This is a genomic window from Pseudomonas purpurea, assembly GCF_039908635.1.
Lineage (GTDB): Bacteria > Pseudomonadota > Gammaproteobacteria > Pseudomonadales > Pseudomonadaceae > Aquipseudomonas > Aquipseudomonas purpurea.
This window is the reverse complement of the sequence record NZ_CP150918.1, coordinates 1,148,282-1,205,952: the sequence shown is the minus strand read 5'-3', so window position 1 is coordinate 1,205,952 and position 57,671 is coordinate 1,148,282. Positions and strand designations below refer to the sequence as shown.

Sequence of the window (57,671 nt, the reverse complement as noted above, 5' to 3'; positions counted from 1 at the left end):
GGTTTCAATGACCATGCCCCGGTCCACGGCTTTGCACATGTCGTAAATCGTCAGCGCGGCGATGCTAGCGGCGGTCAGCGCTTCCATTTCCACCCCGGTCTGCCCGGCCAGTTTGCAGCGGGCGACAATGCGCACGGCGTCGATGCCTTCGGCACTGAGTTCGACCTTGACGCTGGTGAGCATCAGCGGATGGCACAACGGGATCAGATCAGAGGTTTTCTTCGCCGCCTGAATACCGGCAATGCGCGCCACGGCGAACACATCCCCTTTGGGGTGACCGCCACTGACGATCATCTGCAAGGTTTCAGGGAGCATTCGCACAAACGCTTCGGCCGTGGCTTCACGGGACGTCACGGCTTTTTCGGTGACGTCGACCATGTTGGCGCGACCTTGGGAATCGAGATGAGTCAGCACAGCGTTACTCCTGATCAGGAGCGTCGATTGTAAACCTGCGGGTCAATTTTTCGCACGCAAGATTATCGATCTGACCACGACCCAATGTGGGAGCGAGCCTGCTCGCGATGGCGGCGTGACAGTCAACATCAATGCTGAGTATCAGATGGCTATCGCGAGCAAGCTCGCTCCCACAAGGGATTTGTGTCGGGCATAAAAAACCGGGGGCCTTGGAGGGCACCCGGTTCTGGTGAGACGGTTACAGATGAGATTCGGCGTATTCGGCCAGTATCGAACGTGGCACCCCTTGCAGGGTGATGTGCACACCGTTGGGGAAATCCTTGAAGCGTTCAGTCAGGTACGTCAGCCCGGAGCTGGTCGCGGACAGGTAAGGGGTGTCGATCTGCGCCAGGTTGCCCAGGCACACCACTTTGGAACCGGCGCCGGCACGGGTGATGATGGTTTTCATCTGGTGCGGGGTGAGGTTCTGGCATTCGTCGATCAGGATCAGGCTCTGCTGGAAGCTGCGGCCCCGGATGTAGTTGAGGGATTTGAACTGCAACGGCACTTTGCTGAGGATGTAATCGACGCTGCCATGGGTGCTTTCGTCATCCATGTGCAAGGCTTCGAGGTTGTCGGTAATGGCGCCCAGCCACGGCTCCATTTTTTCTGCTTCGGTGCCCGGCAAAAAGCCGATCTCCTGGTCCAGCCCCTGCACGCTGCGCGTCGCGATAATGCGCCGGTAACGCTTGCTGACCATGGTCTGCTCAATCGCTGCGGCCAGGGCCAGGATGGTTTTACCCGAACCCGCCGCACCCGACAGGTTGACCAGGTGAATGTCCGGGTCGAGCAAGGCGTACAGCGCCAGGCTCTGATAGATATCACGCGGTTTCAGGCCCCAGGCTTCCTGGTGCAACAGGGGTTCCTGATGCAGGTCAAGGATCAACAGTTTGTCGACCTGGATTTCCTTGATCCAGCCGACAAAACCCTGCTCGTCGATGATGAATTCATTGATATGCACGGCCGGCAGGTTGTCGATCAGTTGTACCTGATGCCAGGTGCGGCCATGGTCCTGACGGGTGTCGACCTTGCTCACACGGTCCCAGAACGAACCGCTCATGTTGTGGTAACCATTGGGCAGCAACGACACGTCGTCGACCAACTGATCGGTGCTGTAATCCTCGGCCGCGATTCCGCAGGCACGGGCCTTGAGGCGCATGTTGATGTCTTTGGTCACCAGCACCAGGCGCAGTTCCTTGTCCCGCGCATGCAGGTCGATCAACTGGTTGATGATGATATTGTCGTTCAGGTGTTCGGGCAGGACGATGTTCGGCTCGGTGCGCTTGCTCATCAGAATCGACAGCAATCCCTTGGGCCCGCTTTTTCCGCGCTGGATCGGCACTCCCTGCTCAACATCCTCGGGCGAGGCGTCGCCCAGGGTCTTGTCGATCAGGCGAATGGCCTGACGGCATTCGGCCGCCACGCTGTGGTGGCCTCCCTTGAGCTTGTCCAGCTCCTCAAGGACGGTCATCGGGATGGCAACGTGGTGTTCTTCGAAGTTCAGGAGGGCGTTTGGGTCGTGAATCAATACGTTGGTATCGAGTACATAAAGGATTGGCTGGTTGGAAGAAGGGCTACGTCCGTGATCATCCATACTCGGTCACCTTTGTGGGAGCCAGTCGACGCAATACGCTGCGCCTCGAAGTGGCCACCGAATTCACCTGCCGTACTCAAATGAATTGCACGACTCAAGTGAACTGCACACGCGGGGGTCTTGGAAGACGCCACCTGTGTTGCAGGTTTCGGCGGTCTGTCTTCGTAATACTCCAAAAACCATGACAGGAAAAAGCACTTTGACGTTTTTTTGAAGTTTATTTTTCAGAGTGACGAATAGCCCTTGGCGAGTCGCCGCTACGCCGTTAAAGTCGAAAGTCCACTTGCATCGAAATCCCGCTCAAAAATCCCTCTCGCCCAACGTTTCCGGGCCTTTACCGGTTTCAGCGAAACGCGTCCTGGCAATCTTCCCAACCGATCCCGCTTTCCCGGGTCTTCGAAAAAATCCACGGCATCGCTTCCTTCACGCCATCCTGCTTGGCGTTGAAATTGATCACCCCATGACGCCACAACAGCATCAGGGTCAACACCCGCTGAGCGCTCTGTTCGGCGCTGAGGCGACCGCCGACGTCCTGCGGGTCGATGTCCCACAGCGCCACCTGCAAACCCTGCGCCTTGAAAAAACCTTCCGCGTCCGCCCGGCGCTGGCCATTGGGCGGGCGAACCAGCGGCACGAAGTTCTCCGGCAACTTGTTTTTCACCAGATCGACACTGCGCGTGATCGAGTACTGCCAGTCCTGCCAGTGGCTGTGGGAACGGAACTCCCAGCCTTGCACACCGATGCACTGCTGCGAATAGAGCGCTTGCAGGCTGGCCACCGAACGCTGGGCCAGGCGTGCCTGAATATCACTGCCCAACACGAAGAACGTCGCGCTCAGGTTCGATTTACGCAGGTATTCGGTCAGCCACGCGGTGTTGTCGGGCGTGGCGTTGGCGGCGCTGTCGAAGGTCAGCAAAAACAGTCGGTCGTTGAGCTCGTCGCCGTTGCGCTCGTAATCGCCGTAGCGCTCGATCTCGCTGCTGGTCTGGGGAAACAGCGCGGCCTTGCGCAGTTGCTCGTCCAGGTAGCGCTCATGGAACAACCGGCTCGGCCCGGCCCACTTTATATAGTAGGAGTCTTCGCCGAGCTGAAATTTGCCCGCCTGCTCGCGCAGGGTGTCGAGGTCTTCGACCAGGAAACAGAACGATGCGTCCTGATCGCAGCTCTGCTGGGCGAAGTTGTAGTTGGCGAGCAAGCGCTGCCACATCCGCTGGCGCACGGTGTTGATCGAGTCCAGGTTGATCATGCGCAACCCCAGGCGCTGCTTCAGCCCTGCGTCATCCAGCGCCTCGCTGGCCAGCAAGGCGCGCGCGAAGGTGAGGATTTCCGCTCGCGATGCAACGTCGAACAGGGTTGGGGTGGTCAACTGCTCAGGCCAGGTGCTGCGGTCCAGCGTGGCCACGTCATTGGGGGCGGCAAGCGCGCCACAACTGAACAACAAGGCCGAGAAAAGCAAAACGATACGCAATGGGATGTCTCCGTAACAAAACCCGCGCGGCACTATAGCTGATCCAGACCCAACTCCTGCAGCGGCGCCAAACTCATTGTGGCGAGGGAGCTTGCTCCCGCTGGGCTGCGAAGCGGCCCCAAAAGCTGCAACCTCACTCTTCCAGATGAAACCAGCCCATCAATTTGCGACCGCTTCGCGCTCGAACGAGAGCAAGCTCCCTCGCCACAAAAGCCCATCCAGCCAAGCCACCGATCACCTATGGACTTGATAGCTGGAGTCGACAAGGACAAGTCCCTAGAATCCCCCGCACGATTACAGGAGACGACTTCATGCTGATGGTGATTTCCCCCGCCAAGACCCTCGATTACGAAACACCGCCGGCCACCCAGCGCTTCACTCAGCCGCAGTACCTGGACCATTCCCAGGAACTGATCCAGCAACTGCGCGAACTCAGCCCGCAGCAGATCAGCGAGTTGATGCACGTTTCCGACAAGATCGGCGGCCTCAACGCAGCACGTTTCGGCAGTTGGACGCCCGCCTTCACCCCGGCCAATGCCAAGCAGGCGCTGCTGGCGTTCAAGGGTGACGTGTACACCGGCATGAACGCCCAGACCTTCAGCGAAGCCGATTTCGACTATGCCCAGCAACACCTGCGCATGCTCTCGGGCCTTTATGGCCTGCTGCGCCCGCTGGACCTGATGCAGCCGTATCGGCTGGAGATGGGCACCAAACTGGGCAACGCCCGTGGCAAGGACCTGTACGCCTTCTGGGGCACGCAGATCAGCCAATGGCTGAATGAAGCACTGGCCGAGCAAGGCGATGACGTGCTGCTCAATCTGGCCTCCAACGAGTACTTCTCGGCGGTCAAGCGCAACGCCCTGAATGCCCGGATCATCAATACCGAGTTCAAGGACCTGAAAAACGGCCAGTACAAGATCATCAGCTTCTACGCCAAGAAAGCACGCGGCATGATGAGCCGTTTCGTCATCCAGGAACGCATCAACGACCCGGCTGCGCTCAAGCAATTTGACGTGCAGGGTTACCGCTACAGCAGCGAACAGTCCAAACCCGACAATCTGGTTTTCCTTCGAGACCACGCCCCCGAGTAGCCCTTCCTCCCCGGCGCACGTCATGGACATGGCACGTGCGCCGGAGCGTGATCCACCTCGCATTTTTCCCGCCTGATTCGCCATTATTATGGCGTCAATTTTCAAACCTCCCCGTTTATAACTTTTCTTTCACTCGACATCCGTGATTTTTTTCACTAGTGGCACTCAATTTTTTTATACGTAGTGGCATAAAACCATATACGCCGATTAACGCCCCGTTAATAAAGGCCCAAATGGAAAGTGCTATCAATATGAAAGCAGTGCCATCTTTTGTAATATTTCAAGAAATTTCAAATTTCAGGATGAGCGGACTGGAACTATGTCCAAATGCACCGCTCATACCACCGGTAACGATTCTCATCGTGGTTGTACGAGATAACTTACACAGAGACGAGAGTCTGTAGCCAAGTTGTCATCTTTAACTTAAGCCCGGCATCTCTTATTTGGATTAACGGTATAAAGACAGGAGATAACGCACCATGACTATCCCCTACCGGGCCAAGGCTGCGCCCCAATAAAAATGCTTACCTGAGCATTGAAATACCCGGTTTTACTGGATCAAAGCCCAAGTTCCAGTGCACAAAACCATTGCACCAATATCTTCCCGATGAAGATTGGCTGCCTATCAGGGCAGGTCATAACAACAAGACCTCGTTACGCACAGCTTGAGTGCATGTCGTTAGACACTCGGAACTTAGTATGCCTGCACACGGCATTGTGGCGCCTGTTGCCCACACTTTCGAGTGCACCATGACCGCTGAACACTATTAACTCCGGCCATCTAATGGCCAGGTGAATACCGGTTCCATTACAGAGAGGTAAATGCGATGCGCATCAGCATATTTGGTTTGGGTTACGTCGGTGCAGTCTGTGCCGGTTGCCTGTCTGCACGGGGTCATGACGTGGTTGGCGTCGATGTCGCCAAAGACAAGATCGACTTGATCAACGCCGGTCGTTCTCCCATCGTTGAACCGGGCCCTGGGCGAACTTCTGTCCCAAGGCATCCAGACCGGCCGCCTGCGGGGTACCACCAACTTCGCGGAAGCGATTCGCGACACAGACCTGTCGATGATCTGCGTCGGTACGCCGAGCAAAAAGAACGGTGACCTGGAACTCAACTACATCGAGTCGGTGTGCCGCGAGATCGGTTTTGTCCTGCGCGACAAGACCACCCGCCACACCATCGTGGTGCGCAGCACCGTGCTGCCGGGCACCGTGAAAAACGTGGTGATCCCGATCCTCGAAGACTGCTCGGGTAAAAAGGCCGGCGTCGACTTCGGCGTTGCCGTGAACCCCGAGTTCCTGCGCGAAAGCACCGCGATCAAGGACTACGACCTGCCACCGATGACCGTTATCGGCGAGTTCGACAAAGCCTCGGGTGACGTTCTGCAATCGCTGTACGAAGAACTCGACGCACCGATCATCCGCAAGGACATCGAAGTCGCCGAGATGATCAAGTACACCTGCAACGTCTGGCACGCCACCAAAGTGACCTTCGCCAACGAGATCGGCAACATCGCCAAAGCGGTCGGTGTCGACGGTCGCGAAGTGATGGAGGTGGTCTGCCAGGACAAGACCCTCAACCTGTCCCAGTACTACATGCGTCCCGGTTTCGCCTTCGGCGGTTCGTGCCTGCCCAAGGACGTGCGCGCCCTGACCTACCGCGCCAGCACGCTGGACGTGGAAGCGCCGCTGCTCAACTCGCTGATGCGCAGCAACGTGTCCCAGGTGCAGAACGCCTTCGACATCGTTTCCAGCCACGACAAACGCAAAGTCGCCCTGCTGGGCCTGAGCTTCAAGGCCGGCACCGATGACCTGCGCGAGAGCCCGCTGGTGGAACTGGCGGAAATGCTGATCGGCAAGGGCTACGACCTGAGCATCTACGACAGCAACGTCGAGTACGCCCGCGTCCATGGCGCGAACAAGGATTACATCGAGTCGAAGATCCCTCACGTCTCGTCCTTGCTCAACGCGGACTTCGACTCGGTGATCGACAACTCCGACGTGATCATCCTCGGCAACCGTGACGAGAAGTTCCGCGCACTGGCCGAGCACGCACCGGACGGTAAACAGATCGTCGACCTGGTCGGGTTCATGTCCAAAGCCACCAGTGTGAGTGGCCGTACCGAAGGTATCTGCTGGTAAGACAGCCGCAAGCTTTGAGCTTCAAGCCGTAAGCACAAGCTCCTCGCTTGAAGCTTGGGGCTTGGGGCTTGCAACTGACTTTAGGATTCCGATTATGCACAGGCTAAAGCACGGCCTGCTTCAGGCGGCCGGTTGGCTGTTTTACCTCAGTATTTTGATGGGCATCGCCCTGGCGTTGCCTGCGTCCACGTTCGACTCCGAGTCGAAGGACTTCATCTTCCTGATTGGCGCCGTGGGTATCTGGCGCTACTCGATGGGTGCCACGCACTTTTTGCGCGGCATGCTGTTTCTGTACGTGGTCTACCCGCACCTGCGGCGCAAAGTGCGCAAGCTCGGCAAAGCGGCCGACCCGTCCCACGTATTCCTGATGGTCACCAGTTTCCGCATCGACGCGCTGACCACCGCTCAGGTCTACAGCTCGGTGATCCGCGAAGCCATCGACTGTGGCTTCCCGACCACCGTGGTCTGCTCGCTGGTGGAGATGTCCGATGAGCTGCTGGTCAAAAGCCTCTGGGCCAAAATGAACCCGCCAGCCCACGTCAAACTCGACTTCGTGCGCATCGCCGGCACCGGCAAGCGTGACGGCCTGGCCTTTGGCTTTCGCGCCATCTCCCGCCACCTGCCGGACGACCGCGCCGTGGTGGCCGTGATCGATGGCGACACCGTGCTCGCCGAAGGCGTGGTGCGCAAAACCGTGCCGTGGTTCCAACTGTTCGGCAATGTCGGCGGCCTGACCACCAACGAGTTTTGCGAAGTGCGTGGCGGCTACATCATGAGCGAGTGGCACAAGCTGCGCTTCGCCCAACGCCACATCAACATGTGCTCGATGGCCCTGTCCAAGCGCGTGCTGACCATGACCGGCCGCATGTCGGTATTCCGCGCCACCGTGGTCACCGACCCGGACTTCATCGCCGACGTCGAAAGCGACTCGCTGCAACACTGGCGCCTGGGCCGCTTCAAGTTCCTCACCGGTGATGACAAATCGAGCTGGTTCAGCCTGATGCGCCTGGGCTACGACACCTTCTACGTGCCGGACGCCGCGATCAACACCGTTGAGCATCCGCCGGAAAAGAGCTTCATCAAGGCCAGCCGCAAACTGATGTTCCGCTGGTACGGCAACAACCTGCGGCAGAACTCCCGGGCCCTGGGCCTGGGGATGAAACGCCTGGGCCTGTTCACCTCCGTGGTGCTGTTCGACCAGCGTGTGTCGATGTGGACGTCCTTGCTGGGCCTGACCGTCGCGCTCATCGCCAGTTTCAAGTACGGGACCGCGTTCATCCTGGTGTACCTGCTGTGGATCGGCATCACCCGCCTGATCCTGACCCTGTTGCTTTCCTGCTCGGGGCACCGGATCGGCCCGGCCTACCCGGCGATTCTTTACTACAACCAGATCGTCGGTGCGCTGGTGAAGATCTACGTGTTCTTCCGCCTCGACCAACAGTCCTGGACCCGCCAGGACACCAAACTGACCCGTGATCTCGCCAGCTTTCAACGTTGGTTCAACACCTGGTCGTCTCGGACCATGACCTTCTCCGCCGGCAGCATTTTTGTCGCCGTGCTGCTGATGATGGTCTGACCTGTCCTGCCTGAATTAACTAGGAAATCGCCCTTATGAATACCGCCGTGAACGTCAACGTAGTGCATGAATCCGAAGCCCAGCGCCAGCACGCCCGGGTCAGAATCCCGGCCAGGCTGCGCTTTTTCGGGACCATCGGCGCGCCGCTCGAAGCACGGGTGGAAGACCTGTCGGCCGGTGGCTTGTGCTTCAACGCCGGTTCTCAAAAAGCCCTGACGGTGGGCGAAGTGCACAAGGGCCGCCTGCAATTCGTGATCGACAACCTCGGCCTGGCCATGGACGTCGAACTGCAGATCCGCTCCTACGATCGCCAGACCGGCCGCACCGGTTGCCAGTTCCAGAACCTCGAACCGCAGGACATCTCGACCCTGCGCCATCTGATCACCTCGCACCTGTCCGGCGACATCGTGAGCATGGGCGACGTACTGGCGACCCTGCAACGCGACAACTTCACCAAGGCGCGCAAGGCCAAGGATGGCGGCCATGGCATGACCCCGTTCGGGCGTCTGAAAGCGGTGACCTTCAGCGCCGGGATCTTCATCGTTGGTCTGGCGGCGTTCGGCTTCATTTTAAAATCGGTGTACGGCATGTACTTCGTCAGCCACGCCCAGGCCGGGTTGGTGAGTGTGCCGGGCATGAACATCACCATGCCGCGCGACGGCACCGTGCAGAGCCTGGTGAAAACCGACGGCGTCGCCGCCAAGGGCGCACCACTGGCGACGTTCAGCACCAGCATGCTCGACGTACTCAAAGGGCATCTGGACGAAGATCAACTGCAACCGGCCAAGGTTGAAGAACTGTTCGGCAAGCAAATGACCGGCACCCTGACCTCGCCGTGCGATTGCACCGTGGCTCAACAATTGGTCGCCGATGGCCAGTACGCCAGCAAGGGCGACGTGATCTTCCAGTTGGTGCCCCGTGGCAGTCAGGCCACCGTTGACGCGCGCTTCTCCTATCGCCAGTTCGGCGACGTGCGCCCAGGCACGCCGGTGAACTTCCAGATTGCCGGTGAAGACGACATCCGCACCGGCACCATCGTCAGCAGCACCAGCCTGAACAGCAGCGACCTGTCGTCCGACATTCGCGTGCAGATCAAACCTGACGCACCGCTGGACAGCACTTTCGCCGGTCGCCCGGTAGAAGTCAGCAGCGACCGAGGCCCCTCCGTGAACTGGCTGATCAACAAAGCCATGGCCGCCGGTCTTTAAGCGGAGGACATGCCTGTGACCACTCCACCTATCCTCAGAACACCGCATGCCCTGTGGGAGCGAGCTTGCTCGCGATGGGAGCAACAGGGTCTATCTGATGCACCGCGTAGCCTGCATCGCGAGCAAGCTCGCTCCCACACTGGTTATGCAGTGTGTGCATTGGCGCTGGCAGTCACTCTCAGCGGTTGCGCCGGCCTGCCCGACCAGCGTCTGGCCAACGAAGCGCTGAAACGTGGCGACACCGCGCTCGCGCAGCAGAACTACAAGCAACTGGCCGACCTGGGCTACAGCGAAGCGCAAGTAGGCTTGGCCGATATCCAGGTCGACAGCCGTGACCCGGCGCAGGTCAAACAGGCCGAAGCGACTTACCGCGCTGCGGCCGACGTCTCGCCACGGGCTCAGGCTCGCCTGGGTCGTCTGCTGGTGGCCAAAACCGGTTCAACTGAAGCCGAACAACACGAAGCCGAAAGCCTGCTGAAGAAAGCCTCTGCCCATGGCGAAGGCAACACGCTGATCCCACTGGCGATGCTGTACCTGCAATACCCGCACAGCTTCCCCAACGTAAACGCGCAACAGCAGATCAGCCAATGGCGCGCCGAAGGCAAACCGGAAGCGGGCCTGGCCCAGGTGCTGCTCTATCGCACCCAAGGCACTTACGACCAGCACCTGGATGAAGTGGAAAAAATCTGCAAAGCCGCGCTGAACACCACCGACATCTGCTACGTCGAACTGGCCACGGTCTATCAGAAAAAAGCCCAGCCTGAACAACAGGCCGAGCTGATCAAGCAACTGCAAGCCGCCCACACCCGTGGCACGGTTTCTGCGCAACGGGTGGACAGCGTCGCCCGTGTGCTGGGCGATGCGACCCTCGGCAAGACCGACGAAAAAACCGCTCAGGCCCTGCTCGAAAACATCGCACCCGGCTACCCGGCGTCCTGGGTCAGCCTGGCCCAGTTGCTCTACGACTTCCCGGAACTCGGTGACGTCGACACGATGATGAAGTACCTGGACAACGGTCGCGCCGCCGACCAGCCGCGCGCCGAACTGTTGCTGGGCAAACTCTACTACGAAGGCAAATGGGTACCGGCCGACGCCAAGGTTGCCGAAGAGCACTTTCAGAAAGCCGTCGGCAAGGAAGTCGCCGCCGACTACTACCTCGGCCAGATCTACCGCCGTGGCTACCTGGGCAAGGTCTATCCGCAAAAAGCCCTGGACCACCTGCTGACCGCTGCGCGCAATGGCCAGAACAGCGCCGACTTCGCCATCGCCCAGCTGTTTTCACAAGGTAAAGGCACCCAGCCCAACCCGCTCAATGCCTATGTCTTCAGCCAGTTGGCCAAGGTTCAAAACACCCCGCAAGCCACTGAGCTGGCACAAACACTTGAAGCCCAATTGCCACCCGCGCAACTGGCCGAGGCCCGGCGCCTGTTGCAACAGGAGCAGGCCAGCCGTGGTGCCTTGAGCCAGAACACGTTGCCACTGCACGCCCTGCAAGCAGAAGACGGCGAGGAATCCCTATGAAGTTGAATCCATTCGTTCAAGCCGGTATCGGTTTGACCTGCGCCCTGCTGTGGTCCTGCCCGACGCTGGCCGCGATGACCGACACCAAAAACGTCGGCCTGGAAGTGAAAATCACCGGCCAGTCCGAAGACGACGCTGACCTCGGCACCGCGAAGGGTGGCGACGTCAACGGCATCGGCCTCGACCTGCGTCCGTGGGTCTATGGCGAACGCGGCGCGTGGAGCGCCTACGCCATGGGGCAGGCCGTGACGGCCACCGACATCATCGAGACCGACACCCTGCAACAAGCCGACGACGCCAACCAGACCACCAACAGCGGTGATCGCACGTCGAAGAAAAACTACCTGGCCATGCGCGAGTTCTGGGTCGGCTACAGCGGCCTCACGCCCTACCCCGGCGAGATGCTCAAGCTCGGACGCCAGCGCCTGCGCAACGACGACGGCCAATGGCGCGACACCAACATCGAAGCGCTGAACTGGACCTTCGACACCACCTTGTTGCGCGCCAATGTCGGCGCTGCCGAACGCTTCAGCGAGTACCGCACCGACCTCACGGAGCTGGCGCCCAAGGACAAGGATCGCCTGCACGTTTACGGCGATGCCGCCTACCAGTGGACACCGGGCAACTGGGTCGGGATTCGCGGTCATCACACCCATGACGACGGCAAACTCGACTACCCGACACCCGGCGTTGCCGGCGACTCGCTGGACAAAAAACAGAACGGCGACATCAGCTGGCTCGGCCTCACCGCCGACAGCGACGCGTTCAACTGGCGCAACACCAACACCGTCAATTACTGGGGCAGCATCACTGGCATGAGCGGCGACACCGACACGGTCAACCCGCTCAACGCCGATGGCACGCGCCCGACCCAAGCCAAACGCGGTGAAGACCTCAATGGCTGGGCCACTGATATCGGCGTGCGCCTGCGCCTCGATCCGCAATGGCAAGTCGGCGCGGCCTACGCCCGGGCCAGTGGCGACTACGAGCAGAACGGCCTGGAAAGCAACCGCTCGAACTACACCGGTACGCGCTCACGGGTCCACCGTTTCGGCGAAGCCTTCCGGGGCGAGATGAACAACCTGCAGACCGCCACGCTGTTCGGTTCCTGGATGCTCAACGACGAATACGACGCCAGCCTGATCTACCACAAATTCTGGCGCGTCGACGGCAATAAACCGGTCGGCAGCAACGGCATCAACGCCGTCCAGAACAACGCCGACGACGTGACTGGCGCAGTGCTCTCCAGCACCTCCCTGCCCCTGGAAGACGGCAATAAAGACCTCGGCCAGGAAATGGATCTGGTGGTCACCAAGTACTTCAAGCAAGGCCTGCTGCCAGCCGCTTTGAGTCAGTCCATCGATGAGCCGTCGGCGCTGGTGCGCTTTCGCGGCGGGGTGTTCAAACCGGGCGATGCCTATGGCAAACAAGTCGACTCGTACATGCACCGCGCCTTCGTCGACGTGATCTGGCGCTTCTGATGCGGGCCGCCAAGGGAGTGCACGACATGACCACGCAAGCCATCAAAGGCTCGATCAGCCTGCTGGCCGCCGCACTGTTGCTGGCCAGCACTGCGGCGCTCGCCAACGTTGAACCGCTGGCGCCTGTCCAGAAAGGGCAGCAGGCAACCGTCGCCAAGGGACTGCAACACGCCAAGACCTACACCGTCAGCAGTGCACCGACCGCACCGCTGGAGCTGGCCGCACCGACGTTGCCCGACCTTTCCGGCTACACCGCGCAAGCCGTTGAGGCGAAGATCGTGCGGACCAAAACCGGCAAGGTCAGCGTGCGCCGGATGATGCAGGAAAACGCCCTGAAGGACTTTATCGGCGGAGACAACAAGATGGCCGAGTGGGTGGTGCGCCAGCACGGCATCCCTCAGGCAATCTTCATCGACGACGGTTACATCAACCTCAAGGACCTGGCCAAAACGCTGCCCAAGCAATACCTCAGCGAGACTTCGCCGGGGGTGTTCCTGGCACGCCTGCCGATTGTGGTCGGTGAAAAAGGCATCCTTGAAATCGACAAACAAACGCAAGAGCTGCGCTTGTCCGAAGAGGCCGGTTCATTCCTGGTCAACGACGGCCAACTGTTTGTGACCGACACCCGAATCACCGGTTGGCGCGAGAAGGCCAACGGCCCGGCGACCTTCCGTTCACCCAACGAATTTCGCCCGTTCCTGCTGGCCTGGGGCGGCACCGAGACCTACATCGTCAACAGCAAAATGGCGAGTTTCGGTTACTCCAACAGCAAGTCCTACGGCGTGAGTATTTCCCAATACACGCCGAACATGGCCAAGGTACTCAAGCGGCCGGAACCGACAGGCTGGATCGTCGATTCCGAGTTCTCGGACATGTGGTACGGCTTCTACTGCTATGAAACCCAGGACTTCGTGGTCAAGGGCAGCACCTACCGCGACAACATTGTCTACGGCATCGACCCCCACGACCGTTCGCACGGGCTGATCATCGCCGACAACACCGTCTTCGGTACGAAGAAGAAGCACGGGATCATCATTTCCCGTGAGGTGAACGACAGCTTCATCTTCAACAACCGCAGCTACGACAACCACCTCTCGGGGCTGGTGATCGACCGTAACAGCATCAACAACGTGATCGCCTACAACGAGATCTACAAGAACCACACCGACGGCATCACCCTCTATGAGAGTGCCGACAACCTGTTGTGGGGCAACAAGGTGATCAGCAACAAACGCCACGGCATCCGCATTCGTAACAGCGTGAACATTCGCCTCTACGAGAACGTCGCCATGGCCAACGGTCTGACCGGGGTCTACGGGCACATCAAGGACCTCACCGACACCGACCGTGACATCAAGCTCGACCCGTTCGACGCCCAGGTGTCGCTGATCGTGGTCGGCGGTGAACTGGCGGCCAACGGCAGCGGGCCGATGTCCATCGACTCGCCATTGAGCGTCGAGCTGTACCGAGTGTCGTTGATGGCACCGACCAAATCCAGCGGCATCAGCTTCTCGGGGATTCTTGGCGAACGTCAGGACGAAATCCTCGACCTGTTGGTGCGCCAGCAGAAAGCCGTGCTGATCGACCCCGTCGAACGCCAGACCGACATGCGCGACTGAGGATAACTTTATGCACCCACACTTGATCAAATTGCTCAGCCTCTCGGCCCTGACGGCGGGCATTCTCGCGGCCAGCACCAGCGTGCGAGCCGACGATGCCAAAGCCCCGAGCTTCACCGCCGACCCGTGCTGCAACCTGTGCCCGCAAGCTCATGACGCGAAGAACTACACCACGCGCTATCAGCAGAACTTCACCACGCTGGTACAAGCGCAAGGCGACTGGCTGTTCCGCACCCAGGAAGACCTGCGCACCGAATTCAACACCACGGCCGAAGGTTATCGTCGCCTCAAGCAACTGCGCGAAGCCTTCAAAAGCAAAGGCGTGGAACTGGTGGTGGTGTATCAGCCGACCCGTGGCCTGGTGAACCGCAACAAGCTCAACCCGCAAGAGAAAGCCGCGTTCGATTACGACAAGGCGTTGAAAAACTACCAGACCATGCTCGCTCGTTTTGCCGAGATGGGTTACGTAGTGCCTGACCTGTCGCCGCTGGCCAACGAATCGCTGCCGGACACCTTGCCGGCCCACGATTTCTACTTCCGTGGCGACCAGCACTGGACCCCTTACGGCGCCCAGCGCACCGCGAAAATCGTCGCCGAGAAGGTCAAGCAACTGCCTGAGTTTACCGACATTCCCAAGCGCGAATTCGAGACCAGGAAGTCCGGACGCATGGGCAAGACCGGCACCCTGCACAACATGGCCGGGCAACTCTGTGGCACCAGTTACGCGATCCAGTACATGGACCAGTTCACCACCGAGCCTAAAGGTGAAGCAGCGGACGGCGACCTGTTCGGTGATTCCGGCAACCCGCAGATCACCCTGGTCGGCACCAGTCACAGCGGCAAGAACTACAACTTCGCCGGGTTCCTCGAAGAGGCCATCGGCGCTGACATTCTCAACGTCGCGTTCCCCGGCGGCGGCCTGGAAGGCTCGATGCTGCAATACCTGGGCAGCGACGAATTCCAGAAAACCCCGCCGAAGATTCTCATCTGGGAGTTCTCGCCGCTGTACCGCCTCGATCAGGAAACCATCTACCGCCAGATGATGGCGCTGCTCGACAACGGCTGTGAAGGCAAGGAAGCGCAAATGTCCGGCAGCAGCACCCTCAAGCTGGGCAAAAACGAGTTGATGGTCAACCGTAACAACCTCGACCTGCGTAACAGCAATCATCAGGTCGACATTCGGTTCGCCGACCCGTCGGTGAAAACCCTGCAAGCCACCCTCTGGTACATGAACGGCCGCCACGAGGACATCAAGATCGACAAACCGGAAACCTCCGACACCGACGGGCGTTTCGCCTTTGAGCTGCGCACGGACGAAGACTGGGCCTCGCAAAACTTGCTGGCCGTCGAAGTCCAGGGCCCTGAAGCAGGGGCCGCGCCGCAGAAAGTCGAAGCGAAAATCTGCAAACGCAACGTGTTCCCGAGTGCCGAGCAGCGTACTGCTTCGGTCGGGCAATGAGGTCTGCCATGCAAAATCCGACACTGAAAACCGTGCTTGCGCCTGCGCTGCTGAGCCTGGCGATGTTCGCCGGGGCCACTCAGGCGGCCGCGCCCTTGCGTCCACCCCAGGGCTACTTTGCACCCGTGGATAAGTTCAAGACTGGCGATGCCAGCGAAGGCTGTGACGCGACGCCGACGCCGTACACCGGCGCCCTGCAATTTCGCAGCAAATACGAAGGCTCCGACAAGGCACGCTCAACACTGAACGTGCAGTCGGAAAAAGCCTTCCGCGACACCACCGCCGACATCACCACGCTGGAGCGCGGCACCAGCAAACGGGTGATGCAGTTCATGCGCGACGGTCGCCCGGAGCAACTGGAATGCACGCTGAACTGGCTGACTACGTGGGCTCGGGCGAATGCACTGATGTCCAAGGACTTCAACCACACCGGCAAGTCGATGCGCAAATGGGCGCTGGGCAGCATGGCATCGGCGTACATCCGCCTGAAATTCTCCGACTCGCATCCGCTGGCCAACCATCAGCAAGAGTCGCAGTTGATCGAAGCCTGGTTCAGCAAAATGGCGGATCAAGTGGTCAGCGACTGGGACAACCTGCCGCTGGAGCAAACCAACAATCACTCGTACTGGGCTGCCTGGTCGGTGATGGCGACCTCGGTCGCGACCAACCGCCGCGACCTGTTTGACTGGGCCGTGAAGGAATACAAGGTCGGTGCCAATCAGGTCGACGCCCAGGGCTTTTTGCCCAACGAACTCAAGCGCCAGCAACGCGCCCTCGCCTACCACAACTACGCCCTGCCACCGCTGGCGATGATCGCCAGTTTCGCGCAGGTCAACGGTGTGGACTTGCGCCAGGAAAACAACGGCGCGCTGAAGCGCCTGGGGGATCGGGTGCTGGCGGGGGTGAAAGACCCGGACATCTTTGAGAAGAAGAACGGCAAGGAGCAGGACATGACCGACCTGAAAGTCGACTCGAAATTCGCCTGGCTCGAACCCTTCTGCACGCTCTACACCTGCTCGCCCGAGGTGCTGGAGCGCAAGCATGAAATGCAGCCGTTCAAGACATTTCGCCTGGGGGGCGACCTGACCAAGGTCTACGATCCGTCCAACGAAAAAGGCAACAAGGGTTCTTGAAGCTGAATGTATTGCCCTGTGGCGAGGGAGCTTGCTCCCGCTCGGCTGCGAAGCAGTCGTAACTCAATTAACGCGGATTAACTGACCCACCGCGTCATCAGGTTTTAGGGGGGGGCTGCGCCCCCAGCGGGAGCAAGCTCCCTCGCCACAGGTAAGTGCGCAGCATGCAATACAACCACTCCGGATTATGCGGGGGGTTTGGGGGGGCCGTTGGCCCTTGACTGTTGGTTAAACAAGGAGAGATCGGGATGGTGTTTTCATCCAATGTGTTCCTGTTTTTGTTCTTGCCGGTCTTTCTCGGCATGTACTACCTGAGCGGGATTCGCTATCGCAATCTGCTGCTGCTGATCGCCAGCTACGTGTTCTATGCCTGGTGGCGTGTGGACTTCCTGGCGCTGTTCGCCGCCGTCACGCTGTGGAACTACTGGATCGGCCTGAAAGTCGGCGCAGCAGGCGTGCGGACCACACCGGCCCAGCGCTGGCTGCTCCTGGGCGTGGGCGTCGACCTGTGCATCCTCGGCTACTTCAAGTACGCCAACTTCGGCGTCGACAGCATCAACGCGATGATGACGTCGGTCGGCCTGTCGCCGTTCATCCTGACCCACGTGCTGTTGCCGATCGGGATCTCGTTCTACATCTTCGAGTCCATCAGCTACATCATCGACGTCTACCGCGGCGACACCCCGGCGACCCGCAACCTGATCGACTTCGCGGCGTTCGTGGCGATCTTCCCGCACTTGATTGCCGGCCCGGTGTTGCGCTTTCGCGACCTGGCCGACCAGTTCAACAACCGCACCCACACCCTCGACAAGTTCTCCGAAGGCGCGACGCGGTTCATGCAGGGTTTCATCAAGAAAGTATTCATCGCCGATACGCTGGCGGTGGTCGCCGACCATTGCTTTGCCTTGCAAAACCCGACCACGGGTGACGCCTGGCTCGGCGCGCTGGCCTACACCGCGCAGCTGTACTTCGACTTCTCCGGCTACAGCGACATGGCCATCGGCCTGGGCTTGATGATGGGTTTTCGCTTCATGGAAAACTTCAAGCAGCCGTACATCAGCCAGTCGATCACCGAGTTCTGGCGTCGCTGGCACATCAGCCTCTCCACCTGGCTGCGCGACTACCTGTACATCACGCTCGGCGGTAACCGTAAAGGCACGCTGATGACCTATCGCAACCTGTTCCTGACCATGCTGCTCGGTGGTCTGTGGCACGGCGCGAACATCACCTACATCGTCTGGGGCGCCTGGCACGGCATGTGGCTGGCGATTGAAAAAGCCATCGGCCTCAACACTTCGCCGCGCCGCTTCAACCCGATTCGCTGGGCGCTGACCTTCCTGCTGGTCGTCATGGGCTGGGTGATCTTCCGCGCCGAAAACCTGCACGTAGCCGCTCGCATGTACGGCGCGATGTTCAGCTTCAGCGAGTGGTCGCTGTCGGAACTCAACCGCGCCAGCCTCACCGGCCTGCAAGTGGCGACGTTGGTCGTGGCGTACGCAACGCTGGCGTTCTTCGGCCTGCGCGATTTCTACCGCAATCAGCCGCCGGTCAAACGCCAACCCGTCGAAGCTGATGGCCCTGCCACCGCGCAACCCGGCCTGATCAAAGCCGTACCGGGCGACAACCCGGCGAGCATCCATGAACCCGGTTACAGCGTCGGCGTCGATGCCCAGGTGCAACCGGCCCTACTGGGTCGCGGACTGGCCGCGCTACGCCATGCGGGCGCTGGTGCTGCTGTTGTTCATCGCCTCGATCCTGAAACTCTCGGCGCAAAGTTTCTCGCCGTTCCTTTACTTCCAGTTCTGAGGGATCTGACCATGACCCGCTCATTACGTCTGTTCTACATCGCCCTGTTCCTCGTGACCCTGCTGGTGCTGGGCCTGTGGTCGGTGCGCAGCTTCTTCGGCTTCAACACCAACCCCGACGCGACCGTGCTCAACGGTCGCTGGGCCAAAGCCGTGGAAACCCATTACGACGACGAATTCCCGATCAAGCGCCTGGGCACCAACCTCTGGGCTCTGCTTGACTTCAAGCTGTTCAACGAAGGTCGTCCGGGCGTGGTGCTCGGTCGCGATCAGTGGTTGTACAGCGATGAAGAATTCAACCCGGTGGTCAACGAAGAGCTGAACCTGCAAGGCAACTACGCGCTGGTCGAGGGCGTGCGCCAAACGCTCAAGGCCCGTGGCGTGCAACTGGTGATGGCGATTGTCCCGGCCAAGGTTCGCCTGTACCCGGAACACCTCGGTGAGGTGAAACCGGCGAGCATCCACGCCGACCTCTACAAGGATTTCCACAACCGGGTCGCCGCCGACAGGATCCTCGCTCCCGACCTGCTTAGGCCCCTGCAACTGGCCAAGCAGAACGGCCAGCAAGTGTTCCTGCGCACCGACACGCACTGGACGCCGGAGGGTGCGCAAGTCGCCGCCGAGCAACTGGCCAAGACCATTGCCGAGAAAACCCCGCTCAGTGGCCAGCCGCAGCGTTATGTCACCCACGCCGCAGAGAAAGTGACCCACAAGGGCGACCTGCGGCTGTTCCTGCCACTCGATCCGCTGTTCGAAAACCTGATGCCAGCCACCGAGCCGTTGCACAAGCGCACCACCGTTGCGGTGGATAACGCGCCGGCCGGTGACGATGCGCTGTTCGCCGACAGCGAAGTCCCCGTGGCACTGATCGGCACCAGTTACAGCGCCAACCCCAACTGGAACTTCGTCGGCGCACTCAAGCAGGCGCTGCACAGCGACGTGGTCAATTACGCCGAAGACGGCCACGGCCCAATCCTGCCGATGCTCAGCTACCTGAAAAGCGACGCCTTCAAGAACAGCCCGCCGCAGGTGCTGATCTGGGAGTTTCCTGAACGTTATCTGCCGGTGAACAACGAAATCGGCGACGCCGACCCGCAGTGGGTCGCAGAGCTGAAACAAGCCGGCGTAAACCAACAAAACGTAGCGATTAACTCCAAATCCGAGACGCCCGACCGGGCGCAAAACTGAAAGAGGTAACTCCTATGACTTTCACTACCAAGTCTCACCGTCTCGCCAAGACCTTTGCTCTCGTCGCAGGCATGAGCGTGTTGTCGATGCAGGCTTTCGCCGCTGGCGACGCCGCGCTCTATGGCCCGACCGCGCCGAAAGGTTCGAGCTTCGTGCGCATCTACAACGCCAGCAACGCTGAAGTCAGCGCCAGTGTCGGCAGCACCAGCCTGAGCGACGTCGCACCGCTGGCCAGCAGTGACTTCAGCTTCCTGCCCGGTGGCGACTACAGCGCCAAGGTCGGCAGCCAGACCGTGCCGGTGAAACTCGCCGCCGACCACTATTACACCCTGGTCAACACTGCCAGCGGCCAGCCACAACTGATCGAAGAACCGCCGTTCAAGAACAAGCAGAAGTCGCTGGTGCGGGTGCAGAACCTCAGCGACAAGGCGCTGACCCTGAAGACCGCCGACGGCAAGACCGAAGTGGTCAAGACCGTCGCGGCCAAGGGCCGTGGCGAGCGTGAAATCAACCCGGTGAAGGTCAGCCTGGCGCTGTACGACGGTGACAAAAAAGTCGGCGACGTGAAACCGGTTGCCCTGGAGCGCGGTGAAGCGGCCGTGCTCTACGTCACCGGTAACGGCAGCAGCCTGTCGCCAGTCTGGGTGAAACGCCCGGTGTCGACGCGTTAACAGATTTGCCCGGTTGACCCATTTCCCTGTGGGAGCCGGGCTTGCCCGCGATGCAGACGACTCGGTGCAACAAACAGACCGAGGTGATGCCACCGCAGGCAAGCCAGCTCCCACAGGGACTGAGGTGTCAGTTGGGACACGAAACAAAAACAAGAGTGAAACGACAGAACGTTCGTGCTCTAACCCAATCGATTTTCAAGGAGTAACAACATGATTCCGGTGATCTTGTCAGGTGGTAGCGGCTCACGTCTTTGGCCGCTTTCGCGCAAGCAGTTTCCCAAGCAATTCCTCGCCCTGACCGGCGAACACACGCTGTTCCAGCAAACCCTGGAACGGCTGGTGTTCGAAGGCATGGACACCCCGATCGTGGTCTGCAACAAGGACCACCGTTTCATCGTCAACGAGCAACTGAGCAACCGTAAGCTGGAAGCCCAGCGCATCCTCATGGAACCGTTCGGGCGCAACACTGCACCTGCCGTGGCGCTGACCGCGATGATGCTGGTCAACGAAGGCCGCGACGAACTGATGCTGGTGCTGCCCGCCGACCACGTGCTGGAAGACCAGAAAGCCCTGCAACGCGCCCTGGCCCTGGCCACCGTGGCCGCCGAGCGCGGTGAAATGGTGTTGTTCGGCGTGCCGGCGACCAAACCGGAAACCGGTTACGGCTACATCAAGTCCACCCATGATGCGCTGCTGCCCGAAGGCGTCAGCCGGGTCTCGCACTTCGTGGAAAAACCCGACGTGAAACGCGCCACCGAGTTCGTCCAGGCCGGCGGTTATTTCTGGAACAGCGGCATGTTCCTGTTCCGCGCCAGCCGCTTCCTCGAAGAGCTGAAAAAGCACGACCCGGACATTTACGACACCTGCCTGCTGACGCTGGAGCGCAGCGAACAGGACGCCGACACCATCACCTTCGACGAAGCCACGTTCGCTTGCTGCCCGGACAACTCCATCGACTATGCCGTGATGGAAAAAACCCAACGCGCCTGCGTGGTGCCGCTGTCCGCCGGTTGGAGCGATGTCGGTTGCTGGTCGTCGCTGTGGGAGGTCAACGATAAAGACGCCAACGGCAACGTGACCAAGGGCGACGTGGTGATCCAGGACAGCCGCAACTGCATGATCCACGGCAACGGCAAACTGGTGTCGGTGATTGGCCTTGAGAACATTGTGGTGGTCGAAACCAAGGACGCCATGATGATCGCCCACAAGGACAAGGTCCAAGGCGTGAAACAGATGGTCAACACCCTCAACGAACAGGGCCGCAGCGAAACCCAGAACCACTGCGAGGTCTACCGTCCGTGGGGTTCCTACGACTCGGTGGACATGGGCGGGCGTTTTCAGGTCAAGCACATCTCGGTAAAACCGGGCGCGTGCCTGTCATTGCAGATGCACCACCACCGCGCCGAACACTGGATCGTGGTCAGCGGCACGGCCGAAGTGACCTGCGACGAAAACGTGTTCCTGCTGTGCGAAAACCAGTCAACCTACATCCCGATTGCTTCGGTTCACCGCTTGCGTAATCCGGGGAAGATTCCGCTGGAGATTATCGAGGTGCAGTCGGGTAGTTATTTGGGTGAGGATGATATCGAGCGGTTTGAGGATATTTATGGTCGGTCTACGCCGGTTGAGCGTGGGGTGTCGGTGAAGACCATCGCGCAGTAATCGTTTAGTACAGGAAGCCCTCGTCCAGCCGACTGCGTTCCCTATCCGCAGTGGGTTGGGCGGGGACTTACTTATTGTCTCGACAGCCCCCCTTTTACAGAGGCCGCGCATCTCCCCATCCAAGGGCCATAGCTTGCGAGCGAGGGTTTATCGCTTGTGTCCTGATTTTTTTTAGATTTACAGTTTCATTGACTTGACTCAATGCATTCATCGTCAAGTAAGTTCCGGCACCACGAAGGCTTAAGGTATCTTTCGCTATCCCTTCTTCGTCGATGGCACGACATAATTGCTCTCCACTCAACTGAGAGCCTGGATCAATCACGGTAAAATCGACCGTCAATTCTGCATCCTCGTTTTCTAAAGGGAATGTCAGGGTCATCATCGTGAAGCCATAAACCTTACGTTGCGCAGGCTCCTTATCACGGTCCGATTTATTAATGAGCGCAAACAGCCGTGTGTCTGGTTTCCTCCCCGACATCAAATCCATAACCCGTATGATCCCTTCCCGGCTCACCGAATCCGACAGGAGCTCTGAAATATACTCGCCAGCCTTGAAGTTCCATTTCTGTTTAGCAGCGTCTTTGGCTTTCGTAACGATGGGGGACTTGGCCAGGCCCGCATATTTTTTCCTGTAGTTCCCCAGTACACCCTTCATTTCTTCAGTATCCATGACGCCAGACTCTTTTCGCCCGCGCTGATCTTCTCTGGTACCCACCCCGATTTCTACAACTTCAAAATCGTCGCTCCCCTTATATAAGCCTGATGCCCCATCCAAAACTTTTACAGTCTTTTTTTGAAGCTGAGCCTTAAAGAAAAACAAATTAAAAGTATTAACCTCTATTTCCAGCGTTTTAAGAGCGCCTGACTTAACTTTGCCTGCGGCTTTAGACGGCAGCAGCTCCAGACCATCTGCATCTCTGTAACTGATCGGGCTATTACCAACCATGCTATACAGATTAAGCCCATCAATAGCTCCCGCCGGATCCGGATTCACCCACCGCTGTAACCAAGGCATGTAATACCTGAACCCATAATAATAAAGCCCCGTCGCATCCCGCTCTTTCCCCGAGTAGCGCACCGTCTTGTAACTGACCTGCACCGCCTCGCCATCCGCCCACGCCGTGCCGCCGAACGGGTAGTAGCGTTCCTGGCTGATGACCTTGGCGTCCTGATCCAGCTCCAATGTGGATGAACCCAAATGATCGCTCAGGCTGTAGCGCTGCTGGTCGTTGGCGATTTGTGCAGGGCGCTGCGCTTCCCAATGCAACACCCGCACACTGCCGCGCCCGGCCTGAACGCTGATCACCTGTAACGCTTCGCCGGTGCCGCTGTGAGTACGCAGTTCCAGATTCGGCAGATAACGGACTTCTGCGGTCACCGTTTGGGCCTTGGTGTGTGTCGAGCGCACTTTGCGCACGCGCATCCCGTCGGCACCGTAAAAGTAGCGCTCGCTATCGTCGGCTCCGGAGTCGCGCTCGACCGGGCGCACTTCGCGCAACTGGTTACGCAGGTCCCAACTCAAGGCTTGCCCCGGTTGCAGATTGAGCAGGTTGCCGTTGGCATCGAAGCCGTTGCGAAAGTCTTCCTCGCCCGGTTCCACGCCGTTGCGCACTGGCAAGCAACGGTTGCTGTACGCCGCAGCGGCCAGACGATGGCCGGGGTTTTGCGGGCCGACATGGGTCAGTTCCGGCAGGTTATTGCCAGCGTCATAGCGATAGGTCTGGCGGTAATTGCCAACCGCGGCGGGGTCGGCGGCAACGGATGAAGACGGACCTTGATGGGCAGCACCCGCCTCCCAACCCGTGGCTTCGATCAGTTGATAAAGGCTGTCATAGCCGTAACGGTTGATCGGCTCGATGCGCTGATTGGCGAAGTAACGAATCGGCAGCGCAGCGTCTTCGATGCTCAGCACGTTGCCCACCGGGTCGTACTCGTAGCGCAGGTTTTGCAGCTCGTCGTTGCCGCGTTTGGCCTGAAGTCGGCTGAGGCGGCCATCTTCAGCGGCGTATTCGAGCGTGGTGAGTACACCGTTGCCGGCGGTTTCCCGCTCGATCTGGCCGTGGGCGTTGTACTGGATTTCGCTGACCAGGGTTTTCGGCGCGGGATCTTTGGGCAGTTGAAGGCGAACCTCACGCAACTGACCGGCGACGGTCTGGCTGAACAGCTGCCGGTTGGTTTTGGCGTCGATCTGTTCGATCACCTCGCCCAATGGGTTGAAGCGTGAACGGGTCGTGGCGCCAACACCCGGCTCAAGCAACTTGCCTCGATCCGCCACAGGCTCCGGCCAATCGGGGGCATCCAGCGCGGACAGAAACTGCCGCGTCTGCTCCAGCAGCCCGCCCGTCAACCCAAATGCCGCGAACCACTGCGTGCCCGCCGGATCATCGTGACGAATCAATTGCCCGCACTGGTTATGCGCGGCGCAGGCCGGATCGGCACTGCCATAGCTAAAACGCTCAGCACACAACGGTCGGTCGCCCAGCGCCTGCTCAAACACCGCCAACGGGCGCAACTGATCGTCATATTCGCTCCGGCGCAGACTGCCACGACCATCCCAGCCCTGCACCGGCTGATCGGCTTCGCCCAACAGACTGGCACGCCACCCGGCATCAACGCTGGTCGTGCTCAACGCCTTGCCGGACAAGGAATAGACCGTGGCCAGGTTGGCCGGCGCCGAAACACCCGCCAGCAATCGCGGATCCCACTGGGCCACCGCTCGCCCGGCGCCGTCATAGGCTGTGCGGTTGACTCGCCCTTCGAGCGGACCTGCAATGGCACTGCGGCAATAACCCACTGACCGCACCGCCAACCCCCGAGGGTCTGCGACCGTCAGCGTCGGGGTGTGGTGGTGTAGCGTGAGCGTCTGAACCGGCATGGTTTGTCATCATCCTTGGGTTTGATCACAGCTAATGCTGAAAAGCCTCGTTTGGCTACTGTCAGAAATTACAGTGCCGACCGGTGGTTAAGGGAGCCCGCTGGAAATCATCGGGGTGCAATCGGGGAGTTATCTGGGTGAGGACGATATCGAGCGGTTTGAGGATATCTATGGTCGGTCCACGCCGATTGAGCGGGGGGTGTCGGTGAAAACCATCGCGCAGTAAGTAACCCTTGGAACAAGAAACCCCCGTCCAGTCCGCTGCGTCCCCTATCCGTAGCGGGTTGGGAGGGGGCTTTTTTGTCGGTAAATGATGAAATAAACACGGATCCCACTGCGCAACTACACGCCCGACGACGACTCACTTTTAGGTTTGTACCGATCCCACACACTCCGATCAGCCCTCCAAGGTGCATCCACGAGCTTGCCATTTTGATAAAACAATACTTTGTCTGCCAATTTTCCGCGATTACGGTATAAATAGCGCAGTTCTGAAGAGGTGAGTGACGGAGTAGTCTTGTTCACTACCTGCCCCATATCCAACCCATCAAGCATAAAATGAACAACAGCCGTACCCTCAGAATTCAATATCGTCGACAAACCCGCCTTACTTGCCCGACTTACAAACTTGAATAAAAAAACCTTATCATCGCCTTCGTGATACTTCTTGAAAGTTTCAGACACTGAGTATTTTCCACCGGAAAGCTCCGCTGCAAATGCTTGAGAAAACTGCCTGTGTACTTTGCTCGACATTAGTGAATCCTGACTTGACCTGATTGTCTCATAGTAACTTTCTCCAACATTAGAAATTTGACGTTTAATTTGATCATGCTTTATTGACCAATACTCATGTCCCTTTTCAACTTTAGAGACTATATTCCCCCAACCTTCATCATCTAAACTATGAGCTAACTCGTCCAGATCGCCACTTCCCTCTTCAGTTGCTAAATGCGCAAGGTATTCGAATGACACATATCCACTACGCATCTTAGCGAGATCCCCCACCAGACCTTCGGTATCTTTTCTCGTAAAGTACATCCCCAGAACATCCCCGCGACGTATAAACCTTGCATACGAACTTAAATAGCGCCGCTCTACAATTTTGTACATTCCAAAAATCAGATCACCCTGTTCGGGCTTGAACAGATTCTTAAAATCACTTTGCCTTCCGTCGCTGTCCTTGAGGCTCACAGGATTGTTTCGAACCATTCTATAAATATTAAGCCCATCAACTTGACCCGCCGGATCCGGATTAAGCCAACGCTGTAACGACGATGCGTAATACCTGAACCCATAATAATAAAGCCCCGTCGCATCCCGCTCTTTCCCTGAATAGCGCACCACTTTGTAGCTGACCTGCACCGCCTCGCCATCCGCCCACGCCGTGCCGCCGAACGGGTAGTAGCGTTCCTGGCTGATGATCTTCGCGTCGTGATCCAGCTCCAATGTGGATGAACCCAAATGATCGCTCAGGCTGTAGCGCTGCTGGTCGTTGGCAATTTGCGCAGGGCGCTGCGCTTCCCAGTGCAACACCCGCACACTGCCGCGCCCGGCCTGAACGCTGATCACCTGCAACACTTCGCCAGTACCGCTGTGGGTGCGCAGTTCCAGACCTGGCAGATAACGGACTTCTGCAATGACCGTTTGGGCCTTGGTGTGTGTCGAACGCACTTTGCGCACGCGCATCCCGTCGGCACCGTAGAGGTAGCGCTCGCGATCATCGGGGCCGCTGTCGCGCTCGACTGGCCGCACTTCACACAACTGATTGCGCAGGTCCCAACTCAAGGCTTGCCCCGGTTGCAGGTTGAGCAGATTGCCGTTGGCATCGAAGCCGTTGCGAAAGTCTTCCTCGCCCGGTTCCACGCCGTTGCGCACCGGCAGGCAACGGTTGCTGTGCGCCGCAGCGGCCAGACGATGGCCGGGGTTTTGCGGGCCGACGTGGGTCAATTCCAACAAGTTGTTGCCCGCATCGTAGCGATAGGTCTGGCGGTAATTGCCCACCGCGGCGGGATCGGCGCTGGTGGATGAGGACGGACCTTGATGGGCAGCACCCGCCTCCCAACCCGTGGCTTCGATCAATTGGTAGAGACTGTCGTAACGGTAGCGGTTGATCGGTTCGATGCGCTGGTTGGCGAAGTAACGAATTGGCAGTGCGGCGTCTTCAATGCTGAGTACGTTGCCCACCGGGTCGTACTCATAGTGCAAGTTTTGCAGATCATCGTTGCCGCGTTTGGCCTGAAGTCGGCTGAGGCGGCCATCTTCAGCGGTGTATTCCAGCATGGTGAGTACACCGTTACCGGCGGTTTCCCGCTCGATCTGGCCGTGGGCGTTGTACCGGATGGCGCTGACCAGGGTTTTCGGCGCGGGATCTGTTGGCAGTTGCAGGCGAACCTCACGCAACTGGCCGCCGACGGTCTGGCTGAAAAACTGTCGGTTGGTTTTGGCGTCGATCTGTTCGATCACCTCGCCCACTGGGTTGAAGCGTGAACGGGTCGTGGCGCCAACACCCGGTTCAAGCAACTTGCCTCGATCCGCCACCAGCTCCGGCCAGTCGGGGGCATCCAGCTCAGACAGAAACTGCCGCATCTGCTCCAGCAGCCCGCCCATCAGCCCAAACGCCGCGAACCACTGCGTGCCCGCCGAGTCATCGTGGCGAATCAGCTGCCCACACTGGTTGCGCTCGGCGCAGGCCGGATCAGAACCGCCATAACCCAAACGCTCAGTACACAACGGTCGGTCGCCCAGCGCCTGCTCAAACACCGCCAACGGGCGCAACTGATCGTCGTACTCGCTCCGGCGCTGACTGCCTCGCCCATCCCAGCCCTGCACCGGCTGATCGGCTTCGCCCAACAGACTGGCACGCCACCCGGCATCAACGCTGGTCGTGCTCAACGCCTTGCCGGACAAGGAATAGACCGTGGCCAGGTTGGCCGGCACCGAGACGCCCGCCAGCAATCGCGGATCCCACTGGGCCACCGCTCGCCCGGCGCCGTCATAGGCTGTGCGGTTGACTCGCCCTTCGAGCGGACCTGCAATGGCACTGCGGCAGTAACCCACTGACCGCACCGCCAGCCCCCGAGGGTCTGCGACCGTCAGCGTCGGGGTGTGGCGGTGTAAGGTGAGCATCTGAGCCTGCATGGCTTTTCATCATCCTTGAGGTTCGAGACAGCTAACGCCGAAAAGCCGGACTTGGCTACTGTCAGAAATTACAGCGCCGATCAATGGTCCAATGCCGGGGCCCAGAGCAAGACTCCCCTGGAAAGAACGAGGACTTTTGCGTTCATCCCGGACCTGGACGCCACCCGCCGAAGACTGCGTTTTTGCTCTCAAAGGTGTCGGAAATTTCCCTGCTGATTTTCAGCCCCTTCGCTAATTGACCCCCTCGTCCTTGCTGCCTATGCTCGCCGCCCATCTCGATTTCTTCGTGGCTGGGTTCGACGGCTTCTCGCGGCATCGCCAGCGTCCATTGCCCCTTACGTTTCCGAGTACTCGTGTGGCTGATACACCCTGCGTCGACGGTTGTTCGTCAGGCTCTTTCATGTGCACGCAGTGCTTTCCCCTCTCTGGAGTAACACTGATGACCGACCGTATCGCCCTGACCGGTAACGACTGTGCCATTCCGACCTTGTTCATCGACACCCGGGCGCCGCTGGATGAACTCCATGCCAGCGCGGCGCACCGTATTCTGGCGGTTACGCAAATGATGGAAAGCCTGGCCGCGATGGATGTGCGCCGGTGCACACCGGTCGACTTGCAACAAATGGCCCACGGCGCGGCATTGTTGCTGCGCGACGGTTGCGACCTGCTGGACGTGCTGGGACGCAGGTTGCGTGGCAGTCGATGATCAACAGGCACCAGCACTCAACGTCCAAGGGAGTTGGCTCTGCTCAGTTTGCGCACAGGCACTTTAGACTCGACATCGGGTCGGGCGGCAGGTGCTTCGGCAGGTCCGTTCACACTGAATCCTGCCTCCAGAAGACGCAGCGCAAGTGAACTCGGTGAACTCGATGAGCGTGGCAGTACCGTCAAATCAGCTGAGGACAACCCGGCGTCCGCCAGCGAAAGAGGCGCCGCTCGCTCGATAATGCTCGCCATTGCGACCTCACCCACGGGCACTTTAGGCGAGCTCAACTGCCTGTACTGCATCTGAGTCTGAGACTCCGACACTTTCATCAACCGGCCATACGCCACCATCAGCCCACCCACGGTACTCACTGCCGGGTTTCGCGAAAATGACGCCAACTTCCCCGCTACCTGCATCACGCTGGCCACGGCTTCTCGTCGCTCAGCCAGTACCTGTGCCGATTCGATCGGGCTGTTGAAGGCCACCGACATCGGCCCCATCACGTGGCTGGTCATCTCTTCGCCGATTACGTTGCTCATCACGCCGGACATCACCTCACCGGAGTGATACAGCACTGCACCGGATGGCGATGCGGTCTGGGTTCTTGCGGCGGCGATCACATGGGCTTGATGGGTATTGGTGAATGCCTGGTTACCGCCCGCTCCCAATTCCTCCAGCGCAATGGGGATTTCACGACGGTAAGCCTGCGTCGCCACGTCCTCGCTGCCTGCAAAAAAGTTGCGGATAGGCTGCATGCCAGCGGCCTGCAACGGGTGAACGACGCCCTCGCGGGACAGATCGTGATAAACCGAATCCGTGGTTTTTTGGTTCGGCGTGGGCACCAACCCGTCCGCATCCCGATAGAACAACGGATTGTTGCGCATCGCCCGATAACGGTTCAGGCCATCGACGGCACCAGCCGGGTCGGGATTGAGCCAGCGTTGCAACCCGGGGGCGTAGTACCTGAACCCGTAGTAATACAGGCCGGTAGCATCCCGTTCCTTGCCCGAATAACGAAGGGTCTTGTAACTGCTTTCAACGGCATCCTGCCCGGCAAACCAGGCGGTTTCGCCAAACGGATAATAGGTTTCGTGGCTGATGACGCGGGCCTGCCCATCGAGTTCAAGGGTGCTGGAGCCGACATGATCGGTCAGGCTCAGACGCAACTGATCGTTGGGAATGTCGCCGGGAGGCGGGGTTTCCCAGTGCAGCACCTGCACGCTGCTCAGCCCACCCTGAACGGTGATGACGTGCAGCACTTCAAAACCGTCCCGGTTGTTACGCAGCTCCAGCCCCGGCAAATAACGCACCTGGCTGACGATACTGCGCCCACGGCTGTGCAGGGTTCGGACCTTGGAGACGCGCTGCCCGGCCCCGTCATAGCGGTAACATTCGTCATCGTTGTGGCCCGAAGCACGCACGACCGGACGGACCGAGTGCAACTGGTGACGCAGGTTCCACGTCAGGTCCTGCCCTGGGTACATCGCCAGCAGGTTACCGTTGGCGTCGAATGCCGCCGCAATTTCATCTTCCGTGGGCGGCCGCCCTTCACGCTCGGGCAGGCAACGGTTGCTGTAGCGGGCAGCGGTCAATTCACGGCCCGGATGCTGCGCGCCCACATGGGTCAACCCCAACAGATTGCCGGCCACGTCATAACGGAACGTCTGTCGGTAGTTGGCAAGTTGCGCGGGATCATTCGCAGAAGCACTGCCTGGCCCCTTGTTCGCGGCGCCCGCCTCCCAGCCGCAGGCTTCAATCACTTGGTAAAGGCTGTCGTAGCGATAGCGGCTGATGGGGTCGATGCGTTGATTGGCGAAAAAACGAACCGGCATCGCCAGGTCTTCAATGCTCGATACATTGCCGATGCGGTCATAGGCATAGAGCAGGTGTTGCAGCGGTTTGCCATCCGCACATTGGTCCAGCCGTTCAATCTGCCTCCCGTCGGCAGGGCAATATTTGAGAATGCTGCGGACACCATTTCCGGCCACTTCGCGCTCGATCCGGCCTTCGGCGTTGTACTCGATGGCACTGACCACGGGACGTCGAGCCGTCTGACCGCTCAACTGCACATGGCTGTCACGCAAGCGGCCATCCTGGGTTCGGCTGAAGGTTTGAAGGTTACCCCCGGCATCGGCCCTGCGCCAGCCGCTCATCCAGCGGGTTGAAACGCCAACGTGTGGTGGCGCCAGTGCCGGGTTCATTGAGGCGGTCACGTTCACTCACGTCCTGCGGCCAATCCGGCGCAACGGACGCCAGCGTGAAGTGACGGGTCTGGGCGATGCAGCGTTCGCGCAGGTTGTAGGCGTCGAACAGCAATGTGCCTGCCGGGTCGTCATGGCGCATCAGGTGCCCGCACTGATTGCTCAGCCGGTTGGCCGGTTCGGCGCCACCGTATGAAAAACGCTCGGTACACACGGGATCGCCTCCCGCCGCCCGCTCATGCACGGTCACCGGGCGCAAACGTGCGTCGTACGCCGTCACGCGTTGAGTGGCACGACCGTCGCACGTCAGCATCTTCTGCCCGGCAGTCCCCAGCAGGCTGATGTACACCCCGGCATCGACACTGACCGACTTCAACACCTGGCCGCCAAGTGAACTCAGCAGAGTGAGGCTGGCCGGAGTTTGAGAGTCCGCCTGTTGCAGTTCCCACAGGCGCGGATCCCACTGGCACGTGGCATGCCCGAGGGCACTGTAGAGCGTACGCTGGATGCACGACCGCGCCAGTGCAGTCGGCGCGCTGCGCCAGTAGCGAACCGAACGCACCGCCAGACCACGGGAATCCCTGACCAGCAGGTCAGGCGTGTTGCGGTGTATCGCGTTCGTCTGCGCCAGCATGACTGTTGACCCCGAGATGTGCACAGTCTCAGCTAAACGTTGTATAGGCTCACCGTCTACTGTCAGAAATTACAGTGTCGACCAGTGGTTAAGGGAGCCCGCTGAGAATCATCGAAGAGAGGTCTGGTAACGACCCGCAGGAGGACTGATTTACAGTAAGTGATGCGTACACTCATTTCCCAGCAACGGTTCGCCCTCCGTAACTTCTGATTTCTTTGATGTAACGATCATTTCGCACAGGGCCAAACCCTCGCGCGGGTGTCAGGTTCTTGGTGATTCGCACCATCGCGTTTATCGCCATGAACTTGCCAATGCCTCTTGCGGGAGTCCGGTCTCCACTCTTGCCAGATTTTACCAGCTGCTGGAGCAGATCATGACGTGTCCAAGGTGATGGCGTCGGCGATTCGAACTTCACAGCAATGTTTTTGGGGTCCGACGTATCGACATCGACGCTTAGTACGCCATAAATTTTTCGTGCCTGCTCCCCTTCCTGATTTTTAACCAGCGCAAAAAAACGGACACGCAAATCCTCCGCTACGGGCAAGGTCTTTCCCTCCGTGAATCGTCTGTCCAGTGCACCCAATACGTTGTCTGCCTGATCGGAATACCGGGTAAACTTAGCCCTCACATCTAGTGATAACTTTGCCCAGGGTGAATCATCTGCATCCCCCGCCCAGTTCTCATAGGTTTTTCTAAACAAAAGCGCCGCTTCTTTCGCCTGCTCTGCACTTACAGGGCTTTTGTCAGCCCCAACCTCAACCACTGTAAAACTCGTTGATCGGACGTAGCGTTTGCTCGCTCTATCAAACTCGCTAACTGACGTTACGGAAAGCTGGTCCTGAAGCTTTCCTACCGAGAACCGGGTGAGGTCAACCTCATAAGTTGCGCTCTCTCCCGCCAATCCACTCACATCCTGCATCGTCAATGGGTTGCTCTTGACCATGCGATACATATTCAGTCCATCCACCTCACCCGCCGGGTCCGGATTCAACCACCGCTGCTGCCACGCCACGTAATACCTGAACCCATAATAATAAAGCCCCGTCGCATCCCGCTCTTTCCCCGAATAGCGCACCGTTTTGTAACTGACCTGCACCGCCTCGCCATCCACCCACGCTGTGCCGCCGAATGGGTAGTAGCGTTCCTGGCTGATGACCTTCGCGTCGTGATCCAGCTCCAATGTGGATGAACCCAAATGATCGCTCAGGCTGTAGCGCTGCTGGTCGTTGGCAATTTGCGCAGGGCGCTGCGCTTCCCAGTGCAACGCCCGCACGCTGCCGCGCCCGGTCTGAACGCTGATCACCTGTAAGACTTCGCCGGTGCCGCTGTGGGTGCGCAGTTCCAGGCCCGGCAGATAACGGACTTCTGCAATGACCGTTTGGGCCTTGGTGTGTGTCGAACGCACTTTGCGCACGCGCATCCCGTCGGCACCGTAAAAGTAGCACTCACGATCATCGGGGCCGCTGTCGCGCTCGACCGGGCGCACTTCGCGCAACTGGTTACGCAGGTCCCACCTCAAGGCTTGCCCCGGTTGCAGGTTGAGCAGGTTGCCGTTGGCATCGAAGCCGTTGCGAAAGTCTTCCTCGCCCGGTTCCACGCCGTTGCGCACTGGCAGGCAACGGTTGCTGTGCGCCGCAGCGGCCAGACGATGGCCGGGGTTTTGCGGGCCGACGTGGGTCAATTCCAACAAGTTGTTGCCCGCATCGTAGCGATAGGTCTGGCGGTAATTGCCCACGGCGGCGGGATCAGCGCTGGTGGATGAAGACGGACCTTGATGGGCAGCACCCGCCTCCCAACCCGTGGCTTCGATCAATTGGTAGAGACTGTCGTAACAGTAGCGGTTGATCGGTTCGATGCGCTGGTTGGCGAAGTAACGAATTGGCAGTGCGGCGTCTTCGATGCTCAATACGTTGCCCACCGGGTCGTACTCGTAGTGCAAATTTTGCAGATCGTCGTTGCCGCGTTTGGCCTGAAGTCGACTGAGGCGGCCATCTTCAGCGGCGTATTCCAGCGTGGTGAGTACACCGTTACCGGCGGTTTCCCGCTCGATCTGGCCGTGGGCGTTGTACTGGATTTCGCTGACCAGGGTTTTCGGCGCGGGATCTTTGGGCAGTTGAAGGCGAACCTCACGCAACTGGCCGCCGACGGTCTGGCTGAAAAACTGTCGGTTGGTTTTGGCGTCGATCTGTTCGATCACCTCGCCCACTGGGTTGAAGCGTGAACGGGTCGTGGCGCCAACACCCGGCTCAAACAACTTGCCTCGATCCGCCACCAGCACCGGCCAGTCGGGGGCATCCAGCTCAGACAGAAACTGCCGCATCTGCTCCAGCAGCCCGCCCATCAGCCCAAACGCCGCGAACCACTGCGTGCCCGCCGGATCATCGTGGCGAATCAGCTGCCCGCACTGGTTGCGCTCAGCAAATTCAGGCGCATTGTCGGCGTAGGCCAGGCGCTCCACAGTCGTGGCGCCTGCTCCCCGTGTTTGTTCACGAATCGCCGTCGGCCGCCGTTGTTCGTCGAACTCGTGCTGCCAATGACTGCCCCGACCATCCCAGCGCTCCAGCACCTGCGCGGCCTCACCCGGTAACCCAAGACGCCACCCGGCATCGACACTGTCCGTCAGCAACACCGCCCCCGACAGGCTGTAAACCGTGCTCAGGTTCGGTCGCTCCGTTGGCGCCAGCAATCGCGGATCACGCTGCGCCACCAACCGCCCGGCGGCGTCATGCTGCTGGGCAGTCACCCGCCTCTCGGGGACGAGCGTGCTGACGTCTCGCCGCCAATACGCGACCTGACGCACCGGCAACCCACGGCCGTCAATGACCGTCAGGTGCGGGGTGTGTGAATCCACACCTGGGTTCATTCACCCGTCCATGGAGATCGCCGCTGAGCGATGGGAGGCGGATCAAACAGATCGTTCTCATCGAAGGCAATGTTGTACCAGGTGCGGTACTGCTGCTCCCGGCGCAGCGGTTTTTCTTGCGGCGGATTGCCTTGCAGCATCTTTTTCGCCAGCACGGTCTCGGTCGGGCGGCCTGCCGCATCGTAGAACTGCTGGTCGTGGTAGGCGTGTTGCCGCATCGACCGATCATTGATGTAACGTGGCTGGTCAGCAAAATAAGGTCGATAGATCCGCACCTTCTCGCCCTTGTTGTTGTACTCGACCGGTTCACTCACCCGCCAGCGTCGCGGGACGTCGGCCTCTTCAGGCGTACCGTCGGGTTTGAGGATCAACTCGCCGTTTTCATCAACCCGCCAGGACTTGCCCGGTTCGACCTCCTGCTTGGTTTGCAGCGCCCGGCCGAAACCGTCCAGGCAGGCGATGCTCACCCGCACTTGCAGCTCGTCGTCGCCAGGGTAGCGGTCGGCCAACAGGCCAACGGAATACACCGGTTCACGGTGTGCGGCGTCGATCTGCGCCTTGAGGATCAACTCGTTCGCGTCGGGGTTTTCCAGGCCTTCAAAGTGCTGCCGGGCCCTGTTGCAGAGGTGTCCACTGGGCAATACAAAACCTTCGGCCCGGGCCCAACTCAACCATTGCGGGGACGGCGGTGACGTCCGGGAGACCCGGCCCATCCAGCTGAAAGTGTCCCAGAAACTGGCGCTGGCGAAATTGCCGATGGCGGCTTTCGGGTCGGCAATGGCGATAGCGGGGTCGCGGTCGTCCAGTGGCAAGTAGAGGCGCAAGGAGTGGAAGCCGACTGGTTCTCCCAGTTCTGTGCCGTAGAAACTGGTCACCAGCGGTTCACCGAACGCACTGTATCGGGCTTCCTGAGTGTTGCGATTGGGGTCCTCGATGGCCGCCGGCAGGAATGACCGATAGTCGATGCCCAGGCTACGGGTGGTGCAACCGTCCGGCAATGTGACGGCGGTCGTCAGGCACCAATAGTCGTCGTAGGTGACCTGGGTAATGCCGTGGCTTCGGGTTTCCTGGAACGCTTTGACGTTATAAAAACCGTCCAGCCCATGGTAAGCGGGAAAGCCCCGGTGCACGGACCACAAGTAGTTTTTCGCGTTATCCAGGTCTGTAATCGGTTCCTTTTTCACCTCGGGCAGGAACCGATCCATGATGTGGTAACCGACTTCTGGCGATTCGAGTTTTTCTTTCAGATTGAAGGGCATGTTGCCCTGCTCGTCCTTGAGCTTGTCGTAAGCGCTCAGGGCAACTTCGTCCAGTTCCGCCGTTTCCACATAGGCGGGTAACGCTTCGAAGGTGGCCTTGCCCGGGGCCAGAACCTGACCGCTGTCGGGGTCCATGTAGTGCTGCAAGGACAAACCGGTCAGTTCGGGTTTTTCTGCCCATTTCCCGCCCGTCGTGAACCATTCAAGGAAGTTTTCCTGGTTGATCAAGCCAGGGCTCAGGGCGGCCTTGTCCAGGACCAGCGCATTGCTGCGCTGCTGGTAAGGCAGGCCCAGGCGCCAGGCTTCAAGGTCTGGCTCGTCTTTACCCAGATGGTGGATGTGCAGCGCTTTGGTCTGCGTCAGGTACCACTGTTGCTGGGCATCGTCATGAGCGTCTTTCCACCAGTTCTTCTGATGTTCGTCACTGAAAGGCGGCGTGTCGTCGACGGTTTTACGCCGCGCGTAGTGCACGGTGCACGCGTGAACGACGCTGCCATATTCGTCCCACTCCAGGTTGAGGCTGTGCTGGCACAACGGGTCGTCCTGGAGCTGCGGTTCATAGTGATAACCGATCGACTCCAGCTCCAGGGGCTGGAGCACGGCGTAGGGATGGTGCTCGCCTTTGGGGCGCAAGACCCGCACCAGATGGCGGCTCTCCTGGACGACATACGGCACGGCCGTGTCCGGGGCATCGTCCTTCGCATAGACCTCCGAGCGCACAACCCTGCCGCTCAGGCTGCGGGCGATTTCGCGGGCGATGTCTTCGTCAGGTGCAGTGAGTGGTTGCGCCGCGCGGTCGTTGAAGTGGTAGTTCTGCAGCAACGTCGGTTTGAGGGGAACCGCCAGCGGATCGAGCCCGTAGTAACCGTCCCTCGACGAGTCGATGAGTTCGCCCGTATGGAACCAGGTCTTGCTCAGGATCGGCGCGGTAAAACCGGTACTTGCACGTTCAGCCGAAGTGGCCTCGGTGTCAGTCTGCATCAGCAGCGCAAAGCCCCGGAACTCTCGTTCGAAACGGTCGTAATAACCGCCTCGGTAAGTGAAACCCTGAGTCAGCCGGTTACCGGTGATGTCATCGAGTTGGGTTTGCCGGCTCACCAGGTGCATGGCAAACGGTAGCCCAGACACCGGGTTTTCTACCCCGTCACCGTGCTGCTCCTGCTTCTCGTCCAGCCATTCCTGGGCCGAACTGCGGTAGTTAACGCGGCTGCTGGCGCCCATGTTGTTGCAGGTTCCGTTAACCAGGTAAGGCTTGGCCTTGACGAAATCGTAACGCCAGTGCTGTGGCGCCATGTGGGGCACCGTCAGGATCACGCTGGAGCAGCCCAACCCTTGCAGGTCGGCGGTGCTGACCTGGCAGAACCGGTCGTAGCGCACGCCTTCGGGCCAGAGCAGGTCGACGGAGTCTTTCGCGTAACCGTTTCCGGCACGGTTCATAAACACCCGCAGGCGATCAGGCTCCAGATAGATCAAATCAGCCGCGCCCGAACCGTCGAGGTCGGCCAACAGCACCTGCGCGGCATTGAAATCGGCGTAATCGAACGGCAAGGCACACAGCACAAAGCCCTTGCCGAAACGCCCCTGCCCCAGGTTGGTCCAGCATTTGACCTCGTTATGACGGATGCGCACCAGGTGCGCCTGTCCGCTGCCGAGCACATCGGCGAAGGCCACCACTTCGGTCGGGGTGTTGCTCAACACTGGCAAGTCATCATCGTCCGGGTCCGCTGCATCCGGATGAGGCACATCGATGCCGTCGGCGAACCCGGCCTCGCGGCGGTTGGCGTACAGGCGCACGCTGCGGGTGCCGATCAGCGCCATGTCGCTCAGGCCGTCACCGACCAGGTCGGCCATGTGTGCCTTGGGGTGGAAAAACTCGCTGGGGAAGGCATCGAAGGTCACGAAGTCCGACCAGTTCCGATCAGGGTCGAGGGTGAAAAAACCACTCATCCCAGGCGACGCAATCACCAAGTCCAGCTTGCCATCGCCGGTCAGGTCCGTCAGGGACTGGCGGGTAGGTTTGCTGCTGTCGGCCACCGGAATGCTCTCCAGCAACTTCCAGTCGCTGTAACTCACATCGTCACCGCCCGTGTCGGCGCGCAACGGTTCACGGTAGTACCAACCCTTGTCATAGCGACACAACACACCCGGCAGGCCTTCGCCGTATAGGTCCACCAGTTGATAGCGCTGACCGTCGTTGAGTCCGGGCATGTCCGCGAATGCAGCCCAGCCGGGGGAATGCAGCTCGGGTTCCCACGCGTTGTAGCTGAACTCCATCGGCGGCCGGCTTTCAACCTGCCCCAGGCTGTCATAGGCCTGGAGGTGAGCGGCCGTCAGGTGGTTGTAGCCCAACGGGCTCGGCCGGTGCTCCAGCAGCAGGCGCTGGACCAGCACCGGCGTTTCACCGAGTTCGGGAAAATGGTGAAACATCAACACTTGCCGGCACAGGCGCCGGGTGCCGAGTCCAAAACCGTAGGCGTAGTTCCAGAACGGATCGCTGCGCTCAGGCCATGCCTGCGTCTCATCGAAGGTGGGCGCCGTCTCAAGCACCGTGCTGCGCTCGCCATAATCGAACACCAGGTGAAAATGCCATTGCTGCTTTTTCCAGCTGTCGGCAACCCAGGCGTACAGGTGCGGGTGGGCCTGTGCATTGCCATAGCACACACGCTTGAGGTAGCGCTGCGCGCGGTAGTCGCGCAACTGCGGGGGTGCGGGGGCGTCGTCTTCGGGCTTGTACTCGAAGACGATATGTTCGCCTCGGGTGTTCAGGCTTTCGTCGATCATCCACACGCCAACATGCTGTGGATGGATCGGGTCGGCCCCGGCGCGAATCCTGGGTCTTGCCATACAGATGCAGGCTGCCATCGGCACCGTGGACCAGCCAGAATCCTGCGGGATCGGCGACGGTGGACCAATGTTCGATCAGGTCGAAACCGCCCTCGACCCTAGGCCAATGACGCACTACCCGGTGCTCGACTCCCAGCGACACACCGTTGTAAGTGGTTGCGGTTCTGAAGATCAACGAGCCATCGCTTTCAGTGCGCTCGGGCATCCACACCTCGCCGCCCGGCCCCACCACCTGGTCACTGCCATCGTAGGTCGGCACGCCCTTGGTGGTACGCAACGTGATGGCATTGACCGTCATCCGCCAACCAATCCCGAACGGGCTGTTGCCGACATCACTGCTGTAGCCCAGCCCCAGCGCAGGCGCGAAGCCGCGCCCGGGGGGAATCGGCAAAGGCAACTCCAGCGACGCCGCACCGTTGGTGCCCACGCCGCCCCAGCCCTTGCCGATGCTTTGGATGGCCCCGCCGCCCTTGGGCAGGGAGGGGGGATTGATTTGTATCGAGGATTGCGGCTGTTCGTTCATAGCGCTCCCCCCTCGCGTCTGGCCGTGTAACTCACATGCACGATGATGTCGTTCAGGGACTTGAGCATGGCGCTCTGGGCTTCCTTGTTTGGGAAGCTCAGGGTCCAGCGTGAAATGGCCCCGGTGTACTCGAAGGGCAGGTAGCGCTCATCCTGGAAGTTGAGCTGGAACTGGCCGTTGTCATCGACACCGTGAGAGAGCGCGATCTGCTGGCTCGCCCTCAGGTTTTCTTTGACGTTGCCGATGGTGGCGGCCATTTCTACCTTGCTGTAGCTCTGGTTCAAAACGGCGCAGATGTCTTGATAAGGCCCAAGGGTGACGGGCAGGGACACGCTGATGGTTTTGATCCGTCGCAGGTAGTGCTTCTGATCTTTGTAATCATCGTCGAACATTTTTTGCGTCAGTTCGAATTCACAGGTGCCTTTGCTCTCCAGATCACTTTTAATGCCAGCCCAGTTTTTGTTGACCGGTGAAGTTGAATCCTTCGCCAGTAGATCTTTCAGCGACACCGTCTTCCTGATTTCCAGCTCGCGCCTATTGTTTTTCAGGTACTCGGCGTGCATCCGCTGCAGGCTCATTTTCAATTCTTCCCCGGCACCGAGGCCGCGGTAGCTGGAATTCCACGCACTGGGACGGATGAAGGTCTGAGTGAAATCGCCCATTTCGTACTGCCAGCAGGCTTCGGCCATCTGACACAGTGATTGTGCGGTGTTGTAGGCGGTGGAGTAGAAGCTGGCGAACTTGCTGTTGAGCCAGTCATAGGTCTGGGACTTGCTGAAGCGGTTGCTGCTCAGCAGGAAATCATGGGTGGCCCTGGCCTGGTTCAATGCTGTTTGCGCCTGACGCAGTTGCAGTTGGGTGGCGGTGTGTTGCGCGTCAAACACGGCGAGTTGCGCCTTGATTTGTTCGGCTTCGAGTTTTGCCTGGTCGCGGGCCTGGGTCCATTCCTGGGCGCGGCGGTGGAATTGTACTGTGCGATCAATAGCCTGGCCGGCGGTATAAAGAGTTGTCGAAACTGTTTGAAACCCGGCCATAACAGCATTGGCCGCCCCCTCAAGACGTTGACCACCCACCGCAAAGCCGACGATGTTCGGTGCGACCTTTGCGCTTTCGGCTGAAACTTGAATTTTGGGTATCGCAGCTTGGGCCACTCCCCCCAAAAAGTACGCAGCACCCGCAGCTATTTCTCCTGCGCTCACGCCATCATTCACCAACTTCTCGTAGTAACCGACCCGTGCGGCGATGACCGCCTGACTGGCCAGCAATGCTTCCTTGTTTTTTTCGTCGATTTTCCCGGCCTGGACCTGAATATCCACGGCCATTTTCGCCAGGTTCCAGGCCTGTTGCTGTTGCAGCTCCAGGTATTGCGCCTGCTCTTTGCGCTCGATCAACGACAACAGGGTCGAACCGAACTGGATCACGCTGTCCACTGCGTTCTGTGCGAGGGCGAACATGAAACTGAAGCGGTAATGGGGAATCTGCGGGCTCAACAGACGGCTGAGGGCAGCACCGGACAAGCCCTGGCTCCAGGCGGCGAGCAACGCGCGCGGGTCCAGTGGTGCGGCAAACAGGGGCAGGTTCAAGGCATTGCCTGCCATGTCGAGGTTGTGCCGCAGGTTGTACAGACGGCTCTCGGCGCGCTCCCAGCGCTGGATCAACTCGGGGTTGAAGGGGCGGCGCAAATAGGGATTGTCAACGCTCGACAGGGACGAGTCATCGGTATAGGGCCGCAGGCACAGCAACGGTGCAACTTCCGAGGCCGGGGCTTTGCCAATACGCAAGGGTGGATCTTCCTGCAACTGTCGCTGATGAACGATCAACTGTTGTTCAAATTCGCGCAGCTCCCGATTCCTGGCCGTGCTCAATTTCTCCAGACTGATCGGCGCCCAGTCGTCCACTTGCTTCACATCCGGGCGTCCGCCCAGTAAATCCAAGATGTGGACATAACGCAGCTTGGCCTCCGCCAGCCCGTCCGGCGTCAATTCCCGATAGGCCCAGGTCCGCCTGGTTGCTCTCGATATCGATGTAGAGGCCATACAGGGCCTTGCGAAAATGCACCGGGAAACTCAGGGCGATCTGGTGTGGGTCATCCGGGTACAAAATCGCCTGGCTCGGATCCGCCGGAGCGGGCCATACGGATTGTTCCAACGGCACCGCTTGCCAATAGCCGGGATGCCCCTTGGCGTCGCTTTTGCGCGAGGGGTCGAAGACATAAGACAGCCAGTGTTTGGCTTCGTCGTACTGCTGCTCTTCGTTCAAGCGGTAAGCCACCAGCCACGGCAGGTACAGGAACAGCTCAAGGAAATACAGGTAGTAGGCGCCCGAGAAGTCCATGGGCTCCGAGCCAAGATCGGCAGAGATCGGCGGTTCCTTCAGGTGCTGGGTGTCCCAGCACAGCAGTGATTCCATACCGGACTCGGCGAGTTCGATCAGGCTCCGGGCGAAGGTGGTGTTCATTCGGATAGGGGCCCGACTCTCCGAAGTGTCTCCGTCACTGAAATTGATGCTTGAACCCGTGAAATCAATGAACTGGGCCTTGCCCAGGGAAGGACTGTAGCCCAGAGACGGGTCAGCCAGGCTGTTGATGCTCGGAGCTACTTGTGGCACTCCGCTGAGTTCCTCCCCCCAGCCGACAGTCAGCGCCTTGAGGGCTCCGCCTTTGAGGGTCCAAACGATACGGGTAGGGTTAAACGCGAGGGACCCCTCATAGATCAACACCCCATAAATAAGCGGAATTGTTACGTCTCTCGGTTCAGCAGGCCAGGTCACTGGCCAGCCACCAGCCTGGTGGGTGGTCTGGTCGATCGAGAATGAGTACTCATGACTCAAATCTCTGGACAATCTATCTAAGATGGGAGAGGAGAACAGCGTACGCATGCCCTCGAATGTTTCGGGAAAGTTACCGAACAAGACATCCTTGGGGTGTCCGATGAACATTTGGTAACCACGACGAGGGGACTGACTAAATTCCTCATTCAGCGTTACCGTCAAATCGATGTTGGAAGTGGTTCGGTTGTAAACGAGATCGACATCTTTTTCGCTGGTCTTGATTCGCGACTGCCAATCACCGAAATCCCAAGTGTTTGTCTCTTCCTTTGGGATGTGTTGCGTTACTGCACCGAACTCTCGCGTGCTGGTCGGAAGCCAGTATTGAAAACGGCCAGCGTTCTTGTTGGAGTTGGCGAAGATATAGCCAATCAACAACACATGCGCCCTGCCTGATTCGTCGTCCTTTGGCGTGAGTTCCATCGCGCTCGGTTTGACATTGGGTACAACGCCGTGCGACGGAAACAACGACGTCACGTTGAAGTTTTTGTCGATTTGTACGGTTCTTAGAAAGTCGTACTTGTCTCCACTTCCCGTAGGATCCGGCGTGGTCGATGGGGGTTGATAGTTGGAATACAGCATGAACACCATCGACTCGGGCGACGTCGAGTGGTCATACACGGCGATGGTTTGGGTTTCCCTTTCGATCTGGTCCGGCGTCTTTGTAAGCAGGGCGGGAGTCTGGCAATAGTTTTCGATGTAGACCCGTGGCGTGCTCCAGCTGTCATCGTATTTCTTGTAGCTGGCGTACAAACGGAACCGCGGATGCACCTTGACGGACGTGTCGGCTTTGCCCTCGGGCACGATCGCGTCCGTGTCCTGAAACTCCACCTCGGCCCAGATCACGAACAGGCGGTTATTGAACCAGCACGGGCGGATCGTGTGCTCCAGGGCCTTCTCCGAGATCGGCACATTGGCTCGTTTCCAGTCTGACCAGGCATTGGGCAGGGGCTTGTCGTACTTATCCGGGAAAACTTCGGAGCCCTTCGCGGGAGGCTTCAGAGCGCGCTGGCTCATGTCCAGTGAACGCCAGTAATAAGCATTTTCGGCCGGAGACTTGCCTATGAAGTAATAGGTGCTGTTGGCAAAGTCTTCACATTCATTGTCGATGTAGCCATTGCAGATTTTCAGGTTGGCGATTTCTTCGAAGCGCCCGAGGTAGGCCAGCACCGCCGCCTGCACGGTGTCGGGTTGGATCTGCGCCTGGTTGATGTCGTTTTCCAACTGCTCGAAACTGTCGGTCTTGGTCAGGCGTAGCGTCGGGTCCAGATAGATGTCCGGGAAGTGATGCAATTGCTGAATGGCCGCCCAGATCGGGTAACGGTTCAGGCCGTCGCGCCAGGCCTTGGTCTGCTTGGTGGTAAGACCGTGGTCGCTGTAACCGGGCTCCATGTTCAGCATCATGCTGTTGACCAGTTGCTGCAGGCTGGCAATGGCACAGGCGACCGGACTGGTGGGCACATTCTGGCTGACCAGCACATCCAGCAACCAGAGCTCATAAAGGTCGTTGGGGGTAGTGATCTGGTTGGCCAGCCCCTGGTCAATCAGGTACTGATCTTTGGGCACGGCTTCATGCAAATACAGCGCAAGCATCGCGTCACGCAGGGCTTCATTGAGTGGGGCATTGAAGGCAGTCGTCATGATCGTTCCTTAAACACTCGCAAGTGATGGATGAGCGTCGGGGCTGGTGGCCATGACGGCGTCACCGACGGATTTCCAGGCATTCAGGGTGCTCTGGGCGTTCAGACTGGTAGCTTCCAGCAGCGTTTTGGCGGACAACCCACTGGCCTGGCAACTCGCCTGGCAACGGCGGACCCAGTCCACCTGCGCCATCGAACAGGCACGCCTGTCAGGCAAGGTATTGGTCAGGGTCGCGATTTCTGTTTCGGGCCACTCCAGCAACCGGGCCAATGCACTGTTGGCCGTTTCACTGGCGATCTGGCGCAGGGCCTTGTTTTTCAGTTTGGAGCTGGCCGGGTTGGCGACGCTGAAGTAACTCAACACGCTGTCTTCCGACTGGCTCTGGCTGTGCAGCCACTGGCTGAAGCGCTCAAACAGGTAGAGGTCGGCGAGCGAAGACTCACTGTTGGTTCCGGGGTATTCACCCAACCAGTCGGGGTTGACCAAAAATACGCGCAGCGCGCTGTCGCTCAACCGTAGGCTCAGGGCGATTTCGGCATGCCGCGAAACACGTTGAAAATGCTCGATCAATCCGGGATTCGTTTCCCCCAAAAGCGCTTCCCGCAGGATGTTGTAGACCTTAGAACCGGCCCAGTGGATAACCGCAACGCAGCGTTCCGGCGGTAGCTTGGCGGCTTCCTGAAACAAGCCTTCGAGCAACTGGGTTTGCCGGTCATACGCACCGAGCAGCAGCGCGACGAGTTTTTCCGTGCCGGCCAGTTTGACTGGCCCTGTCAAATTGAGTGGATTGACCAGCGCCTCAACCTTCGTTCTGAGCCACGTGACCGGCTCGTCCACCAGACTCAAATCACGATCCAGCCCAAGCGACAGGCCAGCGTCATTGAGCAGCCCGTGGCTGACCAGCATTCCGAACCAGTTGAGTGCACCTGGAGTCGGCCTGTCATCATGGGTAGGCAACCCCAGAGCAGCGACCTGCGCCCTGGTCACCACACTAAGGACCGTATCGTCATGCAACTTGGCCAGACGCTTGAGCAGGTCATCGGGCAGAGGCGCAAACCCCAGGGCACCGACCACCTGAGTGCCTTCCAACTCATCGGCGGCTACCAGCGGCACATTGGGCCCCAGACGCTGTTGCAACTGCGCAACGGTCTGTTGGCTCCCCTTGAGCCATTCGACAGCCCAGTCCAGTTGCATCAGCACATCGAGGATGTCCGGGGTGTCCGGTGATGTTCGTGGGCTCAGGCGGCCACTGGCCAGCGCCGTTTTGTAGGCGTGACCACCGAGCAGGCTGGCCAGTGTCAGAAGGTCGTTGACCGAGTAACCGAAGAGCTGCGCAACCCGCGCCTGGCGGTAGAGCGACGAGACGGTGGGCAAGTCACGCTTGAGCGCCTTCAGGTGTATTTCGGTCTGTTTGGCAATCAACAGCAACGAGTCTTCAGTCGGCTGCAAACGGAGGCCGGCGCACAGTTGCAGCAAGGTCTTTTGCGTGGCGGCGTCGGTGCCGATCAGTGTGAATACCGTTTGATCAAGGATCAGCGGCGTATCGAACAACGGCACCCGGTTGAACACCTGGTCGAGCAACGGCACCTCATCCTTGCCACTGGCATAAGGCGTGAGGTCGTGCATCAGCGCGGCGAACTCCTGTGGATCGATGCCATGACGCTGGTTCAGGTGGCGATAGACCCCGAGTGCACGCAGGGTGTTTTCGTTGAGTTCCATTCTCAGGTTGGTTTCGCCCTCGGCCCGGATCGCACTGACGATCAAGGTGTCCAGTTTCGCGAAGGGAATGCCCATCCAGCGTTGCAGACGAATCATTCGCTGCAGACGATCGAAACGATCGAGCGAGGTTTTGGTCATGCGCCAGCATTTCGAGCCGTCTTTTTCGAATTGCTCCAGCCCCATGGAATTATCGAACTGATCACGGATGATCGACTCGGGGGTGGGTGGCGTTTCGCTGTCGTACAGATCCGCCCCGGTGCCTGTGCCATTGACGTAGCAGGCGCCATAGTGGTTCGAGTGGGGGAACAGCAAAACCTTGGTGGTGACGTCAGGGAGCGTCACCCCTTCGTGTTGCAGATTTTTGCTGGGGCAGTTAGGTGACAATCGCACCGCGTACTGCTGCCGGGACAAGAGCATTTCGACCTGCTCGGCGTCCAGCCCGGTGCGCGGCATGAAGTCGTTCAGCTCGGCCAGCTTCGACACTGGCCATACGTCTGTGATGACAACGCCGTATGACTGTTGGAAGAAAGCGTGTTCCGCGGTTGTCAGGCTGTAATGCTCATCCAGAGTGAGGGTGAAGCGTTGTTTGGCCAGACTTACCACCGGGGCTGCAACGGTGCCGGTGGCGGTGATCAGATCAAACGTGGCGGTGTAACCGGCCTCCGTGGGTGTGGGCGGTGCCGTACTGGCTTTGATGAATGAGGTGATCGTTAACACTGATGCTGCGTGTAACTTGTTGAGCAACCACTTATTGGAGTTGGTAGGTGTAGCGGAATTCAATCTCAGACTCACAATCTGGTCTTTCCCAGTCGTGCGAAAGGTCACGGGGGCAACGTTTGCTGCATCCGCTACAGTGGTGGGGATATTTGCAATGGGGTCAACGACGCCGACGTCCGCTTGCCCTGAAGGCAACAAAAAACAGGTCCCCATTGGCGTGTGGGGGCAAAGGTAAGTATTACCAGCGCTACTCCAACCGACGGTCAAATCACTGCGCGTCAGGTAAAAGTTGCTGAACACCGAGGGTTCGATCAGTAGTTTCTGCTGATCTGGACTCAACCCTGACAACAGCCGCTGCGCGTGCAGAACCGGCTGGCCCACTTTGCCATAGGCATTGGTGGCGGACTGTGTGATTGGCAGTAACCGGCTGGCCTGGTAATTCAACTCCCCGAGTCTCGGTTTTTTGTCGGATAAACCCAGCTGACATTGATGGTGATAGAAGTTGTAGGGCAGTTCGAAGGGGTAGCGGCGCTCGGTCAGTACCTGGTGAGTAGACTTGCCTTTGTCTGCCGCAATGCCATCCAGGTAAGTGCGCAGGTTTTTGCCCAGCACCTCGTTGACGATTTCCAGCATGGGTCGCGGGGTAAAAGTACTTTCCTGGGTGATCAGCAGGTCCTTCAGGTCGGGGCGGCGGCTATCCAACAAGATGCGTTTAGTGTCAGAGCCCGTTGTTTCCAGTTGCTGGATAAACGCCCGCAGCGCGCTCAGGTAGGCCACCGGTGAGTCGATGGCGGCAATGGCCCCGACCTTGCAGAACTCGTCCCAGTTTTCCTTGAACAGATTGGGGAAGGTGGGCCCCAGGGGAACAAGGGAGCGAACGCCGCTGCGCTCGGCCAGTTGCTGGAAGGTGCCGGATGAGGTTTTGTACTCACGGTACAAGCGCGCAATCAGGGCCGCGTAGCCCATGGCATTGTCATAGGCGAGGTCAGCATTGGCGTCGCTGAACCTGGCAAGCTGCCGAGCGAACGCCGGCTTGGGCAGGCGAACGATGTCGAAGACCGAGGTGAACCCCAGATTCTGCATGGCCGTCTCGAAATTGGCCCGGCCTTTTTTCGGCGAACTGTCGATCTCGACGAGCGCATTCATCAGTGAGTTGTTTTCGACGACCATATCAATGGTTCTCCTGCCAAGTAGGGGTGGGGCATTGAGAGCTGCCCGACAGGATCAATCTAGCGATAAGCACGGGAGGTGTAACCTGTCAGACCTGACAGGTTGATAGGGTTTCTTTAGACCGAATTAGCTCAACCTATTCGGTTTTTATATGAAATATCGAGAAAACATGGACTGCCGACATCAGTGCAAAAAAGTCACTGAACCGTGGCGGCCAAAACGCACAAAGGGGCGATCAGGTAGATGCACAGGTCGCTGCGCAGGGTGATCACGTTAACGGATTTACACAGGGTCGGCGCCCGACGTCCTGACTTAACATCACGACCGTTTGTCGTACCTGTCAAATCTGACAGGTGGTTTTGGAGCAGATGAATCAGGTACAAGTGGCGCTATAACAACGAACGAGAATGCACCACTCGGGAGCGCTGACCTCATGACTGACGAAACGGATGATTCTTTGAACCCCTTGTATATTGACCCACAGATCGAGACCCCAAGAGGAGGAGCTGTTGTTTCCACAGACGGGTTTTATGTGGAGGCCTGGGCCCCCTTCCCAGTTGTATCCAATGGATGGAAACTGGAGTTCTGGGGCAGTAGCAATCCGCACTATTCCACCGAGAGCCCATCACCCCATTTCAAAATGTGGATACCGGGTAATGCCATCAAACCCGGGACGTTTCACTTCAAAATCCGTTACAAACATCTGGGCATCAACAGCGGCTGGGCGGAATCGTACAATCTGACGATGACGGCGCCAAAACCGCCCAGGCCGGTGATTACCAACCCCGGGGTTGTATGGACGGCTCGACCAACAATAAGCGGAACAGGTGTTGCTGGCGCCTCTGTCGCACTATTCAAGTCCAATACCGGCATGGATGGTTCTATTGGGATGGGGTCAGTGCAGTCCAATAACAGGTGGACGGTCACAGTGACAAGTCCTTTGGAGATGGCCGACCCCATCGTATTGACGGCTTCGCAGAACTTGAACGGTGAGCCGTCCGACAGGTCGAACCCCGTCAGCTGTGCGGTATTGTTCAAGCCGGTAATCACCACCATCACCGTTGCTGCCGATGGCAAACCCACCATTAGCGGAACCGGGGGGCTTAAGGACGCCACACTAAATATCTACGCTCAAGGGGGAGTTGGCAGTATTGAGTTACTCACGACGGTTCGATCGGATGGCACCTGGTCGATTGCCACCACCGTCCCGTGGACCGTTGCTAAGTACACCATCACGGCAAAACAGATTGGGAGGCAGACCGGGCACAGTTCAGACTGGGCAGATAGCAAAGAGGTTGTGGTGAAACCACCGAAGCTGGTGATCACCCAACCCACCTCGCCGATAGAATCCGGACAGGCAATCCGCGGCACCGGGTATTACCCTGGAGCCAAATTGACCCTGATCCGGGGCGGCGTAGCGCTGCCAGGAACATTCACGAGTGACGAGGCTCTATGGACATTCACGCCTAACGCCATGATGCCGGCCACCTGGACGATTACCGCGGAACAAACCTTCGGCGGCGCAACCTCGAATCGAAGTGATCCGGTTACGTTCAACATTGTGCCGTACCCGCCGGTGATTACTGGGCCTGTGCAGGATTCGACGATAGCGCAGAATCAGGTGATCAACGGTAATCGCACTATATATTGGGAGACAACGCTGACAATGCTGGAGGGTTCGGGCACTGAAGTGCCTGGAAGCTTTACGAAAAAAGCTGATTACACCTGGTCATTTACCCCCAGCCCGGGACTGCCGCCTGGCACCCGGACATTCAAGGTGATACAAACCGTGAACGGGGTGCCTTCCGCAGCCAGCGCTCCTCGCACGTTTAAAGTGAAGCCGCCCAAGCCGGCAATCACCCCACCGCCCAACCCGGCTGCAGCAAAACAGGTACTGACCATCACCGGCGTTTATTCCGGCACCGTCACCCTGAAGATGCTCACTGAGGCCGGCACCGAAGTAGCCGGCGCCTTCAGCACCACCGGGGCTTCCCGTACCTTCACGCCCACTCAGGACTGGGCACCGGGCTCCAACAAGGTCAAGGTCGTGCAGACCGTGGGCGGTGTCGCGTCCGACCCCAGCGATCTGGTCACGCTGACAGTGAAACCGCCCAAACCGGTGATCACCGGGCCGACAACCCCGACGCCCCCTCGACCAACATTTAGCGGCACGGGGCATGACGGGGCGACGGTCAATGTTGTTCAACAGAGCCACTCAACCCCCATTTTGGCCACAGCGACAGTGAGAAGTGGCACCTGGTCGGCGGCTCTAAATGCAAGCATCCCTAATCTTCCGGCGGGACCCTATCCTCTTTCCGCCCGGCAACTGGTCGGGGGCGTGCCGTCTGACTGGACTCCGACGTTCGAGATCAATGTAAAACCACCTAAACCGTCAATCACCCGACCGCCCAACCCCGCCGATGAAAAAGAGGTGCTGACCATTACTGACGTTTGGTCCGGCACCGTCGGCCTGTATATGTTCAGTGAGGCGAACGTCAACATAGTCGGCAACTTCAGCCCCGAGGGGACTACCCGCACCTTCACACGCACGGCCAAATGGCCACCGGGCACCAACAAGGTCAAGGTCCTGCAGATCGTGGGCGGTGTCGCGTCCGACCCTAGCGATCTGGTCACACTGACAGTGAAACCGCCCAAGCCGGCAATCACCCCACCGCCCAACCCGGCTGCAGCAAAACAGGTACTGACCATCACCGGCGTTTATTCCGGCACCGTTACCCTGAAGATGTTCAATGAGGCCGGCACCGAAGTAGCCGGCGCCTTCAGCACCACCGGGGCTTCCCGTACCTTCACGCCCACTCAGGACTGGGCACCGGGCTCCAACAAGGTCAAGGTCGTGCAGACCGTGGGCGGTGTCGCGTCCGACCCTAGCGATCTGGTCACACTGACAGTGAAACCGCCCAAGCCGGCAATCACCCCACCGCCCAACCCGGCTGCAGCAAAACAGGTACTGACCATCACCGGCGTTTATTCCGGCACCGTCACCCTGAAGATGTTCAATGAGGCCGGCACCGAAGTAGCCGGCGCCTTCAGCACCACGGGGACTACCCGCACCTTCACACCCACGGCCGACTGGCCACTAGGCACCAAGGTCAAGGTCGTACAAACCGTGGGCGGTGTCGCGTCCGACCCTAGCGATCTGTCTGAGGTTGCGGTGAAACCACCTATTCCAGCGATCACCGGGCCGACACCCCCAACGTCCCCTCGACCAACATTTAGCGGCACGGGGCATGACGGGGCGACGGTCAATGTTGTTCAACAGAGCCACTCAACCCCCATTTTGGCCACAGCGACAGTGAGTAATGGCATCTGGTCGGCGGCTCTAAATGCAGGCATCTCTGATCTTCCGGCGGGGCCCTATCCTCTTTCCGCCCGGCAACTGGTCGGGGGCGTGCCGTCTGACTGGACTCCGACGTTCGAGATCAAGGTAAAACCACCCACGCCGAAGATCGCCAGACCGCCCAACCCGGCCACCATGAGACAGGCACTGACCGTTACCAACGTGTATTCCGGCATCGTCACCCCGACGCTACGCAATGGGTTCGGCAATCCGATCGACGGCGATTTCGATGGCACCGGGACTAGCCGCACCTTCACACCCTCTCAGGACTGGGGCCTGGGTGATAACACGGTCGGGGCGGTACAAACCGTTAACAGTGTGGAGTCCGATAGAAGTGATGCGCTCACGTTTAAAGTGGTACCGCCCAATCCGGAAATCACCCAACCACCCAGCCCGGCCGCAACGAGACAGGCACTAACCGTTACCAATGTGTACCCCGGCATCGTCACGCTGAAGCTTCTCACTGCGGAGGGCCGTCCAGTAGGCGGCGATTTCGATGGCACCGGGACTAGCCGCACCTTCACGCCCTCTCAGGGCTGGGATTCGGGGGAAAACACGGTCAGGGTGGTACAAACCGCTGGCCGTGACTCTCAGCAAAGTGATCCCATCACGTTTAAAGCGAGACCGCCGACACCGGCAATCGCCCCACCGCCCAACCCAGCTGCGGCGAGACAGGAGCTGAGCGTTACCGAGGTTTATTCCGGCATCGTCACGCTGAAGCTTCTCACCGCGGAGGGCCGTCCAGTAGGCGGCGACTTCGATGGCACCGGGACTAGCCGCACCTTCACGCCCTCTCAGGAGTGGGATTCGGGGGAAAACACGGTCAAGGCGATACAAGCCGTGAACGGTGTAGATTCCGACCCCAGTGACGAATGCACCTTCACCGTGGCCGTGGAGGAAAAACCTGAAACACCATACTTCGTGCTGCCGGAGACAGGGTTCCAAACCCCAACGCGTCCAACCATCAGGGTAATCGGCTTGCCTTCGGCGCTGATGACAGTGCGGCTTGAGGGCTCAGAGACGTTGCACTCGGACACAGCGAACGCGGAGGGCGTGCTGGAGTTCGTGGCCGCGACGCCCTTGGTGCCTGGGCCCAATGCGCTTCAGGTCAAACAGCAGCAGGCAGGCCCTGAGTCCGACTGGAGCGAGCCGCACGCGTTCACGGTCAAAGAACTGCCGAAAGTCCCCGTGATTAATGCACCCACCCAAGGCAGTAGCCCCTCCACTCGCCACATCATGATCAGAGGCGAAGGTGAAAGCCGGGGGCAGATACGCCTGCGCCACAAGGATGCCCCCGAGAACCTGATTGGTATCGTCGAAGGTTCCTCGTCCTGGCGCTGGACCGCAAAGGAGCCATGGGACCTTGGTACGTACACCATTGAGGTGCAGCAGACAGACGACGGTGACAGTTCTTCATGGACAGAGCCACGCACATTTACAATCGTCGAGGCACGATACGGGATCGGTGACGCCGGCCCGGTGCTCGCGCAGCCGGTGGTGAGCAACCACGAGAGCGTACTGTTGCGGGTTCAGGTAGTGTCCGGCGAAACCGGTGCAGCGGTCGAGGGAGTGGAGGTTGAGTGGCGCATTGTCGGCGAACAAGCCGTCAAGGCGATTACCGTGACCGACCCGCTGGGTTGGGCCCGCTATCTCTATACGCCAGACACTGCAGGTGAGCATACCGTCGTGGCAGATCTGACCCATGAGAATCAGGGGGTAGAGATTACCCAACGGTTTGAGGTCACTGCATTAACGGACGATGCCTGGGCACAGGAATTCGAGCTGTATCTGGAGGGTGAGAAGGTTGATCTGGCCAAGGGCGATCTCGCACTGTTACGTGGTAAAGCCTATGAATTGGAGCTTAAGGTCAAGAACGGTAGCTTGTTGATTGGCTCCAGCGTCACCTTGCAAGACCTATCGGAAGCCGAGGCACTTGGCCTGAGGTTTGTTCCACCGTTGGGCGCGCCACAACCGCTGGAAGAAGGACAGTCCGTGCGTTGGTCCATCACTTCCGACACAGGTAAAAGCGGTTACTTCGGCTTGAAATTGACCAGCCCGAGACTGCCGGACTGGCAGTTGCCGGGGCGAGTGATTGCCCAGGATCTGAGTGAGGACGTGGACGTACATTTCGATACCTTTGCCAGGGTATTCGGGGGCGCCCCGGCGTATCCGTGCATCGGTGCGACGCATACCTTAACCGTGCGGCCCAAAGCTCAGAGCTTGTTGCTTGGCAAGAAGGTGATTCTGGAAATAACGGAGGACGCCGCAAGCCTCGGGGTCGTCGTGAGCCCTGAACCGAACATTCCTCAAACGCTGGGGGCAGACGGTGTGGGCTGGACGTTCAATTGCGTTAACAGCACGAAAAGCGGGAGTTTTTCAGTGCGGTTGAGGGTGCTGGAGTGGGATCTCAGCTCTTTGGCGTTACCGATGCTTCTGGGGAATAACAAAGTAAAAGTGGTTGATAGTGATGGGCCTCGTGAAATTGGTGGGACCGGTGAACGTTGGAGGACTGGGGTTTGTGTTGCTTCTGCGTTCACGGAGAAGGTCGTTGAGGTGCCGGTGACGGTGCGTATTACCGGCAAGGAACCATCGTTAGGGGAAACTGATAGCCGAGGTTGGATATATATCCATCATGGTGCTGATGAGTCAGTCATCTTCACGTTTCACAACCTGTATGACGGAAGTACTGCCTGATAGTCCGTACTGTTTTTGAAGCAAACAACGCCCTTTCTCGTCCGGGAAAGGGCGTTTTTCACTCCCACACTTGCCTCCTTCCATTTACCGAATCACCAAACCCGCCCATCGCCAATCCCATCTACGCTTAGGTAGGATGGACCTCCCCTTCCCGAGGTTTGGCTTCATGTTCATCGGCGTTCTGCTGGTCATCACCTGGCTCATTCTTTTGCTGCGCTACCCGTCCCGGGCCTTGCCGGTTTCACTGGCGGCCGCTATCGGGTTGGGGCTCGTGGCGACTTGGGTGGTGTGGCTCGACAACCGCGAGGCCAAGCAACTGGCGCGGCTGGAGTTGCGCATCACCTATGCGCCGGAACACTGCCCGGCGGATCGGCCCTTGCAGTTGAAAATGAACAACGGCAACGACGTGCCGCTGACCGAGTTGCGCTGGCGGATCGCGGCCTATGCGCCGGGCGACACCGTGAACCTGGCCGATAACCTGTACGCCGCCCCACGCTATCGCGGCCCCGGCGAATTGCAGGCCGGCGCCAGTTGGGAAGACTGTTTGCCGATGCCGCCGCTGCGCTCCGGCTATCGCCCGCAAACCCTGGAGTTTCGCGCCGAGCGTTTGCAGGGTAGTTTCTCTGACTGACCCCTCACTTCCCCCCTTTTCTTGCACAAGGACCGCGCCATGCCCCTCGCGTTAATCACCGGTTGTTCCAGCGGCATCGGCCGCGCCTTGGCCGACGCTTTCAAAAACGCCGGTTACGAGGTCTGGGCCACGGCGCGCAAGGCTGAGGATGTGGCGATACTCGCGGCGGCCGGGTTCACGGCGGTACCGCTGGACGTCAACGACGGGCCGGCGCTGGAGCAATTGAGCGAACGCATCAATCAGCAACACGGCGGCCTCGACGTGCTGATCAACAACGCCGGTTACGGCGCCATGGGGCCGCTGCTCGACGGCGGCGTGCCGGCGATGCAACGCCAGTTTGAAACCAACGTGTTCGCCGTGGTCGGCGTCACCCGAGCGTTGTTCCCGGTGTTGCGCCGCAGTAAAGGCCTGGTGGTGAATATCGGCAGCGTCTCCGGTGTGTTGGTCACCCCGTTCGCGGGCGCCTACTGCGCCTCGAAAGCCGCGGTGCATGCCTTGAGCGATGCGTTACGCATGGAACTGGCGCCGTTCGGCATCCGGGTGATGGAAGTCCAGCCCGGCGCCATCGCGTCCAGCTTCGCAAAGAATGCAGGCGCTGAAGCAGAGCAGCTCATCACCGAGCAATCGCCCTGGTGGCCGTTGCGCGAAGGTATTCGCGCCCGGGCCAAGGCCTCGCAGGACAACCCGACCCCGGCCACAGTGTTCGCGACAGGGCTGCTCAAAGCCGCGCAACAAGAAAAACCGCCGCGCTTGCTACGGCTGGGCAACGGCAGCCGGGCGTTGCCGCTGCTGGCGGGGTTGCTGCCCAAGGGATTGCTGGAAGCCGGGTTGATAAAGCGGTTCGGATTGCGCGGACAACTTTAAGACCGCTTCGACACCATCGCGAGCAAGCTCGCGATGGCGTCAGAATGTTCAACCCAATTGCGGGTTCTTCATGAAATCGATGAATGCTCTGACCTTCAACGGCAAATGCCGGGTATCCGGATACAACGCGTAGACCCCTTGCCGGGCGAACTGATGATCGGGCAACAACCGTTGCAAGCGTCCGGCATCCAGATCTTCCTGAACCAGCCATTGCGGCAAAATCGCCACGCCGTGCCCGGACAACGCGAACGCCCGCAGCGTGGACGAATTGTCCGCAACAATGGCGGTTCTTCCCGGCCCCGGTTGATAAAGATGCTCGCCGCCCTCGGGGTCCGTCACTGTCAACTCGCTCACCCGCCCATGCCCCAACGTCGGCAAGTGCTCCAGCGCCGCCAAGGTGCTGACAGCCTCATGGCGCTCGATCAGGTTCGGCGCCGCCACCGAGAAAATCTCGAAGGTCGACAACTGCACCGCCCGCAGATTGGAATCGAGCATGCGCCCCAGCCGAATCGCCAGGTCAAAGCGCTCGGAAATCAGATCGGCGTGGGTCGAGGACGTGGACAAGTGAATGTTCAACTGCGGGTGCAACTCCCGAAATACATCCAGCGCGGGCACCACCCGGGCCAACGCATATTCCACTGTGGTGGTGATGCGCAGCGTGCCCCTGAGCTGCGTGTGTTCCGAACGGGCCTCCTCGATCGCCAGTCGTGCTTCGTCCAGGGTCCGCAGGCAACGCAGGTAAAAGCGCTCCCCGGCATCGGTCAGCGCCAGTTGCCGGGTGTTGCGGGTCAGCAAGGTGACGCCGAGTTCGGCTTCCAGACGCTTGAGGTTGAAACTCACCACGGCGCGGGTTTGCCCGAGCAAGTCGGCGGCAGCGGTCAATGACCCCGCCTCGACCACGGCTTTGAAGGTGTCGAATCGATCCAGGCTGACCATGTTTACACCGAAGGTTTGTCAAAATAATTTTGACAAACTAGCAGCCAAACCACCGTTTCTCCAGCAGCGCAAACGCCCTACCCTGCGCCTCTGTCTGCCTGGAGGCTGCCATGGCCTATCGCTCCAAAGTCGCGCTGGTGTATTTGCTGGGCTTCGCCCTCGACCTGCTGAACATGTTTGTCGCCAGCATCGCCTACCCCGACATCGCCCTCGAACTGCACGCCTCGGTCACCGAACTGGCGTGGATCAGCAACGCCTACATGCTCGGGCTGACGCTGATCATTCCGTTGAGCGTCTGGCTGGCGGCACGGCTCGGCGAACGGCGGCTGATCCTCGGTTCATTGCTGCTGTTCGGCCTCGCTTCGGTGCTGGTGGCGGAGGCCAGTTCGATTGAAACGCTGATCGGTTGGCGGCTGGTTCAAGGGCTCAGCGGTGGGCTGTTGATTCCCATTGGCCAGGCCCTGGCCTTCCGACACTTTCCACCGGAACAACGCAGCCGCTTGACCACCTGGGTGATGTCGGTGGCGTTGTTGGTGCCAGCGCTGTCGCCCGCGGCCGGTGGGCTGATTGTTCAGGCCCTGTCCTGGCGCTGGGTGTTTTACCTCAACGTGCCGCTGACCCTGCTCGCGTTTGTACTCGGTGTGCTATGGCTGAAGGCCGATGCTCCGGCAACCGAGCGCCCGACACTGGACGCCCGTGGCCTGCTGCTCGCCGCCTCGACCCTGGGCCTGCTGCTGATTGCCTTGAGCCTGTTGAGCGACACCGCAAGCCGTCGCCTCGGCATGCTCGTACTGATGCTGAGTGCCGTTGCACTGTGGCTGTACCTGCGCGATGGCTGGCGAAAACCGGCACCCGTCCTCGATTTGCAACTGCTCAACAGCCCCTCGCTGCGGCTGGCGATGCTGGTGTATTTGCTGATACCCGGTGTGTTCATCGGCACCAGCCTGATTGCAGTGCTGTACCTGCATCAGCTCGGTTTTGGCACGGCGCAAATTGGCGCGTTGATGTTGCCTTGGGCGCTGGGTTCAGCGGTGGCGATTGTCACGGGCAAGCGCTGTTTCAACCGCTTCGGTCCCAAGCCTCTACTGGTCGTCGGCATGCTGTTGCAGAGCCTCGGTATTGGCCTGCTGACACTGATCGATCAGCCGCAAGGCTCGCTGCCGATCATCGCCTACACCTTGATGGGGCTGGGCGGCAGCCTGTGCAGCAGCAGCGCGCAAACCCTGGCGTTCCTCGACATTCGCCCTGAACGCATGGGCCACGCCAGCGCGCTATGGAACATCAATCGGCAACTGAGTTTCTGCCTCGGTGCGGCGGTGTTGAGTGCCTTGCTCGGCGCCCTCGGCCCTCAATCACCCCACGCGTTCGAGCGGTGTTTCCTCGTTGCGGCGCTCCTCTCGCTGCTGCCGATCTTCGCCGTTTTGCGCTTCGATTCAACAACCGTACGGGCGCTTCTCAGCCCTTATCCCCCTCAGGAAAAAACCTCATGAACGACTACCGCGAGTATTTTGATGAAGTGATCCACGCCCATCAGTTGATCGAGCAATGGTTTTCCAGCCAGCAGAATGACGGGACGCTGGAACATCTGTTGACGCGCTTTTCGCCTGAATTCTCGATGATCACGCCGATGGGCAAAGCCCTGGACTTCATGGCCCTGACTGCACTGTTCCAGCAGGCGGGCGGCAAGCGTCCGGGCTTCACGATCCAACTCAGCGAGTTACGCGGTATCGATCAACACGCCAACGGCGCCACCGTCAGCTACCGCGAGGCGCAGACGGATGGAACAGGGTTACGCACGGCTCGGTACTCAACGGCGATCTTTGAAAAGCCGCCTTCTGGGCAGTTGAAGTGGCGGCACCTTCACGAAACATTCTGTAACGAGTAAGCGGGCCGCAGGCCCGGATGAAATTGCCAATCCATTCGATGTCAGTAAAATGCCCGCCTTTGAAGCGCCCAGCGCTTCACACAGGATTCAGTGGTACGCAAGGAGAATGGATG

Annotated in this window: 30 protein-coding genes and 3 pseudogenes (1 of these 33 cut by a window edge); 20 read left to right on the top strand and 13 right to left on the bottom strand. The window is 59.4% G+C overall.

Going from position 1 to position 57,671, the window contains the following annotated elements:
• The 3 genes from moaC to AABM54_RS05325 form a co-directional block, all read right to left on the bottom strand.
• A protein-coding gene (moaC, locus tag AABM54_RS05335) for a cyclic pyranopterin monophosphate synthase MoaC (protein ID WP_347904276.1) crosses the window boundary here: on the bottom strand, positions 1-414 show its 5' portion. The gene continues 60 nt to the left of window position 1, outside the view; only the first 414 of its 474 coding nucleotides appear in the window; it begins with the start codon at positions 412-414; the stop codon falls past the left edge of the window.
• 238 nt (positions 415-652) lie between these two features.
• Positions 653-2,047, bottom strand: coding sequence for a PhoH family protein (locus tag AABM54_RS05330; RefSeq protein WP_347904275.1), 1,395 nt, complete (start codon positions 2,045-2,047; stop codon positions 653-655).
• Positions 2,048-2,390: 343 nt separating this feature from the next.
• Complete coding sequence (locus AABM54_RS05325; RefSeq protein WP_347904274.1) at positions 2,391-3,515, bottom strand: polysaccharide deacetylase family protein; 1,125 nt, start codon at positions 3,513-3,515, stop codon at positions 2,391-2,393.
• 311 nt (positions 3,516-3,826) lie between these two features.
• Here AABM54_RS05325 and yaaA point away from each other — a divergent pair, with 311 nt between their 5' ends.
• From yaaA to AABM54_RS05260, 13 genes and pseudogenes are all read left to right on the top strand, one after another.
• Positions 3,827-4,606 carry a peroxide stress protein YaaA gene (yaaA, locus tag AABM54_RS05320; protein WP_347904273.1) on the top strand — a complete coding sequence of 260 codons (780 nt, stop codon included), beginning with the start codon at positions 3,827-3,829 and terminating at the stop codon, positions 4,604-4,606.
• A gap of 827 nt (positions 4,607-5,433) precedes the next feature.
• Positions 5,434-6,751 (top strand): annotated as a pseudogene (locus AABM54_RS05315) (nucleotide sugar dehydrogenase).
• A 91-nt stretch (positions 6,752-6,842) separates the two neighbouring features.
• On the top strand, positions 6,843-8,327 hold the full coding sequence (gene alg8 / locus AABM54_RS05310; RefSeq protein WP_347906135.1) for a mannuronan synthase: 1,485 nt from the start codon (positions 6,843-6,845) through the stop codon (positions 8,325-8,327).
• 35 nt (positions 8,328-8,362) lie between these two features.
• Positions 8,363-9,535: an alginate biosynthesis protein Alg44 gene (locus AABM54_RS05305; RefSeq protein WP_347904272.1), complete on the top strand. Its 1,173-nt coding sequence runs from the start codon at positions 8,363-8,365 to the stop codon at positions 9,533-9,535.
• 15 nt (positions 9,536-9,550) lie between these two features.
• Positions 9,551-11,056, top strand: a complete 1,506-nt coding sequence (gene algK / locus AABM54_RS05300) for an alginate biosynthesis TPR repeat lipoprotein AlgK (protein WP_347904270.1) — start codon at positions 9,551-9,553, stop codon at positions 11,054-11,056.
• A complete protein-coding gene (locus AABM54_RS05295; RefSeq protein ID WP_347904269.1) occupies positions 11,053-12,537 on the top strand; it encodes an alginate export family protein in 1,485 nt (494 codons plus the stop codon). The genes algK and AABM54_RS05295 overlap by 4 nt, the downstream gene beginning before the upstream one ends.
• Positions 12,538-12,563: 26 nt before the next feature.
• Positions 12,564-14,156 (top strand): mannuronan 5-epimerase AlgG, encoded by a 1,593-nt coding sequence (gene algG / locus AABM54_RS05290; protein WP_347904267.1) that lies wholly within the window; start codon positions 12,564-12,566, stop codon positions 14,154-14,156.
• A gap of 10 nt (positions 14,157-14,166) precedes the next feature.
• A complete protein-coding gene (locus AABM54_RS05285; RefSeq protein ID WP_347904265.1) occupies positions 14,167-15,615 on the top strand; it encodes an alginate O-acetyltransferase in 1,449 nt (482 codons plus the stop codon).
• 8 nt (positions 15,616-15,623) lie between these two features.
• Positions 15,624-16,748 carry a mannuronate-specific alginate lyase gene (locus AABM54_RS05280; protein WP_347904264.1) on the top strand — a complete coding sequence of 375 codons (1,125 nt, stop codon included), beginning with the start codon at positions 15,624-15,626 and terminating at the stop codon, positions 16,746-16,748.
• Positions 16,749-16,996: 248 nt separating this feature from the next.
• A pseudogene (locus tag AABM54_RS05275) lies at positions 16,997-18,554 on the top strand (MBOAT family protein).
• Positions 18,555-18,565: 11 nt separating this feature from the next.
• The gene (locus AABM54_RS05270) at positions 18,566-19,741 is read left to right on the top strand and encodes an alginate O-acetyltransferase (RefSeq protein ID WP_347904262.1); all 1,176 of its coding nucleotides are present in this window, start codon (positions 18,566-18,568) and stop codon (positions 19,739-19,741) included.
• 14 nt (positions 19,742-19,755) lie between these two features.
• A complete protein-coding gene (locus AABM54_RS05265) occupies positions 19,756-20,412 on the top strand; it encodes an alginate O-acetyltransferase AlgF (protein WP_347904261.1) in 657 nt (218 codons plus the stop codon).
• A 210-nt stretch (positions 20,413-20,622) separates the two neighbouring features.
• Entirely contained in the window at positions 20,623-22,074 is a 1,452-nt protein-coding gene (locus tag AABM54_RS05260) for a mannose-1-phosphate guanylyltransferase/mannose-6-phosphate isomerase (RefSeq protein WP_347904259.1), read from the top strand.
• A 94-nt stretch (positions 22,075-22,168) separates the two neighbouring features.
• On the opposite strand, the gene AABM54_RS05255 is transcribed toward AABM54_RS05260, so the two are convergent.
• Positions 22,169-24,949, bottom strand: coding sequence for an RHS repeat-associated core domain-containing protein (locus tag AABM54_RS05255; RefSeq protein WP_347904257.1), 2,781 nt, complete (start codon positions 24,947-24,949; stop codon positions 22,169-22,171).
• 100 nt (positions 24,950-25,049) lie between these two features.
• Between AABM54_RS05255 and AABM54_RS05250 the strand changes: the two genes are divergently transcribed.
• Positions 25,050-25,175, top strand: a complete 126-nt coding sequence (locus AABM54_RS05250; protein ID WP_347906134.1) for an alginate biosynthesis protein AlgA — start codon at positions 25,050-25,052, stop codon at positions 25,173-25,175.
• A gap of 116 nt (positions 25,176-25,291) precedes the next feature.
• On the opposite strand, the gene AABM54_RS05245 is transcribed toward AABM54_RS05250, so the two are convergent.
• Positions 25,292-28,087 carry an RHS repeat-associated core domain-containing protein gene (locus AABM54_RS05245; RefSeq protein WP_347904256.1) on the bottom strand — a complete coding sequence of 932 codons (2,796 nt, stop codon included), beginning with the start codon at positions 28,085-28,087 and terminating at the stop codon, positions 25,292-25,294.
• 439 nt (positions 28,088-28,526) lie between these two features.
• Between AABM54_RS05245 and AABM54_RS05240 the strand changes: the two genes are divergently transcribed.
• Complete coding sequence (locus tag AABM54_RS05240; RefSeq protein ID WP_347904254.1) at positions 28,527-28,793, top strand: short-chain dehydrogenase; 267 nt, start codon at positions 28,527-28,529, stop codon at positions 28,791-28,793.
• Between the two features lie 17 nt (positions 28,794-28,810).
• On the opposite strand, the gene AABM54_RS05235 is transcribed toward AABM54_RS05240, so the two are convergent.
• The 7 genes and pseudogenes from AABM54_RS05235 to AABM54_RS05205 all read right to left on the bottom strand — a co-directional run bounded on the left by AABM54_RS05235 (position 28,811) and on the right by AABM54_RS05205 (position 47,190).
• On the bottom strand, positions 28,811-31,006 hold the full coding sequence (locus tag AABM54_RS05235) for an RHS repeat-associated core domain-containing protein (protein ID WP_347904252.1): 2,196 nt from the start codon (positions 31,004-31,006) through the stop codon (positions 28,811-28,813).
• Positions 30,912-31,628 carry a hypothetical protein gene (locus tag AABM54_RS05230; protein WP_347904250.1) on the bottom strand — a complete coding sequence of 239 codons (717 nt, stop codon included), beginning with the start codon at positions 31,626-31,628 and terminating at the stop codon, positions 30,912-30,914. The genes AABM54_RS05235 and AABM54_RS05230 overlap by 95 nt, the downstream gene beginning before the upstream one ends.
• A gap of 172 nt (positions 31,629-31,800) precedes the next feature.
• Positions 31,801-34,491: an RHS repeat-associated core domain-containing protein gene (locus AABM54_RS05225; protein WP_347904249.1), complete on the bottom strand. Its 2,691-nt coding sequence runs from the start codon at positions 34,489-34,491 to the stop codon at positions 31,801-31,803.
• Positions 34,488-39,117 (bottom strand): annotated as a pseudogene (locus tag AABM54_RS05220) (SpvB/TcaC N-terminal domain-containing protein). The gene AABM54_RS05225 and the pseudogene AABM54_RS05220 overlap by 4 nt, the downstream one beginning before the upstream one ends.
• Positions 39,114-41,024, bottom strand: a complete 1,911-nt coding sequence (locus tag AABM54_RS05215) for a hypothetical protein (protein ID WP_347904247.1) — start codon at positions 41,022-41,024, stop codon at positions 39,114-39,116. Before AABM54_RS05215 ends, AABM54_RS05220 begins: the two are co-directional and overlap by 4 nt.
• Positions 40,945-43,584 carry a neuraminidase-like domain-containing protein gene (locus AABM54_RS05210; protein WP_347904246.1) on the bottom strand — a complete coding sequence of 880 codons (2,640 nt, stop codon included), beginning with the start codon at positions 43,582-43,584 and terminating at the stop codon, positions 40,945-40,947. The genes AABM54_RS05215 and AABM54_RS05210 overlap by 80 nt, the downstream gene beginning before the upstream one ends.
• A 9-nt stretch (positions 43,585-43,593) precedes the next feature.
• Entirely contained in the window at positions 43,594-47,190 is a 3,597-nt protein-coding gene (locus AABM54_RS05205; protein ID WP_347904245.1) for a Tc toxin subunit A, read from the bottom strand.
• 433 nt (positions 47,191-47,623) lie between these two features.
• Here AABM54_RS05205 and AABM54_RS05200 point away from each other — a divergent pair, with 433 nt between their 5' ends.
• From AABM54_RS05200 to AABM54_RS05190, 3 genes are all read left to right on the top strand, one after another.
• Entirely contained in the window at positions 47,624-53,242 is a 5,619-nt protein-coding gene (locus AABM54_RS05200; protein WP_347904244.1) for a hypothetical protein, read from the top strand.
• Positions 53,243-53,408: 166 nt separating this feature from the next.
• Positions 53,409-53,873, top strand: a complete 465-nt coding sequence (locus AABM54_RS05195; RefSeq protein WP_347904243.1) for a multidrug transporter — start codon at positions 53,409-53,411, stop codon at positions 53,871-53,873.
• Positions 53,874-53,912: 39 nt separating this feature from the next.
• Positions 53,913-54,737, top strand: a complete 825-nt coding sequence (locus tag AABM54_RS05190) for an SDR family oxidoreductase (RefSeq protein ID WP_347904242.1) — start codon at positions 53,913-53,915, stop codon at positions 54,735-54,737.
• A gap of 48 nt (positions 54,738-54,785) precedes the next feature.
• Here AABM54_RS05190 and AABM54_RS05185 read toward each other — a convergent pair whose 3' ends face one another.
• Positions 54,786-55,673: a LysR family transcriptional regulator gene (locus AABM54_RS05185; RefSeq protein ID WP_347904241.1), complete on the bottom strand. Its 888-nt coding sequence runs from the start codon at positions 55,671-55,673 to the stop codon at positions 54,786-54,788.
• Between the two features lie 110 nt (positions 55,674-55,783).
• On the opposite strand from AABM54_RS05185, the gene AABM54_RS05180 reads away from it, so the two are divergent.
• Both AABM54_RS05180 and AABM54_RS05175 read left to right on the top strand, forming a co-directional pair.
• Positions 55,784-57,163: an MFS transporter gene (locus tag AABM54_RS05180; protein WP_347904240.1), complete on the top strand. Its 1,380-nt coding sequence runs from the start codon at positions 55,784-55,786 to the stop codon at positions 57,161-57,163.
• Positions 57,160-57,558 carry a DUF4440 domain-containing protein gene (locus AABM54_RS05175; protein WP_347904239.1) on the top strand — a complete coding sequence of 133 codons (399 nt, stop codon included), beginning with the start codon at positions 57,160-57,162 and terminating at the stop codon, positions 57,556-57,558. Before AABM54_RS05180 ends, AABM54_RS05175 begins: the two co-directional genes overlap by 4 nt.
• The last annotated feature ends 113 nt before the right edge of the window (positions 57,559-57,671 follow it).

Excerpts from the sequence above, each read along its gene's own strand:
- AABM54_RS05270 (WP_347904262.1), top strand. The coding sequence starts at position 18,566 with ATGACCCGCTCATTACGTCTGTTCTACATCGCCCTGTTCCTCGTGACC.
- AABM54_RS05185 (WP_347904241.1), bottom strand. The coding sequence starts at position 55,673 with ATGGTCAGCCTGGATCGATTCGACACCTTCAAAGCCGTGGTCGAGGCG.
- AABM54_RS05230 (WP_347904250.1), bottom strand. The coding sequence starts at position 31,628 with ATGCTGGCGCAGACGAACGCGATACACCGCAACACGCCTGACCTGCTG.
- AABM54_RS05255 (WP_347904257.1), bottom strand. The coding sequence starts at position 24,949 with ATGCCGGTTCAGACGCTCACGCTACACCACCACACCCCGACGCTGACG.
- AABM54_RS05265 (WP_347904261.1), top strand. The coding sequence starts at position 19,756 with ATGACTTTCACTACCAAGTCTCACCGTCTCGCCAAGACCTTTGCTCTC.
- AABM54_RS05285 (WP_347904265.1), top strand. The coding sequence starts at position 14,167 with ATGCACCCACACTTGATCAAATTGCTCAGCCTCTCGGCCCTGACGGCG.
- AABM54_RS05195 (WP_347904243.1), top strand. The coding sequence starts at position 53,409 with ATGTTCATCGGCGTTCTGCTGGTCATCACCTGGCTCATTCTTTTGCTG.
- AABM54_RS05200 (WP_347904244.1), top strand. The coding sequence starts at position 47,624 with ATGACTGACGAAACGGATGATTCTTTGAACCCCTTGTATATTGACCCA.
- AABM54_RS05210 (WP_347904246.1), bottom strand. The coding sequence starts at position 43,584 with ATGACGACTGCCTTCAATGCCCCACTCAATGAAGCCCTGCGTGACGCG.
- AABM54_RS05245 (WP_347904256.1), bottom strand. The coding sequence starts at position 28,087 with ATGCAGGCTCAGATGCTCACCTTACACCGCCACACCCCGACGCTGACG.
- yaaA (WP_347904273.1), top strand. The coding sequence starts at position 3,827 with ATGCTGATGGTGATTTCCCCCGCCAAGACCCTCGATTACGAAACACCG.
- AABM54_RS05305 (WP_347904272.1), top strand. The coding sequence starts at position 8,363 with ATGAATACCGCCGTGAACGTCAACGTAGTGCATGAATCCGAAGCCCAG.
- AABM54_RS05175 (WP_347904239.1), top strand. The coding sequence starts at position 57,160 with ATGAACGACTACCGCGAGTATTTTGATGAAGTGATCCACGCCCATCAG.
- AABM54_RS05180 (WP_347904240.1), top strand. The coding sequence starts at position 55,784 with ATGGCCTATCGCTCCAAAGTCGCGCTGGTGTATTTGCTGGGCTTCGCC.
- AABM54_RS05240 (WP_347904254.1), top strand. The coding sequence starts at position 28,527 with ATGACCGACCGTATCGCCCTGACCGGTAACGACTGTGCCATTCCGACC.
- AABM54_RS05205 (WP_347904245.1), bottom strand. The coding sequence starts at position 47,190 with ATGGTCGTCGAAAACAACTCACTGATGAATGCGCTCGTCGAGATCGAC.
- AABM54_RS05190 (WP_347904242.1), top strand. The coding sequence starts at position 53,913 with ATGCCCCTCGCGTTAATCACCGGTTGTTCCAGCGGCATCGGCCGCGCC.
- AABM54_RS05260 (WP_347904259.1), top strand. The coding sequence starts at position 20,623 with ATGATTCCGGTGATCTTGTCAGGTGGTAGCGGCTCACGTCTTTGGCCG.
- AABM54_RS05295 (WP_347904269.1), top strand. The coding sequence starts at position 11,053 with ATGAAGTTGAATCCATTCGTTCAAGCCGGTATCGGTTTGACCTGCGCC.
- AABM54_RS05330 (WP_347904275.1), bottom strand. The coding sequence starts at position 2,047 with ATGGATGATCACGGACGTAGCCCTTCTTCCAACCAGCCAATCCTTTAT.
- algG (WP_347904267.1), top strand. The coding sequence starts at position 12,564 with ATGACCACGCAAGCCATCAAAGGCTCGATCAGCCTGCTGGCCGCCGCA.
- AABM54_RS05280 (WP_347904264.1), top strand. The coding sequence starts at position 15,624 with ATGCAAAATCCGACACTGAAAACCGTGCTTGCGCCTGCGCTGCTGAGC.
- AABM54_RS05225 (WP_347904249.1), bottom strand. The coding sequence starts at position 34,491 with ATGAACCCAGGTGTGGATTCACACACCCCGCACCTGACGGTCATTGAC.